Raw genomic sequence first — 56,441 nt, 5'->3', positions numbered from 1 at the left:
GATCAGAACAACAGAGTGCTCTTGCAGGTTGTGACCTTCACCGCCGATGTAGGAGGTGACTTCGAAGCCGTTGGTCAGACGTACACGGCATACTTTACGCAGTGCAGAGTTAGGCTTCTTCGGGGTGGTGGTGTATACACGGGTGCACACGCCACGCTTCTGAGGGCACGCTTCCAGCGCCGGCACGTTGCTTTTCACAACGAGCTTGATGCGTGGCTTGCGAACCAACTGGTTAATAGTTGCCATCAAAAGGCTCCTGATAATGACTTCATAAACATGTGAAAAATCCTCCCCGCAGATACGGGGACGCGAAATTTTATGCCCTGTTGTCAAGGGAGTCAAGATTTATACAATCCGAGCCAGGAAAGGCAGTGAAGAGACCTTGAAAAATATCGATAACCGGCTGAAATAATTATATAAAACCGGCGGTCAGCCAGCCCAGGTCTGCGGCGAGCCTTTTTCCGCGATCAGAGCCACCAAGCCGGCCATGTCCAGATCCAACCCGATCCGTTGTTGCAATCCCCTCGCCTGCAGGTCTTCCCGCATGACATAGAGCGGCACTCCGGCCAACCGAGCACACCACTGAGGGGCCGTGGCAGCGACGACGGCATCCTGCATCAGCACCAGCACATCCTCCGGCTGGCGATAGGTCAGCGCCTGTTCCAGGTCCTGGCTCTGGAAGGGAGAGGTCAATATCAGCTGTATCATGGTCACCTCAAAAGCAGATGTGGGTAGCACAGGCATTCCACTGGTGCCGGATGTCGGTGCGGGACAGGCCGGTCACGGGGATCAGCAGGTCAGCCACCGTCAGGCCACGCTCGGCCAGCGAGTCGGTGCACACATAGACCTCCTCGATGTCGTAGAGCTCGAGCAGCTTGAAGGTCGGCGCATAGTGACGCTGCAAGATGGCCTGCGGCTGCTGCTCTCTGAGCAGTTGCAGCACACCATCTCCGATGAGGAACAGGGCCAGCGACTCGGTCATGGCCGAAGTGGCCAGCAGGGCATCCAGACCTTCCCGCCCGGCGGCGGTACCGTGTGGCCCGCGCCGGCAAATAAACGCTATCTTGTGCATGGCTGCCTCTTAAAACTGGACGAATCGATCGGCGGTCAGGCTGGCCTCCGCCAGCTGACCCAGGCCGCTCAGGCAAAATGGCGGCTCCAGGTTGAAGTGTGCCCTGCCCAGCCCCTTGGCCTCCTGCTCATCCAGCACACCGCGCCGCATGGCGGCGGCGACGCACACATCGATACGGATCCCTTGCTGGTTGGCCAGTTCACGCCACAGGGCGACCAGGTTGCTCTCATCGGAGGCGGGAGCATGCAACCCGTTGCCGTTGCAGACCCCATCCTGGTAGAAGAACAGGTGAGACAAGCGATGGCCCTGCTCGATGAGGCTCAAGGCAAAGCGATAGGCGGTGCTGGCCGACTGGGTGCCATAGGCGGGTCCCGTTACCAGCAGGGCAAAATTCAGACTCATATCCGGACTCCTGCGCATGTGTTCGTCCATTCTACGCCAAACACAAAAAAGCCCCTCCTGGGAGGGGCTCTTCGTGCAGCCTTGGATCAGACGTAAGCGATGGCTTCGACTTCAACCAGCACATCCTTCGGCAGGCGCGCCACTTCCACGCAGGAGCGGGCAGGAGCGGCTTCACCGAAGTAACGGGCATAAACCTGGTTGAAGGCAACAAAGTTGTTCATGTCGCTGAGGAAGCAGGTGGTCTTCAATACCTTGCCGGTATCGGCTCCCGCTTCCTTCAATACTGCAACCAGGTTCTTCATCACTTGCTCGGCCTGCGCTTCGATACCGCCAGCCACTATCTCCATGGTGGCCGGATCGAGCGGGATCTGCCCGGAAGTGAAGACCAGCTCGCCCAGTTTGGTGGCCTGAACATACGGGCCAATTGCGGCAGGAGCCTTGTCGGTTGCAATAACTTCTTTAGCCATTCTTGTCTATCCCCTTCTATGGCGCTTACTCGTTTTCGTCTTCACCCTGCTTGCGCTGTCGGATGTACAGATAAACGGTATGTTTGGAAATGTTCAGCTTGTCGGCGACCAGGTTGATCGAGTCCTTGATATCAAATATGCCCTTCTCGAACAGCTGGGTCACGATAAACCTGTTTTTAGCATTGTTGGCAACGGTCGGATCGCGGTTGATCTCGTCGATGGTGTTGTCCACCGTCTGGGCAACCAGCTCTTCCACACTGTTGGCAAAGGTCTCCGGCGACTGACGCTCGACTTGTTGCGGCGTCGGGAAAAATTCGGCGACGAACTCGTGAAAAGGCGCGTTGATGTGCAGGTTGATACATATGAGGCCAATCACCTGCTTGTCGCTATTCCTGATGGCGATGGTACTCGACTTCATCAGGGCACCGGTACGGCTGCGAGCAAAATAGCTCTGGGTGTAATCCTGGCCGGTATTCTCGATGTCCTTGAGCATACGCAGCGCGAGATCGGTAATGGGGGCCCCCTCATTCCGTCCCGTATTGAACCCGTTGGCAATCTTGATCACGGACTCGTGCAGATTTTCCAGGGAGTGAAGCACCACTTCACAGTGCTTGCCGAACAACTCGGCCAAGCCATCGATCAGCCCATCGTATGAGCGCAACAATTCCCTGTCTTCGTCTGTAAAAGTGCGACCGATCAGTTGCTCTTCGGGAAGCATCACTTCCTCGATACCGACAGTCATGTTCTACCCCTGTAATACCCATTCAACTTTCCCGAGTTTTCAGTTGCGAGGGGGCAATGTCAACTTTTTTTGATTTTTTACTCTGCAACCTTGCTCTGGATCATCCGAATATCCGCGTGGCGTCTGGCTTTGACGAGAAAATCGACAATAAAAAAGGGCCCCATGAAGGGGCCCTTTTCATTCGCTACAGCGGAAGATTACTCTTCGTCAAAACTGCCGGCTGCGTTGAGCAGATCCGCCAGGTTTTGCTGAGCTTCATCGGCAGTCACCTGCGGCACACCAACAGCACGGGCTGCGGCGGCACGCTGGTTGATCCGGCCGTGGTGGTAGGCAAAGCCAGTACCAGCCGGGATCAGACGACCCACGATCACGTTCTCTTTCAGGCCACGCAGTTCGTCACGCTTGCCGCCAACGGCCGCTTCGGTCAGAACACGGGTGGTTTCCTGGAAGGAAGCCGCGGAGATGAAGGACTCGGTGCTCAGAGATGCCTTGGTAATACCCATCAGGATGTGACGGAAGGTGGCCGGGGTCTTGCCCTCAGCAACCAGCTTACGGTTGGCAATCTTCACGCGAGCCACTTCAACCTGTTCGCCTTCGATCAGGTCGGTGTCGCCGGCGCTCAGGATCTCGCACTTGCGCAGCATCTGACGCACGATGACTTCGATGTGCTTGTCGTTGATCTTAACGCCTTGCAGACGATAAACGTCCTGCACTTCGTTGGCGATGTAGTTGGCGACCGGGCTGATACCGCGCAGACGCAGAATGTCGTGAGCAGACTCAGGACCGTCCGCCAGCACTTCACCCTTCTCAACTTTTTCACCTTCGAACACGTTCAGGTTACGCCACTTCGGAATCATCTCCTCGTAGACATCGCCACCATCGGTCGGGGTGATGACCAGACGGCGTTTGCCCTTGGTCTCTTTCCCGAAGGAGATGGTACCGGAGATCTCGGCCAGAATTGCCGGTTCCTTCGGTTGACGTGCTTCGAACAGATCCGCAACGCGCGGCAGACCACCGGTGATGTCCTTGGTACCGCCGGACTCTTGCGGGATACGCGCTACCGCGTCACCCACGCCCACGTTGGCACCATCTTCCAGGTTCACGATTGCCTTGCCCGGCAGGAAATACTGGGCGGCGACATCGGTACCCGGGATCATCACGTCCTTGCCGTTCAGGTCGACCAGTTTCACGGTCGGACGCATCTCTTTACCGGCGCTCGGACGCTCGTTGACATCCAGCACGACGATGGAGGAGAGACCGGTCAGCTCGTCGGTCTGACGAGTGATGGTCACGCCATCGATCATGTGTTCGAAGTGCAGACGACCCGCTACTTCGGTGATGATCGGGTGAGTGTGCGGATCCCAGTTGGCGACGGTTTCACCGGCGTTCACGGCCTGGCCATCTTTCACTTCCAGCACGGAACCGTAAGGCAGCTTGTGGCTTTCCTTGGTACGGCCCATCTCGTCCATGATGGTCAGTTCGGTAGAACGGGAGGTGATAACCAGTTTGTCATCGCTGTTGTGAACGAACTTGGCGTTCTGCAGCTTGATGCTACCGGTGTTCTTGACCTGGATGCTGCTCTCGGCAGCGGCACGGGATGCGGCACCACCGATGTGGAAGGTACGCATCGTCAGCTGGGTACCCGGCTCACCGATGGACTGGGCGGCGATAACACCGACAGCCTCACCCTTGTTAACCAGGTGACCACGGGCCAGATCACGGCCGTAGCAGTGAGCACAGTTACCGAAGTCGGTCTCACAGGTGATGGCAGAACGTACCTTCACGCGGTCAACAGAGTTGCGCTCCAGCAGGTCACACAGCTGCTCGTCGAGCAGGGTGTTGCGTGCTACCAGCACTTCGTCTTCAGTACCCGGCTTGATCACGTCATCGGCAACCACACGGCCCAGCACGCGCTCACGCAGCGGTTCGACCACGTCGCCACCTTCGATCAGCGGAGTCATCCACAGACCTTCGGTAGTGCCGCAATCGTCCTCGGTGATCACCATGTCCTGTGCCACGTCAACCAGACGACGAGTCAGGTAACCGGAGTTCGCAGTCTTCAGTGCGGTATCCGCCAGACCCTTACGAGCACCGTGAGTGGAGATGAAGTACTGCAGTACGTTCAGACCTTCGCGGAAGTTCGCGACGATCGGGGTCTCGATGATGGAGCCATCCGGCTTGGCCATCAGGCCACGCATACCGGCCAGCTGACGGATCTGGGCTGCGGAACCCCGCGCACCAGAGTCGGCCATCATGAAGATGCTGTTGAACGAGGCTTGCTCTTCTTCTTCACCCAGCGAGTTGACGTTACGCTCTTTGGACAAGTTCTCCATCATGGCCTTGGAGACGCGCTCGTTGGCGCTGGCCCAGATATCGATAACCTTGTTGTAGCGTTCGCCCGCGGTCACCAGACCGGACAGGAACTGGTCCTGGATCTCGGCAACTTCGGCTTCGGCTGCGGCGATGATGTCTTTCTTGGCATCCGGGATGACCATGTCATCGATACCAACAGAAGCACCGGACAGGGCCGCATAGTGGAAACCGGTATACATCAGCTGGTCAGCGAAGATGACGGTGTCCTTCAGACCCTGCTTGCGATAGCAGGTGTTCAGCAGACGGGAGATGAGCTTTTTGCCCAGCGCCTTGTTGGATACGGATTTGATCCAGTTCTGCGGGTTGGCATCCAGGTCAGCCTGCTCTGCAGCAGTCAGCACCTTCGGCTCGTCGATCAGCGCGTATTCCATGCCTTTCGGCAGGATCAGGCTCAGGATCGCACGACCAACGGTGGTGTTCTTCATCTCGGTGTGAGCACGCAGCGAACCGTCTTCCTGACGCAGGTATTCGGTGATGCGAACTTTCACGCGAGCATGCAGATCGGCCAGACCGGCGCGGTATACCTTCTCGGCTTCTTTCGGGCCGGACAGCACCATACCTTCGCCCTTGGCGTTGATACGGGCGCGGGTCATGTAGTACAGACCCAAGACCACGTCCTGAGACGGAACGATGATCGGCTCACCGGAGGCAGGCGACAGGATGTTGTTGGTGGACATCATCAGCGCGCGCGCTTCCAGCTGGGCTTCCAGGGTCAGCGGTACGTGGACCGCCATCTGGTCACCATCGAAGTCCGCGTTATAGGCGGCACAGACGAGCGGGTGCAGCTGGATGGCCTTGCCTTCGATCAGGGTCGGTTCAAACGCCTGGATACCCAGACGGTGCAGGGTCGGTGCACGGTTCAGCAGCACCGGGTGTTCGCGGATCACTTCGTCCAGGATGTCCCAAACGACAGCTTCTTCGCGCTCCACCATCTTCTTGGCGGCCTTGATGGTGGTCGCCAGACCGCGGGATTCCAGCTTGCCATAGATGAACGGCTTGAACAGCTCCAGCGCCATCTTCTTCGGCAGACCGCACTGATGCAGACGCAGCGTCGGACCTACGGTGATAACGGAACGACCGGAGTAGTCGACACGCTTACCGAGCAGGTTCTGACGGAAACGACCTTGCTTACCCTTGATCATGTCGGCCAAGGATTTCAGCGGGCGCTTGTTGGAGCCGGTGATGGCACGGCCACGACGGCCGTTGTCCAGCAGGGCATCGACGGACTCTTGCAGCATGCGCTTTTCGTTGCGCACGATGATGTCCGGAGCAGCCAGGTCCAGCAGGCGCTTCAAGCGGTTGTTACGGTTGATCACGCGACGGTACAGATCGTTCAGATCGGAGGTCGCGAAACGGCCGCCGTCCAGCGGTACCAGCGGACGCAGGTCCGGCGGCAGCACGGGCAGCACTGTCATGATCATCCACTCCGGCTTGTTGCCGGACTGCAGGAAGGCTTCCATCAGCTTCAGGCGCTTGGTGGTCTTCTTGCGCTTGGTCTCGGAGTTGGTCTGATCCAGCTCTTCGCGCATGGTGCGCACTTCGCCTTCCAGATCGATGGCGCGCAGCAATGCCAGGATTGCTTCGGCACCCATCTTGGCGTCGAATTCGTCGCCCCACTCTTCCAGTGCGTCCAGGTACTGCTCTTCGGACAGCATTTGGCTGCGCTCGAGGTTGGTCATGCCGGGTTCGATCACTACATAGGATTCGAAATACAGCACGCGCTCGATGTCACGCAGGGTCATGTCCAGCAGCAGACCGATACGGGACGGCAGGGACTTCAGGAACCAGATGTGGGCAGTCGGGCTGGCCAGCTCGATGTGGCCCATACGCTCACGACGGACCTTGGTCTGGGTCACTTCTACGCCGCACTTCTCACAGATCACACCACGGTGTTTCAGGCGCTTGTACTTGCCGCACAGACACTCGTAGTCCTTCACCGGTCCGAAGATACGGGCGCAGAACAGACCATCACGTTCCGGCTTGAAAGTCCGGTAGTTGATGGTCTCAGGCTTTTTGACCTCACCGAATGACCAGGAGCGGATCATGTCAGGAGAGGCCAGACCGATCTTGATACTGTCAAACTCTTCGGTCTTGGTCTGAGCCTTCAAAAACTTGAGTAAGTCTTTCACGTGTTTCCCCTGTCAGGAGTCTAACCTCGGCGCCCCTACTGCCGAAACAGCGGGGCGCCCACGTCAATTCTCGAACAATAAGAGCGAGCTCTTACTCTTCGTCCAGCTCGATGTTGATACCCAGAGAGCGGATTTCCTTCAGCAATACGTTGAAGGATTCGGGCATGCCCGGCTCCATACGGTGGTCGCCATCCACGATGTTCTTGTACATCTTGGTACGGCCGTTCACATCGTCAGACTTGACGGTCAGCATCTCCTGCAGGGTATATGCCGCACCGTAAGCCTCCAGGGCCCACACTTCCATCTCACCGAAACGCTGACCACCGAACTGTGCCTTACCACCCAGCGGCTGCTGGGTAACCAGGCTGTAAGAACCGGTAGAACGCGCGTGCATCTTGTCGTCTACCAGGTGGTTCAGCTTCAGCATGTACATGTAACCCACGGTGACCTTACGCTCGAAGGCGTTACCGGTACGACCGTCGAACAGGGCGATCTGACCGGATTCCGGCAGGTCGGCCAGCTTCAGCAGGGCCTTGATTTCACGCTCTTTGGCGCCATCAAAGACCGGCGTAGCGACCGGCAGACCCTTGCGCAGGTTACCGACCAGGGTACGTACGTCGTCGTCGGACAGCTCGGCCACGTTCACTTGCTGGGTGTCTTTCTCGCCCAGGTCATAGACCTGTTGCAGGAAGTCACGCATCTCGTGCAGTTCGCGCTGTTCCTTGACCATGCGGTCGATCTTCTCGCCGATACCCTTGGCCGCGAGGCCCAAGTGCACTTCGAGGATCTGACCGATGTTCATACGGGACGGTACGCCCAACGGGTTCAGAACGATGTCGACCGGACGGCCGTACTCGTCATGGGGCATATCCTCGACCGGACAGATCTTGGAGATAACACCCTTGTTACCGTGACGACCCGCCATCTTGTCACCCGGCTGGATGCGACGCTTGACGGCCAGATAGACCTTGACGATCTTCAGTACGCCCGGCGCCAGGTCATCGCCCTGGATGATCTTGCGACGCTTGTTCTCGAATTTCTTGTCGAACTCAGCCTTCAGCTCAACGTGCTGTTCAGCGATCTGTTCCAGCTCGATTTGCTTGGCTTCATCTTCGATGGCCAGTTCAAACCACTTGGAGCGATCGAGCTTGTTCAGACGGTCTTCGCTGTAGCCGGCGGCCAGCAGCAGGTTGCGGGAGCGGCCGAAAATGCCGTCTTCCAGGATCTTGAACTCTTCGGTCAAGTCCTTCTTCGCTTCCTTCAGCTGCATCTCTTCGATTTCTTTGGCGCGCTTGTCTTTTTCCACGCCATCGCGGGTAAAGACCTGCACGTCAACCACGGTACCGTAAACACCGTTCGGCACACGCAGGGAAGAGTCCTTCACGTCGGACGCCTTCTCACCGAAGATGGCGCGCAGCAGCTTCTCTTCCGGCGTCAGCTGGGTTTCACCTTTCGGCGTTACCTTACCGACCAGAATGTCGCCGCCCTTCACTTCGGCACCCACGTAGACGATACCGGACTCGTCCAGCTTGGACAGAGCGGCTTCACCCACGTTCGGGATGTCAGCAGTGATCTCTTCCGGACCCAGCTTGGTGTCACGGGAGATACAGGCCAGTTCCTGGATGTGAATGGTGGTCAGGCGATCTTCCTGAACAACACGCTCGTTCACCAGGATCGAGTCTTCGAAGTTGTAACCGTTCCACGGCATGAACGCGACGCGCAGGTTCTGACCCAGCGCCAGTTCACCCAGGTCGGTGGACGGGCCGTCAGCCAGCACGTCGCCCGCCATCACCGGCTCGCCCAACATCACGCACGGACGCTGGTTGATACAGGTGTTCTGGTTGGAACGGGTGTATTTGGTCAGGCTGTAGATGTCGATGCCGGCTTCGCCAGGCAGCAGCTCATCTTCGTTGACCTTGATAACGATACGGGAGGCATCGACGTAGTCGATCATGCCGCCACGCTTGGCCACTACGGTAACACCGGAGTCAACGGCCACAGCGCGTTCCATACCGGTACCAACCAGCGGCTTGTCGGCGCGCAGAGTCGGTACAGCCTGACGTTGCATGTTTGAACCCATCAATGCGCGGTTCGCGTCATCGTGTTCCAGGAACGGGATCAGGGCCGCTGCCACAGATACGATCTGCTGCGGGCTCACGTCCATATACTGGATCTGGTCGGCGTTCATAAAGGTGGATTCACCTTTGTGACGGCACGGGATCAATTCATCTTTCAGACGGCCATCTTCGGTGGTCGCGGCGTTAGCCTGTGCGATCACGTACTTGCCTTCTTCAATAGCAGACAGATAGTCCACTTCGTCGGTGATCACACCGTCAATGACCTTGCGGTACGGGGTCTCAAGGAAACCGTACTCGTTGGTACGAGAGTACACGGACAGCGAGTTGATCAGACCGATGTTCGGACCTTCAGGCGTTTCGATGGGGCACAGACGACCGTAGTGGGTCGGGTGTACGTCTCGAACTTCAAAGCCGGCACGCTCACGAGTCAAACCGCCCGGGCCCAGCGCGGAAATACGACGCTTGTGGGTCACTTCGGACAGCGGGTTGTTCTGGTCCATGAACTGGGACAGTTGGCTGGAACCAAAGAACTCTTTGACTGCGGCGGAGATCGGCTTGGCGTTGATCAGATCCTGCGGCATCAGGGTGTCCAGGTCGCCCAGGGAGAGACGCTCCTTGACCGCACGCTCGACACGCACCAGACCGACGCGGAACTGGTTTTCAGCCATTTCACCGACAGAACGGATACGACGGTTACCCAGGTGGTCGATATCATCCACCTCGTCATTGCCGTTACGGATGTCGATCAGGCGCTTCATCACATCGACGATGTCGTCTTTGGTCAAAGTACCCACGCCGGTCTCGTCTTCACGGGCCAGACGGCGGTTGAACTTCATCCGACCTACGGTAGACAGGTCGTAACGCTCGGAAGAGAAGAACAGGTTCTCGAACAGCTGTTCTGCGGCTTCGCGAGTCGGCGGCTCACCCGGACGCATCATGCGATAGATTTCGACCAGTGCTTCCAGGCGGCTGGAGCTGGAGTCGATACGCAGGGTCTCGGACATGTAGGCACCGTGATCCAGTTCATTGGTGAACAGAACCTCGAAGTGCTTGAAGCCGGCTTGGGAGAGGTTGGCTACCGCTTCCAGGCTCAGCGCCTGGTTGGCAGTCACTACCATCTCGCCAGTTTGCGGATGTGCGTAGTCCTTGGCAGCAACCTTGCCAACAACATACTCAACCGGTACCTCAATCTGGGTAACGGAATCTTTTTCCAACTGACGGATGTGACGCGCAGTCACTCGACGACCGGTCTCAACCACCACGGCGCCATTGGCCACGATGTCAAAGGTCGCAGTTTCACCACGCAGGCGCTCCGGCACCAGATCCATCATCAACTTGCCATCTTTGACTTCGAAACCGATGGTTTCGAAGAAGGTGGCCAGAATCTGTTCGGAACTGAAATCCAGGGCACGCAGAATAATGGATGCCGGCAGTTTACGACGACGGTCGATACGGACAAACAGGTTGTCTTTCGCATCGAACTCGAAGTCCAGCCAGGAGCCACGGTAGGGAATAACGCGCGCGTTATACAGCACCTTACCGGATGAATGTGTTTTGCCTTTATCGTGGTCGAAGAAGACGCCCGGGCTACGATGCAGCTGGGAGACGATTACCCGCTCGGTACCGTTGATAACAAAGGTGCCGTTCTCGGTCATGAGCGGAATTTCGCCCATGTATACTTCTTGTTCCTTGATGTCTTTGACGGTGCCGGCAGCTGCTTCACGGTCGTACAGAACCATACGAAGCTTGACACGCAGCGGCGCGGAGTAGGTCACTCCACGGATCTGGCATTCTTTTACGTCAAATACCGGCTCACCCAGGCGATAGCTGACATACTGAAGCTCAGCACTACCGGAGTAACTGGTGATCGGGAAAACGCTACGGAAAGCGGCCTCTAGGCCATATTCACCTTCCGGGTCAGCCTCGATGAACTGCTTGAAGGAGTCCAGCTGAATGGACAACAGATAAGGCGTGTCCAGTACCTGGTCTCGCTTACCGAAGTCCTTACGAATGCGTTTTTTTTCGGTATAAGAGTAAACCATAGGGTTCCTCAGCTCGCTGATAAGTGACCCACTCTGTCCCACGGGACAGCTCTGTCTCAACACCGTTTTGTGTTGGCCCGGACGAATGAAAACAGTCCGGATTGCTGGTGCACCGAGAGTCGTAAACGGTGTGAAATGCTCTCAGTCTACAGCGCAAAAAGGCTGGTGAACAAAAATTCACCAGCCCTAGCCTGTTTTATCAGGCCAATCTACATAAATGCAGATTATTTGATCTCAACAGAAGCACCGGCAGCTTCCAGCTCTTTCTTCAGAGCTTCAGCTTCGTCTTTGGAGACGGCTTCTTTCAGGTTAGCCGGAGCAGCTTCTACCAGGTCTTTGGCTTCTTTCAGGCCCAGACCGGTGGCGCCACGAACGGCTTTGATGACAGCAACTTTGTTGGCACCGGCAGCAGTCAGAACTACGTCGAACTCGGTCTTCTCTTCTACTGCTTCAGCGGCCGGACCGGCAGCAACAGCAACAGCGGCAGAAACACCGAACTTCTCTTCCATAGCTTCGATCAGCTCAACAACTTCCATTACGGACATGGAAGCAACGGCTTCGATAATTTGGTCTTTAGTGATAGACATGACAAAAATTCCTGATGTTGAATAAACTCAAACAGCCTAAATAGGCGAGAATCAAGCAGCAGCTTGCTTCTGATCACGCACAGCAGCGATGGTACGAACCAGCTTGCCAGCAGAGGCTTCCTTCATGGTAGCCATCAACTTCGCAATTGCTTCGTCGTAGGTCGGCAGCGTGGCCAGACGATCAATTTGTGCTGCGGCGATAAACTCACCGTTAAAAGCGCCAGCCTTGATTTCGAACTTTTGGTTCGCTTTGGCAAACTCTTTGAACAGACGAGCGGCAGCGCCCGGGTGTTCGTTAGAGAAAGCAATCAAGGTAGGACCAGACAATACGTCGTTCAGGCAACCGAATTCGGTACCTTCAACTGCGCGACGCAGCAGGGTGTTACGCACAACGCGCATGTACACACCGGCTTCACGAGCAGATTTACGCAGGCTGGTCATCTTCTCTACAGTCACGCCGCGAGAATCGGCTACAACTGCAGAAAGAGCGCCTTTGGCAGCTTCGTTGACTTCAGCAACAATTGCCTTTTTGTCTTCGAGTCCCAATGCCATTGGCTTAACTCCTGGATTGAATCCGGGTCTAGTTTGACCCAGTACTGACACATCCCCCCTACCTTTACAACAGAGGGGAACGATGCGGTAGCAGGATTCCAGAAGAGAAAGAAATCTTTCTCGCTGGGTTTCCGGCACCGTCTACGCAGGAAGGATTAAGGCCTTGCAGCCACCTGCGGTCTTGGACGGAGGTCGAAACCCCCAACCAATCAAGGCGCAAAATTATAGATTAAATTTTGCGCCTTGTAAAATCCATCAATTAGGCCTGAGCTTCCAGAGAAGCTTGGTCTACGGCAACACCGGCACCCATGGTGGTGGAGATGCTGACTTTCTTGATGAATACACCCTTGGCGGAAGACGGCTTGGCCTTTTTCAGGGCAACCAGCAGAGCTTCCAAGTTTTCTTTCAGCTGAACTTCGTTGAAAGAAACCTTGCCCAGAGTGGTGTGAATGATACCGTTCTTGTCATTACGGTAACGAACCTGACCAGCCTTGGCGTTCTTGACGGCTTCGGCAACGTTAGGAGTTACAGTACCAACTTTCGGGTTCGGCATCAGACCGCGCGGACCCAGGATTTGACCCAGCTGACCAACAACGCGCATGGCATCCGGGGATGCGATAACTACGTCGAAGTTCATCTCGCCTTTCTTGACCAGATCGGCCAGCTCGTCCATACCAACCAGTTCAGCACCGGCAGCTTTGGCAGCTTCGGCGTTGGCACCTTGGGTGAATACGGCTACGCGTACTTCACGACCGGTACCGTGCGGCAGTACAGTTGCACCACGTACGTTTTGGTCGGATTTACGAGCATCGATACCCAGGTTAACGGCAACGTCAACGCTTTCAACGAACTTGGCAGTAGCCAGTTCTTTCAGCAGGGCAATGGCTTCGTTGATGGAGTACTCTTTGGTACCGTCAACTTTTTCGCGAATAACGCGCATACGCTTGGAAAGTTTTGCCATTGTCTTAATCCTCCACTACCAGGCCCATGGAACGAGCGGAGCCGGCGATGCAACGTACTTTTGCATCCAGATCGGCACCGGTCATATCCGGCTCTTTGGTCTTGGCGATTTCTTGCAGCTGAGCCACAGTCACCTTACCAACCTTGTCTTTGTTCGGCTTGGCAGAACCAGACTGGATACCAGCAGCTTTCTTCAGCAGGAAGGAAGCGGGCGGAGTCTTGGTTTCGAAGGTGAAGGAACGGTCACTGTAAACGGTGATCACGACCGGAGTCGGTGAGCCTTTTTCCAGCTTTTCTGTACGGGCGTTGAACGCCTTACAGAATTCCATGATGTTCACACCGTGCTGACCCAGAGCAGGACCAACGGGAGGGCTGGGGTTAGCACTGCCAGCCTTAACTTGCAGCTTGATATAAGCTGTGACTTTCTTAGCCATTACAAAAATACCTCAGAAATGGGTTCTAACGCCTCGGAGACATGCTCCTGCAAACGGCTCCCCAACTAATAAAGGGGCAGCGAATTATAATGACATTCGCAGCCCCTGACAACCGTTAACGAACAGAGTTTAATCAGCCCTTTTCGACCTGACCAAAATCCAGCTCTACCGGCGTAGAACGACCGAAGATCAAAACGGAGACCTTCACGCGGCTCTTTTCGTAGTCCACCTCTTCAACGGTACCGTTGAAGTCGGCGAACGGACCATCGGCAACCCGCACCATTTCACCCGGTTCAAACAGGGTTTTCGGACGCGGCTTGTCGTGGGCATCTTGCAGACGATTGAGGATGGCATCCGCTTCTTTATCAGAGATAGGAGCAGGACGATCAGAGGTGCCACCAATGAAGCCCATGACGCGCGGTACGTTGCGTACCAGGTGCCATGTGGTCTCATCCATGATCATCTGAACCAGGACGTAGCCCGGGAAAAACTTGCGCTCACTCTTGCGCTTCTGGCCAGCGCGCATCTCGACCACTTCTTCGGTCGGGACCAGCACTTCACCGAACATGTCTTCCATGCCATGCATCTTGATATGTTCACGCAGGGATTTGGCAACACGGCCTTCATAGCCGGAAAACGCCTGCACCACATACCATCTCATACGTTGTTCACGTTGTTCAGTCATGGCTTATCCTTACACACCGGTAATCAGGTTGACCAACCAGACCAAGGCACCGTCCAGAATGAACAGCAACAGCCCCATCACGGCAGTCACCGCCAGCACAATCAGGGTTGTCTGAATGGCTTCCTGGCGGGTCGGCCATACGACCTTGCGGACTTCCAGGCGAGACTCACGGGCAAATGCCAGTGTCGCCTTTCCCTTGGTGGTTTGCAGGGCTACTGCACCGGCAGCAGCAATGACAACGACCACACCCAGGGCGCGGACGGCAGCGACGACATCGTTGAGCAGGTAATTACCCACTACAGCGGCCGCCAGGATAATGAAAACCAGGCCCCAAAGCAGGGTATCCTTGCTTCCGCCCTGGCTCTCAGAACTAACACTCATACAACCCACCTGTATCTGACGTAACCAAAGACACAAAAGCCCCGTACGAGACGAGGTATATGGCAGGGGCGGCAGGACTCGAACCCGCAACCATCGGTTTTGGAGACCGCTGTTCTACCAATTCGAACTACGCCCCTGCATAAGAAAGCCCCTATTATAGGGGCTTTGCTTTATTTATGTAAGCCAAAGATTAAGCGATAACTTTAGCTACAACACCAGCACCTACGGTACGGCCACCTTCACGGATGGCGAAACGCAGGCCGTCGTCCATCGCGATCGGCGCAATCAGGGTAACAACCATCTTGATGTTGTCGCCCGGCATTACCATCTCTACGCCTTCCGGCAGTTCGATGGTACCGGTCACGTCGGTTGTACGGAAGTAGAACTGCGGACGGTAGCCTTTGAAGAACGGGGTATGACGACCACCTTCTTCTTTGGACAGTACGTACACTTCAGATTCAAACTTGGTGTGCGGCTTGATGGTGCCCGGCTTGGCCAGTACCTGACCACGCTCTACGTCTTCACGCTTCACGCCACGCAGCAGTGCACCGATGTTCTCGCCTGCACGACCTTCGTCCAGCAGTTTGCGGAACATTTCAACGCCGGTACAGGTGGTCTTGGTGGTATCTTTGATACCCACGATTTCCACTTCTTCACCAACTTTGACGATACCGCGCTCTACACGACCGGTTACTACGGTACCACGGCCAGCGATGGAGAATACGTCTTCGATAGGCATCAGGAACGGCAGGTCGATGGCACGCTCCGGCTCCGGAATGTAGGTGTCCAGGTGGCCAGCCAGTTCCAGGATCTTCTCTTCCCACTGAGCTTCGCCTTCCAGCGCTTTCAGTGCGGAACCACGGACTACCGGCAGGTCATCACCCGGGAAGTCGTACTCGGACAGCAGTTCGCGAACTTCCATCTCGACCAGTTCCAGCAGCTCTTCGTCATCTACCATGTCACACTTGTTCATGAACACGATGATGTACGGAACGCCTACCTGACGACCCAGCAGGATGTGCTCACGAGTCTGCGGCATCGGGCCGTCAGTCGCTGCTACTACCAGGATCGCGCCGTCCATCTGGGCAGCACCGGTGATCATGTTTTTAACGTAGTCGGCGTGACCCGGGCAGTCTACGTGTGCGTAGTGGCGGGTAGCGGTGTCGTATTCTACGTGGGAGGTGTTGATGGTGATACCACGCTCACGCTCTTCCGGTGCCTTGTCGATCTGGTCGAAGGCGAAAGCCTTACCACCGAAGTGCTTGGCCAGCACGTTGGTGATAGCGGCAGTCAGGGTGGTTTTACCGTGGTCAACGTGGCCGATGGTACCCACGTTAACGTGCGGTTTATTACGCTCAAATTTTTCTTTAGACATGATCGTCCCTCTAAACTAACGCTGAGTACGCGGTGGCAAGCTAACCACAGAACAGTTTATATGATGGATTTGAATCTGGTGGGGAAGAGAGGCTGGTGCTGACAGGCAGGTTCGATTGCCGAACTCACCCTAAGGTGTGGCTCTGCTATCGCCTGAGCCGTATCAGCATCTTGGAGCGGGCAGCGGGAATCGAACCCGCATCATCAGCTTGGAAGGCTGAGGTAATAGCCATTATACGATGCCCGCATTTCTCTAACCCAAAGAACTCAAACCGCAGAGAAATATGGTGGAGGGAGAAGGATTCGAACCTTCGAAGGCAGAGCCGTCAGATTTACAGTCTGATCCCTTTGGCCGCTCGGGAACCCCTCCAGTTGCATAAATGCCACAACGGTAATTCTGCTTGCACCCGTTGTTTTATCGCTTTTGCCGAGCAAATAGACGACAGACATCTAAGCGTCGCGCATTTTATGGTAAGCATTTTGGGGATGCAACCATTGCGCCTTGCAAAATGTGCATTATTGCCGGGAACCAGGCAAAAAAGGACTCACTCTCCGCTCGAAACCGTCGCTTCTCTTGTCGCTCCCCACCCCTTGGTGTATGGTCGCCCTGCCCAAGAAACAGTGATGACACCATGACGACAGAGCATAACCCCTATCTGCAATTCACCCGCGAACAATGGGCGTTATTGCGCGACTCGGTCCCTTTGACCCTGACCGAGCACGATCTGCAGACCCTGCGCGGGATCAATGAAAAGGTGTCATTGCAGGAGGTGGAAGAGATCTACCTGCCCCTCTCCCGCCTGCTCAACCTCTACGTCAAGGCCAAGCAGCGCCGCAGCCGGGTACTGGAACAGTTTCTCGGTCAGTCCCGCGGCAAGGGTACCTACATCATCAGCATCGCCGGCAGCGTGGCGGGGGGCAAGAGCACCACGGCGCGCATCATGCAGGCATTGCTGGAGCGCTGGCCGGAACACCCGCGGGTGGAGCTGGTCACCACCGACGGCTTTCTCTATCCCAACAAGGTGCTGGAAGAGCGCGGCTTGATGCGCCGCAAGGGCTTCCCGGAATCCTACGACATCCGTCATCTGGTGGAATTTGTCGCCAACATCCGCGCCGGCCACGAAAAGGTCGAAGCGCCTGTCTACTCCCACCTTATCTACGACATCATCCCTGACGAGAAGAAGGTGGTGGAGCAGCCGGACATCCTGATCCTCGAAGGGCTCAATGTACTGCAGAGCGGCATGGATTACCCGCAGGAGCCTCACCGGGTCTTCGTCTCCGATTTCGTCGACTTCTCCATCTATGTGGATGCCGAGGCCGAACTGCTACGCACCTGGTATATCGAGCGCTTCCTCAAGTTTCGCAGCGGTGCCTTCTCGGATCCGGACTCCTATTTCCACCACTACGCCAAACTGGCGGAGAGCGAAGCGACCAAGATCGCCAACAACATCTGGCAAGATATCAACTATCTGAATTTGAAAGAGAACATACTGCCGACCCGGGAACGGGCCAACCTGATCCTGACCAAGGGCAACGAGCACGCCATCGAGCAGATCAAACTGCGCAAGTAGCGGCTACCAACACGAATCACAATGAAGAGGGGGCCCGCAGGCCCCCTCTTCTATTCATGACGATCGCCACTGCCTTCAGTCGCCCCGGCGCAGGGAGATCTCGCCGCCCAGGTAGAACTTGATCCCCTCTGCGGTCTCCAGCCGCAGGGCGCCGCGATCATCGATGCCGCGCGCCACGCCGCGGATCTCCTGCTCGCCCATCAGCAGCCGCACCGGCCGGCCGGCGAAGTGATCGAGCCGGTTCCAGTCCGCCACGAAACTGGCGAGACCACTCTGTTCGAAGGTGAGCATGGCCTGCTGCAGGTGATCGAGCACCCGGCCGGCCAGCAGATTGCGGTCTACCAGTTCCGGCTGGATGTGGCGCAGTTCGGACCAGGCCTGATCGATCCGCTCTCCCTCCCGGCTCGGCATCGCCAGATTGAGGCCGACCCCGATCACCAGATGGCAGCTGGCTCCGGCACTGCCGCTCATCTCCACCAGAATGCCCGCCAGTTTGCGGCCCTGATAGTAGAGGTCATTCGGCCATTTCAGCTCCACCCCCGGATAACCGAGGGATTCCAGCGCCTGCACCACGGCCACGCCGACCGCCAGACTCAGTCCCATGGCAGCGGCCATACCCTGCTCGAGCCGCCAGTACATGCTGAGGATCAGCTGGCACCCGAAGGGGGAGACCCAGGGCTTGCCGCGCCGGCCACGACCGGCGGTCTGGCACTCGGCCAGACAGCTCTCGCCGGAGCTCAGCTGGTTGACCCGCTCCAGCAGGTACTGGTTGGTGGAGTCGATGACCGGAAAGCAGTGTACCGGCGCCATGGGTGCCAACGCCTGCAACTGCGCCTCGTCATAGAGCGCCATCGGCACCGCCAGCCGATAACCCTTGCCGGTCAGGCTGAACAAGTCCAGCCCCAGCTCCTTGAGCGCGGCCATGTGCTTGCTGACCGCCGCCCGGCTGATGCCGAGCTGCTCACCCAGCTGTTCACCGGAGTGAAACTGGCCGTCGCTGAGCAGGGTGATCAGGGTCTGTCTGATGGGGGTCAGGGTCATGAGAGCACCTCGTCGAGCCAAGTTTCACCGCTGCGCCCCATGAAACGCACCTCGTGTTCCAGCAGCACGCCGAACTTCTGCTCCACGCTGTCGCGTACGTGAGCCGCCAGGGCGATCAGCTCCATGGCGCTGGCACCGCCCAGGTTGACCAGCACCAGGGCCTGCTCCTGATGCACGGCAGCGCGGCCGATGGCAAACCCCTTGAGGCCGCACTGATCGATGAGCCAGCCCGCGGCCAGCTTGGCCTGCCCGTCAGCGGTCGGGTAACAGGGCATGTGAGGATATTGCTGCTTGAGCCGGTCGGCCTGCGCCGCCGTCACCACGGGGTTCTTGAAGAAGCTGCCGGCATTGCCGAGCACGGCCGGATCCGGCAGCTTGGCCATGCGGGTGGCGCAGACGGTATCGAAGATGGCCTGCGCCGTGGGCTGCTCACCGAGCGCGGCCAGTGGGCCATAACCCGCCACCGGCTGCCAGGCCTTGGCGAGGCGCAGCCCGACGGCGGTGATGAAGTGGCTGTCCTGACAGGCGTGCTTGAAGATGCTGTCGCGATAGCCAAATCCGCAGGCGGCCGCCTCGATGCGCTCCAGCTGGCCGCTCTGCCAGTTGAACGCCTCCACATAGGCGCAGACGCTGGCCAGCTCGACCCCGTAGGCGCCGATATTCTGCACCGGGGCGGCCCCGACCGTGCCCGGGATCAGCGCCAGGTTCTCGAGCCCGAACCAGCCCTGCTGCAGGCTATGGCACACCAGCTCATGCCAGTTCTCGCCGGCCGCCACGTGCAGCAACCAGTGATCCCCCTCGTCGTGCAGCGTTATCCCCTTGAGCCGGTTGAGCACTACGACACCGGCGAAGTCATCGCAAAACAGCACGTTGCTGCCACCGCCCAGCACCAGCCGCGGCTGGCCGGCCAGCTCGGGGTTGGCTACCAGTTGCAGCAGATCGTCGATCCGTTCCACTTCGGCCAGCCAGCGGCAGCGGGCATCGAGGGCGAGGGTGTTGAGCGTCAACAAGGAGGCGTAAGGGGTGAGTTTCATCTGCGTGTCCCGACAATGGCAAGCGGGCAGTCTACCTTATATTGCCGCCGGACGAAAAATCCGCCCCCCTTTTCGGACTCATGCCGCAGGAGTAGAGTATCCGGCTCCGACGCTTGAGGAAGTACTCATGAACAACCAATTTGCCGTGATCGGCCTGGGACTGTTTGGCAGCGCCCTGTGTGAAGAGCTGCAACGGCAGGATGCCGAGGTGCTGGCGATAGACATCGACGAGAGCAAGACCCGTCAGATAGCCACCCTCTGCAACCACGTGATCGTCGCCGATGCCACCGACGAGGCCACGGTGGCCGAGCTGGGGCTGGCCGACTTCGACATCGTCTTCGTTGCCATCGGTGACAACCTCGAGACCAGCATCCTCACCACCCTCGTCCTCAAGGAAGCCGGCGTGAAGAAGGTGTGGGTCAAGGCGCGCGACAAGTTCCACGCCAAGATCCTGCAGAAGGTGGGGGCCGACAAGGTGATCAACCCGGAGTGGGACATGGGCCGCCGGGTCGCCCAGAGCATGCTGGACAACCGGCTGTTCGACTATCTGGAGCTGGGCCACGACATGGTGCTGACCGAGTTCGTCATCGGTTTGCCGCAAAATGGCCGCACCCTCGCCGATCTGCATCTGCTGCAACAGACCGAACTGCAACTGCTGGCCATCAAGCGCGGCCAGGTGCTGCACAACGTGCTGACCGGCAAGATGGAGCTGCAACTGGGTGACATCCTGATCCTGGCGGGCAACAAGCACGCCATCGACCACTGGCTGGAAACCCTATGACCCGCTGGCGTAGCAACTACGCCTTCGCCCTGCACCGGGACGACGAGTCGCGCTGGAGCGAAGCCAAGCTGATCCTCGGCAGCTTCCTGATCATCCTGCTGGTCGGCACCCTGTTTCTGGTGCAGCCCTCCAGCCACAACGGCGAAGTGAGCTTCATCAACGCCCTGTTCACCGCAACCTCGGCCATCAGCGTGACCGGGCTCGGAGTGGTGGATACCGGCACCGCCTTCACCCTGCAGGGGCAGATCTTTCTGTTGATGCTGATGGAGATTGGCGGCCTCGGCCAGATGACCATGACCCTGCTGCTGATCGCCATGTTCAGCAAGCGGGTCGGTCTGCGCCAGCAGGTGCTGGCCAAGGAGGCACTGGGTCAGGAGGGGTCGGTCAACATCATCCAGCTGGTGAAGCGGATCGTGCTGTTCGCCTTCATCGCCCAGCTCATCGGCACCGGCCTGATGGCCATCCGCTGGGTACCCGAGCTCGGCTGGGAGCGCGGCCTCTACGTCAGCTTCTTCCACGCGGTCTCGGCCTTCAACAACGCCGGCTTCTCGCTGTTCGCCAACAATCTCATCGACTATAGAGACGACCCCATCATCAGCCTGACCATAGCCGCGCTGATCATTCTGGGGGGGATCGGCTTCACCGTCATCGTCGACCTGGTACGCAACCGCCGCTGGCGCAAGCTCAAGCTGCACAGCAAGCTGATGCTGATCATGACACCGGCCCTGCTGCTGCTGGGTACCCTGATGTTCTGGCTGCTGGAGCACAACAACCCGGGCACCCTCGGCAAGGCCTCCTTCGGCGGTCAGTGGCTGGCGGCCTTTTTCCAGTCCACCAGCGCCCGTACCGCCGGCTTCAACTCCATCGACATCGGCCAGATGGTGCCCGCCTCCCTGCTGTTCATGATGATGCTGATGTTTGTCGGGGCCGGCGCCACCTCCACCGGTGGTGGTATCAAGGTGACCACCTTCGCGGTAGTGCTGCTGGCGACCAAGGCGTTTCTGACCAAGCGCCCCCATGTCACCGCCTTCGGCCGCACCCTGTCACCCCAGATAGTGACCCGATCGCTGGCCATCATCATCGTCAGCACCATGGTGCTGATGCTGGCCATGTTCCTGCTGATGCTCACCGAGCAGCAATCCTTCGACAAGATCATGTTCGAGACCATTTCGGCGTTTGCCACCGTGGGGCTCTCCACCGGCATCACCGCCGGTCTGAGTGAACCGGGCAAGCTGATCCTGGTGCTGGTGATGATCTGCGGCCGTCTCGGTCCTCTGACCCTGGCCTTCATGCTGGCCCGCCCGAGCGAGACCCGCATCAAGTATCCGGAAGAAGCCGTCTACACCGGCTGATGACCGTTGGTCGTTACGCCGACAAGCCGACAAAAAGAGAGGGGCCATCATGCCCCTCTCTTTTTTTCTTGCCGACACCCAATGGTCAGGCCGCCTGGCCTTTGGTCGTTCGCTTGCCCGTGCTCCTGCCTGCACTTCTGCCTGAACTCTTGCGAGGCGCAGCGCCACCAGCAGCCGGACTCTTGCGCTTGGTGAAGCGGCGCTTGTCGGCTCCGGGCGCCGCCTTGGGCAGGGCGCTGAAGCCGGCCCCCGAATCCTGTCTGGCGCCGTCGATCAGGCCGTTCAACTGCTCGGTCAGCGGCCCCATGAATTGCTGATAGCTCGTCTGCCGCTCGGCAATCCGGCCGAGATGCTGCTCCCACAGCGCCGTCATGTCAGGGGTGGTCGCCGTGGCAGGCAGCGCCTGAATGAGAGCCCGCCCGGTCGGAGTCGCCTTGATGCTCTTGCCCTGGCGCACCAGAAAGCGGCGCTTGAACAGCAGATCGATGATGCCCGCCCGGGTCGCCTCGGTGCCGAGGCCGTCAGTCTCGCGCAGGGTCTTGCGGATCTCGGGATCCTGCACGTAGCGGGCGATGCCGGTCATGGCCGCCAGCAGGGTGGCATCGGTGAATGACTTGGGCGGCTGGGTCATCTTCTCCTGCAGCTCCCCCCGCTCGCACAGCAGTTGCTCGCCCTTGCGCAGGGCCGGCAGGGTCCCCGCCTCCTCTTCATCATCTTCCTCCACCCCGAGCAGCGCCTTCCAGCCCGCCTTGAGGATCCGCCGCGCCTTGGCCTGGAACAGGCCGCCGGCGATGCGCAGCAGCACCTTGCTGTCGTTGTACTCGAACGGCGGGTAGAACTGCAGCAGGTACTGACGGGCAATCAGGCCGTAAAGCCTCGCCTCGTCAGCCCCCAGCGTGGCCGGGTTGCCCTGCTTCTCGGTGGGGATGATGGCGTGGTGGGCATCCACCTTGCTGTCGTTCCACGCCTTGCTGCGGATCTTGCCGTCCGCCTCGCTCACCGCCTTGGCCAGCGCCGGCGCCGTGCTGGCGATGGCCTCCCGCACCTGGCCGGCCCGGTTGAAGTGATCGCTCGGCAGATGACGGCTGTCGGATCGCGGGTAGGTAATCAGCTTGTGGCGCTCGTAGAGCCCCTGGCAGATGTCCAGCACCCGCTTGGCGTCCATGCCGAACCGCTTGGCGGCATCGATCTGCAGACTGGAGAGGTTGTAGGGCAGCGGCGCCGCCTGCTTGCGGGCCTGCTCCTCCACCTCTTCCACCAGTGCGGGCTGGCCCTGGATCCGCTCCACCACCTTGGCGGCCAGCGCCCGGTTGAGCACTCGCCCCTCCTCGTCCTGCCAGGGCAGACAGGCCTCGGAGGGCAACCACTTGGCGCTGAAACGCTCGTTACCTTCGGTCTGTAGATGGGCCAGCACCTCAAAGAAGGGCTTGGGCACGAAGGCTTCTATCTCGAGATCCCGCCGTACCACCAGCCCCAGCAGCGGCGTCTGCACCCGGCCGACCGACAGCAGCTCGCTGCAACCCCCCTTGCGGCCAAGCAGGGTATAGGCCCGGGTCATGTTGATGCCGTAGAGCCAGTCGGCCCGGCTGCGGGCCAGCGCCGACACCGCCAGCGGCACGAACTCCTTGTTGTCTCTGAGCTTGTCGAGGGCACGGCGCACCGCCGGCGGGTTGAGATCGCTGATGAGACAACGCAGCACCGGCCTGGTTTTGCCGTAGCCGAGGAAATCGATCACCTCGTCCACCAGCAGCTGCCCCTCCCGGTCCGGGTCACCGGCGTTGACCACGCAGTCGGCCTGTTTGATCAGCCGCTTGATGACGGTGAGCTGGGTCTTGGTCTTCGGCTTGGCCACCAGCTGCCACTGGGCCGGGACGATGGGCAGCGACTCCATGCGCCACTGCTTGTAGGCGGCGTCATAGGCATCGGGCTCGGCCTGCTCCAGCAGATGGCCGATGCACCAGGTCACCACATCCCCCTGTGCGGTTTCGATAAAACCGTCCCCCTTCTTGTGGGGCTTGGGCAGCACGTCGGCAATGGCACGTCCCAAACTGGGCTTCTCGGCGATGAAGAGTCGCATGGCAAACACCTGAATACTGTATATGTGAACAGTATATAACGGGCCCCGGGCAAAGCCCAAGCCCTCCGCAGGCGCGAGGCGACAGGCCCTTGCCGAGGCAGGAGCGATGAGAGGGAGTGGCGGGCGGGTGCACAGCACCGCCGGGTGGTGGATGGCAGGCCCAAGCTGACCATGATTCAAACGAGGACAAAAAAGACGGTAAAATCGCAGGAAGTTAAATTAAATTCAATTAAATGATAAATTACAAAATAATAAATGCATTTAAAATAACAATACAAAATATAAATCATGATAGAGGTCAATCAACTACCTCTCCGTGGATACTACTATATTGGTAATATTTGATCGTAGGAAAACGCCGTCATGCTTGGAAAATTGTTGAGAAAAACCTGGTTCTGGCTACTGCTGCTCGGAGCCCTCCTAGGCGTTGCAGCGCTGGGGGTCACGGTGACCGTCATGCACAAGACCAGCTCCACCGAGTTCTGCGTCTCCTGTCACTCCATGCAGACCCCGCTGGCCGAGTATCAGGGCAGCGTCCACTTCCAGAACGTGAAGGGCATCCGTGCCGAGTGCGCCGACTGCCACATTCCGGGTGATCCCACCTCCTATCTGTGGACCAAGATCCGCGCCGTGAAAGATATCTATCACGAGGCGATCGGCACCCTCGACACGCCTGAGAAATACGAGGCTCACAAGCTGCGCATGGCACAGTCGGTGTGGGACGAGCTGAAGGCCAACGACTCCGCCACCTGCCGCAGCTGCCACAGCTACGCAGCCATGGACATCCTGGCCCAGCGCCCCAACGCCCGTGCCGAGCACCCGGTCGCCATCAAGGAGGGCCAGACCTGCATCGACTGCCACCGCGGCGTCGCCCACATCATGCCCGACATGAGCGGCCTGGCCGCCGCCGGTGCCAGCGAGCTGGCGCAAGCCGCCGCCCAGACCCCGGCCAGCGTCACCACCCGTTACGCCATCGCCACCACCCCGCTCTATCTGGATGCCGGCGCCAAGACCGACGAAGGCACCCTGATGCCCTCCACCCAGGTGGAAGTGCTGGCCAACGACAACGGCCGCGCCCAGGTGCGCATCGACGGCTGGCAGCAGGACGGGGTGAGCGAGGTGTTCTACGCCGCCCCCGGCAAGCGCATCCTGAGCACCCTGCTCGGCGACAAGGCCAAGGCGCAGCTCACCACCGGCAAGAGCGAAACCGACAGCGCCACCAACCTCACCTGGCATCAGGTCAGCCTGACCGCCTGGGTGGATCAGAGCCAGCTCATCGGCGATCAGGGCAAGCTGTGGCAGTACGCCTCCACCCTGATGTCCAACAACTGTACCGGCTGCCACGGCCTCACCGCACTGGATCACTTCAACGCCAACCAGTGGATCGGCGTCATCAAGGGGATGGAATCACGCACCTCCCTGACCCCGGAACAGGCACGCATGTTGACCCAATACGTCCAGAAACATGCCAGTGACATGAACGCGGCGCACTAAGGCTGGCACAGAGGAAATCGTCATGACTTTTTTTACCGATAAGCAAACCAATCTCTCCCGCCGCAGCCTGCTCAAGGGGCTGGGCGCCTGCGCCGCCCTGCCGCTGCTGGCCGGCGTCTTCCCGAAAAGCGCGCTGGCCCAGGCCATCAGCACGGCGCTTGAACAGTTCCCGACCCTGGTGCCCGCCCAGAAAGGCATCCTGACCGGCGCCCACTGGGGGGCTTTCGAGGCCATCGTCGAAGAGGGCCGCATGGTACGGGTCCAGCCGGTGGCCGATGATCCGGCCCCCAACGATCTCATCGACATGGCGCCGTTCCAGGTCCACGCCAAGAACCGCATCAAGTACCCCATGGTGCGCAAGAGCTGGCTGGAACAGGGCCCGGGGGCCAAGCCCGAACTGCGCGGTGCCGACGAGTGGGTGCGAGTGAGCTGGGAGAAGGCCATCGCCCTGGTGGCTGGCGAGATAGGCCGGGTACAGAGCGACTTCGGCCCGCAGGCGATCCACGCCGGTTCCTACGGCTGGAAGAGCGTCGGCATGTTCCACAACAGCCGCACCCTGCTGCACCGCCTGATGAACCTGGCGGGCGGCTTCACCGGTTATGCCGGCGACTACTCCGCCGGTGCCGCCCAGGTGATCATGTCCCACGTGATGGGCTCCATCGAGGTGTATGAGCAGCAGACTGCCTGGCCCAACGTCATCGAGCACGCCGAACTGGTGGTGCTGTGGGGGGTCAACGCCCAGGTCACCCTGAAGAACAGCTGGAACATGCCGGATCACGAGGGTCAGGCCGGTTTCAAGGCGCTCAAGGAGAAGGGCACCCGCATCATCAGCATCGACCCGGTCTACAACGAAACCGCCAAGCTAGCGGGGGCCGAGTGGATTGCGCCGAACGCCTACACCGACGTGGCCATGATGCTGGGGGTAGCCCACACCCTCTACAGCGAGCAGAAGCACGATCAGGCCTTCCTCGACCGCTACACCACCGGCTTCGACAAGTTCCTCGCTTATCTGCTCGGCCAGGAAGACGGCCAGCCGAAGAGCGCCGAGTGGGCGAGCACCATCTGCGGCGTCGATGCCAAGGTGATCCGCCAGCTGGCCCTCGACATGGCGTCCAAGCGCACCATGATCATGGCGGGCTGGGGCATGCAGCGGCAGCAACACGGCGAACAGCCCAACTGGATGCTGGTCACCCTGGCCGCCATGCTGGGCCAGATCGGCCTGCCGGGCGGCGGTTACGGCTTCAGCTACCACTACTCTTCCGGTGGCAGCCCCACCGCCAAGGGCGGCATCCTGGCGGGCATCTCCGCCGGCAATGCGCCAAAGAACGGGCCGGCGCCGATCCCGGTGGCCCGCATCGCAGACTGTCTGGCCAACCCCGGCAAGACCATCGACTTCAACGGCCGCAAGGTGACCTACCCGGACATCAAGCTGGTCTACGTGGCGGGCGGCAACCCCTTCCACCACCACCAGGACACCAACAACCTGGTCAAGGCCTGGCGCAAGCCGCAGACCGTGATCGTGCACGAGCCCTACTGGACCGCCACCGCCAAGCACGCCGACATCGTGCTGCCGGCCACCACCAGCTACGAGCGCAACGATCTGGAGATGGGCGGCGACTACTCCCAGCGCTACGTGTTCCCGATGCACCAGTGCGTGCCGCCCCAGTTCGAGGCGCGCAACGACTTCGACATCTTCCGCGACGTGGCCGCCAAGCTGGGCCTGCAGGAGCAGTACACCGAAGGCAAGGACGAGATGCTGTGGCTCAAGCAGATGTACGACGGCATGGCCGCCCAGGCCCGCGGCGCCCGGGTGGCGCTGCCGCCGTTCAACATGTTCTGGGAGTCCAACAACTACATCCGCTTCCCGGTGCCCGAGGCGAACCGCCAGTGGATCCGTCACGCCGATTTTCGCGAGAACCCGCTGCTCAACCCGCTCGGGACCCCGTCCGGCAAGATCGAGATCTTCTCCAGCACGGTGGCCGGCATGGGTTATGCCGACTGCGCCGGCCATCCCAAGTGGTATGAGCCCAAGGAGTGGATCAAGAGCAAGGAGGCGACCCGCTATCCGCTGTCGCTCAACACCTCCCACCCGACCCAGCGGCTGCACTCCCAGCTCGACAACACCCCGCTGCGGGACAAGTTCGCCGTCGCCGATCGCGAGGCGATCCTGATCCACCCGGACGACGCCAAGGTACGCGGCATCCAGGATGGCGATCTGGTGCGGGCCTTCAACGACCGCGGCCAGATCCTGGTGGGAGCCCTGCTCTCGACCGACATCCGCCCCGGGGTGGTGCGGGTGTGCGAAGGGGCCTGGTTCGATCCGGCCAAACCGGGCGAGGCGGGGAGCCTGTGCAAGAACGGCAACGTCAACTGCCTCACCTTCGACGAGGGCACCTCCAGCCTGGCGCAGGGCAACTGCGGCCACATGGCCCAGCTGCAGATCGAGAAGTACCAGGGCCCGGCCCCGGTCAACACCGCCCACGCGGTGCCGGCCAACGCCTGAGCAGAGGACTGAGCAACAAAAACGGCGCCATCAAGGCGCCGTTTTCTTATCTCGGTTTGTGGTGTGACTCAGAAGTCACCCTCAACCATCTACTCTTCCGGATACTCCACCCGCTTTGCAGCCAGAGCGCGGACAAGGACTCTGAATCAGAAGTCACCTTCCACCATGTACTCTTCCGCACACTCCACCAGCTGAGGCCAGAGTTCTTCCGGCACCCAGGCATCCGGGTCATCTTCATCCCCGTCGTACTGGCTCCAGAAGTAGCGGCGCAGGCCGGAGGCGAAGTCATCGCTCAGCTCGGCCAGCTCGGAGAGCGGCCCCAGCCAGGCGATGCGGCGCAGGCCGGAGGCGAGATCGTTGATGGCGTCCATCAGGCCGCGATCGTCGAAGCTCTGCTCCACCAGCAGGGTGAAGCGCTCACGCGCCCGCTCGGTCTGATCCTCATCCAGCTCGCCCACGTCGGCCAGCAGGTCGACGAAATCTTCCAGCAGGAAGGCAATCAGGCTGTCGCGATCCTCAAACCACTGGATCTGGGCCCCCTTGGTGCCCAGCACGGAGGCATCGAACGAATCGTCGAGGTGACACAGTGCCCATGGATCATCGGTCATGGTTCTCTTCCTCAGGCTAAAACAGGTGCCATATCTTATGCCTAGCTCTCCACTCTTGCCACCTTGGGCAGCGAGAGAGAAGCTGCCAGCCCGCCGAGCTCGGCGCGCCCCATGATGAGGCTGCCGCGGTAGGCTTCCGCCAGATCGGAGACGATGTTGAGACCCAGCCCAGAACCCGGCACCTTCTCGTCGAGGCGCACCCCGCGCAGCACCGCCTTGGCGATCTGATCCTCGCTCATGCCGGGGCCGTCATCCTCGATGCGCAGGGTGATCCAGCCCCCCAGCTCGGCGCTGGAGATGCGCAGCCGGCCGGCCGACCACTTGAAGGCATTTTCCAGCAGGTTGCCCACCATCTCGTCGAAGTCCTGCTCCTCCACCCCGACCGCCAGGGTGGCCGGCACCTGCAGGTCCACTTCCCGGCCCGGATAGAGGCGGGAGAAGGCGCGGCAGATGTACTCCACCCGCGCCCGCACCGGGGTCGACACCCCAAGGATCTTGGCGGCACCGGTCACTCGCGCCTTGCCGAGGTGGTAGTCGATGTGGCGCTGGATCTGATCGAGCTGCTCGCCGAGGGCGGCCTGATCCTCCGGCGGCAGCTGGGCCACCTGGTTGCGCATGATGCTGAGCGGCGTCTTGAGGGCGTGGGCCAGGTTGCCGGTGTGGGAGCGGGCCCGCTGCAGCAGCTCGCCATAGTGGTGCAGCAGCTGGTTGATGTCCTCCACCAGCGGCTGGATCTCCAGCGGATAGCGCAGCCTGAACCCCTCCTGATGTCCCTGATGGACCCGGCTCAATTCGCGGCGCAACAGGTGCAGCGGCCGCAGGCCGTAGACGATCTGGAACATGAAGCCGAGCACCAGCCCGGTCGCGGCAAAGCCGAGGCCGAGGAACAGGCTGATGCGGGTCTTCTTCAGGGTCTGAGTCAGGGCGCTGCTGTCCTTGGCCATCACCAGGGTGAACACCCGATCCGAACCGGGCAGCAGCACGGTGCGGGTCATGATCAACAGCGGCTCCTTGTTGGGCCCCTTGCCGACGAAGAGATCCGGATCGCCGAAGGCCGACTTCAGGCCGTGCACGTCGAGGTGCACATCCCACAGGGAGCGGGAGCGGCTGACCACGCTCTCCCCCAACTCCAGCTGCCAGTAGTAACCGGAGTAGGGCTGGCGAAAGCGGGGGTCGGCCATGGGTTCGGTGACCACCGGCAGACCATCCGGCTGGATCTCGAGGCGGGAGAGCAGATCGTAGAGCTGCAGGCGCAAGCCGTCGGCCTCAGCCTCCTGCCAGTAGTTGCGCATCATGGTCTGCAGGCTGAAGCCGGTGGCGAACAGGAACAGGCCGCACCAGACCATGGCGATGACCACCAACCGCCCCCGCAGGGTACGCACCAGCCTCATTCAGCCGCTCCGGTACAAGAGGGCATCAAGAGCCGGCTCATTCGTTGATCCGGTAGCCGAGACCGCGCACCGTCTCGATGAGATCGGAGTGGGTCTTCTTGCGGATCCGGCCGATGAACACTTCCACCGTGTTGGAGTCGCGGTCGAAATCCTGGGCGTAGATGTGGTCGATCAGCTCGCTGCGCGACACCACCTTGCCCCTGTGCTGCATCAGATAACCGAGCACCCGGAACTCGTGGGCGGTCAGCTTGATGGGGGTGCCTTCGTACCACACCTGGGACGCCGCCATGTCGAGCCGCACCCCGCCGATCTCCAGGATCGAGCTGGCGTTGCCCGCCGCCCGCCGCACCAGGGCATGGACCCGGGCCACCAGCTCGGCCACCTGGAACGGCTTGGTGAGGTAGTCGTCGGCCCCGGCGTTGAGCCCCTCGATCTTCTCGTGCAGCTGGCCACGGGCGGTCAGCACCAGTACCGGGGTGTCGATCCCCTTGCTGCGCCACTCCTTCAGCACGCTCAGGCCGTCGCGGCCCGGCAGACCGAGATCCAGAATGATGGCATCGTAGGGCTCGGTCTCGCCGAGAAAACCGGCCTCGTTGCCGTCGTGGCAGAGGTCGGTCACGAAACCGGACAGGCGCAGCTGCTCCGCCAGCTGGCCCGCCAGGGTCTTCTCATCTTCAACTATCAGAATTCGCATAAATGGGTATCCAAAGCAGGGTTGTGCCGGTACCGGCGGCGGTTGGGGAACGAACCGGATGGCGGTGCGTTCGCGGACTCACTCCATCACTCCTCTTCCGGGGGCGGACGCGGTTCGAACAGCCGCTCCAGATGATGACCCTTGAGCCACACCATCTCCAGGTTGTCGGCCCGATAGCCCACCTTGATGACGCTGTTCTCGCTGTCGATCAGCTTGAGTTCGTACAGCCAGATGCCGTCCTCCTCCCCCAGATCGACCCGCAGCACCCGTACCGGCAGGCGGGAAGCCACCTCCATCACCTCATGAAAGGGGCGCACCCGTCCCTCGCTGACCGCCTGCTGCAGCAAGGCCTCGTTCGGCGTGGCCGCCTGTGCCAGTGCCGGCAGCAGCAACCCAAGCAGAGACAGGGCTCTATTCATGGATGATTCATCTCCCAAAACCTAACATAATGCCGTTTATAGTCTGCCAGCCATGAATCCGGAATGAATATGATCCGACGCAGTTTCCTGCTGATCCTTTGCCTCTTCTCCACCCTCGGCTGGGCGGCCGAGAGCCGTCTCGACATGGCCGGGCTGGTCAAACTGCTGGTGGCCCAAGGGTATCACGACATTCGGGAAGTGGAGCTGGAAGGGGACAAATTCGAGGTGGAAACCCTGGATGCCCAGGGACAACGGGTACGACTCCAGGTGGACGCCCATACGGGTGACATCAAAAAAGAGGCCGACTAGGCCTCTTTTTTATTGCGGGTTGTCGGGACGGCGCACAGCCGGCCTCATGCCTCCCTCAGTTTCTGCGGCCGAAGCCGGCGCCAGGGACGCAGCAGCTTGTCGCGGCGCGGCACCAGCAGGGCGCAGGCCAGCAGCAGATAGATTAGCGGCTCCTGCCAGCCGCTCTTGAGCGACCACCAGTAGTGCACCGGCACCAGCAGGGCCACCGCGTAGATCCAGTTGTGCAGCTTCTGCCAGGCCGGCCCCATGCGCCGCAGCAGGGCCGGGATCGAGGTGAGGCTGAGCGCCAGCAGCAACAGCAGCGCCACCATCCCCACCACTATATAGCTGCGTTTGACCAGCTCGCCGCCAATCAGCCCCCAGTCGAACTGCAGATCCAGCCCCAGCCAGACCATGAAATGCAGACCGGCCCACGCGGCGCACCAGAGCCCGAGCGGGCGGCGCAGCTTGATGAGCTGCCCCTGCCGCCAGCGTTTGGCCAGCGGCGACACCAGCAGGGTGAGCAGCAGCAGGTTGAGCGCCCCCTTGCCCAGATAGTGGGTCAGCCCCTGCACCGGATCCCCTCCCAGCAGGCCGCCGGGCACGGCCACCAGCAGCCAGAGCAGAAACCCCAGCGAGGCGAGGTGTACCAGCGCCCGCAGCAGGGTGATGTGACGCGCCGTCAGTCGCAGAGTCATGGTGTCAGCTCCTCTCGTCTCAATACCACTTGCGCAGATCCATGCCCTGATAGAGGGACGCCACCTCATCGGCATAGCCATTGAATGGCAGGGTCGGCTGACGCTTGGCCCCGAAGATGCCCCCCTCACCGATGAAGCGCTCGCTGGCCTGACTCCAGCGCGGGTGATCCACCGCCGGATTGACGTTGGCGTAGAAGCCGTATTCGTTGGGGGCCAGCAGGTTCCAGGTGGTGGGCGGCATCTCCTCCACCAGCCGGATGGCGACGATGCTCTTGATGCTCTTGAAGCCGTACTTCCAAGGCACCACCAGCCGGATCGGCGCACCGTTCTGGGCCGGCAGCGCCTTGCCGTAGAGCCCCATCGCCAGGAAGGAGAGCGGGTGCATCGCCTCGTCGATGCGCAGCCCCTCGACATAGGGGTAGTCGATGCCGCCACCGAGGGAGCGCGACGCCTGTCCCGGCAGTTGCTCCGGATCATAGAGAGTCTCGAACGCCACGAACTTGGCGCGGCTGGTAGGCTCGGCCCGGTGGATCAGATCCGCCAGCGCGATGCCGCTCCAGGGCAGCACCATGGACCAGGCCTCCACGCAGCGCAGCCGGTAGATGCGCTCCTCCAGCGTGCTCTTGTTGATGAGATCCCACACGTCCAGGGTAAACGGCTTGGCCACCTCCCCTTCCACCTTCAGGGTCCAGGGCTCGGGCTTGAGGTAGTGGCCGTTGCGGGCCGGATCCCCCTTGTCGGTGCCGAGCTCGTAGAAGTTGTTGTGGGTGGTGGCCTTCTCCTCCGGCGTGAGGATCACCCCCTCCGGCCGGGTAGCGGCGTGGATGTTGAGCGCCCGGGTAGCGACCGGCGCCGGCTTGTCGCCAGAGAAGAGATCGAGCACTCCGGCCTGGGTCGGAAACGCCAGGGTGGCGGCGCCGAGCCCCAGCCCTTTCAGGATCAGACGGCGATCCTGATAGACGGCTTCCGGCGTGACATCCTGTTCGGTGAGGTGGTGGGCAGAGCGGCGCTTGAGCAACATGGAAAAACTCCCGGGGCGATGAGGGTAACAATCATAAGACCCGCCCCGGCCGAGTTTTATTTCACGGAAAATTACATGAATTGATAGAGGGGCAGTGCCTTGGCCATGGTTCCGACCAGAAACAGCACTACGAACACCAGCAGGGGAACGATCACATTTGGCACCATCAGACTCACTCCATGAGCAGGACAGGGCCTCTAACTATGGAGCAGGGGCCAGCGCCTCACCATGAAATATTTTCGCGAGCGCAAGCGTATTCCTGAGTTGAAATGAGTGATGGAGATCACACACAATCCCGCCCCTGCTTGCCGCCCCTCTTGTGCGGGGTAGGCTCCCTTTTTTCCGAATTTCACTACTGAAGAGTCACGCCATGAGCCCATTGATCGCCATCGCCATCACGACCGGGATCCTCTCCGCCGTCTGGGGCTGGGTCGCCGTTACCCTCGGCCTCATCTCCTGGGTCGGCTTCCTCGGCTGCACCAGCTATTTTGCCTCCAGCGGCGGCTACAAGGCGCTGCTGCAGACCCTGCTGTGCAATGCCAGCGGCATGCTGTGGGCCCTGCTGCTGATCCATGGCGACGCCTGGTGGGGCGCCGGCGTGGCGGGCTACCTGATGACCGGGGTGGTGGCCACCCTGATGTGCGTGCAGGCCAAGCAGCAGTGGCTCGGCTACATTCCCGGCACCTTCGCCGGTTGCTGCGCCACCTTCGGTGCGGCGGGGGAGTGGCGGCTGATCCTGCCGTCGCTGGTAATTGGTGCGCTGTTTGGCTACCTGATGAAGGCGAGCGGCCTCTGGCTCTCCCATAAAACCCAGAAAACCCAGGCCACCGCGGGCGTCACCGACCCGGCCTGATCCTGGCGATGTGACCGATCCGGTCTGAAACCAGAGGGGCGGTCCGTCATCGACGGGCCGCCCCTCTGTCATTTATCCCTTCGACTTGAAGTTCGCGGCTTCGATGCCGTGCCGATTCAACAGCTTGTAGAAATCGGTGCGGTTTCTGCCCGCCATGTTGGCCGCCAGGGTCACATTGCCCTCGGTGGTGCGCAGCAGCCGGATCAGATACTCCTTTTCGAACTCGGCCCGCGCCTCGTTGAAGGAGGGGATGCCACCACTGCCGCCACTCAGGGCAGACTCCACCATGGCGGCACCGATCACCGGACTGCAGCAGAGGCTGGCCAGCTGCTCCACCACGCTGCAGAGCTGGCGCACGTTGCCGGGCCAACCCGCCGCCGCCAGCAGGGCCAGCGCCTCCGGCGAGAAGCCGAGGGCAGCGCAGTCGCCGTGGCGGCTGCGATAATCATCCAGCGCCTGCCTGGCCAGCAGCGGAATGTCTTCACTGCGGGCGCTCAAGGGGGGCAAGGTGATGTTGGCCACGTTGAGCCGATAGAAGAGATCTTCCCGAAAGCGCCCCTCCTCCATCGCCGCCACCAGGTCCTGATGGCTGGAGCTGATGACCCGCACCTCGGGCGTGCCCTGGCCGTACTCCTGCAACACCTGCAGCAGCTTGGCCTGCAGCGATTCCGACAGGTCCCCTATCTCGTCGAGAAACAGGGTCGCTCCCTTGGCCTGTTCAAACAGGCCGGACTGGCCATCCTCACCGAACAGCTGCAGATCCAGCGCCGCCCACGGCAGGGCGGCACAGTTGATGACATGCAGCGGCTTGTCACGCCGGCTGCTGGCCTGGTGCAGCGCCTGGGTCATGACGCCCTTGCCGGAACCGGAAGGGCCCATGATCAGCACGGGCACTTCCATGGCGGCGATGCTGCCAGCCTGGATCAGCAACTGCTCCATCTGCGGGTTGCGGGTCAGGATCAGCGACTGCCAATCCTGTCGCTGCTTTGGGCGCGTCAGGCTCAACGCGTGTTCTATGGTGGCGAACAGCTCATCCTTGTCGATGGGCTTGGTGAGAAAACTGAACACCCCGGAGCGGGTGGCCTGAATGGCATCGGGAATGGTGCCATGGGCGGTCATGATGATGACCGGCAGCCCCAGCCACTGGGACTGGATCCGCTCGAACAGCGCCAGCCCGTCCATGCCGGCCATGCGCAGATCGCTCAGCACCAGATCGGCCCGTTGCTGGCGCAGCCGGTCCAGCGCCCCTTCGGCGCTGTCGGCGGTATCCACCTCATAGCCCTGGCTGCGCAGGCGCATGCTCATCAGCTTGAGCAGGCTGGCATCGTCATCGACCAGCAGGATGCGACTCATTTCAGCGCCTCGCCATTGCCGTTCAGCTTGCGCTGATTGAGTTGATCATCGATGGCGGAGAGTTGCTCGATCTGGCGGCGCAGACGCTGCACCTCCTGACTCTGATCGTCGCGCCGGCTGTCGCGGGCCAGCAGCTCCTCGCCGAGGGCGATCCAGCTGCGCAAGAAGGCCTGGGCATCCAGCCCGAGCTCCGGCAGCAGGCTCTTGAGCTTGTCCAGACCGGCCCGCCGGCTGGCCACCGACTCGGAGGGGTGGGTGTTGACCATGGCCAGACTGACCCGGCTCTCGATATCGGTCGCCCCCTTGAGACGCTGGCGCTCCTGGGCCCGCTGCTGGGCATGGCTGGCCAGCAGCCAGTCCGAGTATTGCAGGCGCACCTGCATCTCCTTGTTGGCAAACTCCATCCGTTTGGCGAGGGCGAGATCCGGCGACGCCGCCGGGTCACGCGCTGGCAGCAGGGAACAGCCTGTGAGCAGGCTCATCATCAATACCGGAACAACACATTGTTTCATCTTGGGCTTCACTTCAACGTCAACCGGAAACAGACATCCGCCTGTTCATCTTCAACCAATACCAACTCGCCGCCAAGGCTCATCGCCGATTCCCGGGCGATGGAGAGCCCCATGCCTGAGCCTTTCAGCAGCCCCTGGCGCACAATACTGCCCTGCTCGAAGGGCTCGAAGATCCGCTCCCGCTCAGCCAGCGGAATCGCGGGCCCTTCGTTGGCCACCTCCAGCCAGCTGCCGTTGCCATCCTGCCCAGCGCGGATCCAGATCTGCCCGCCGCTGGCGCCGTAGCTGACCGCATTGGAGAACAGATTATCGAGGATCAGCCGCAAGCGATATGGCTCGGCCTGCAGGGTGATCGGATCGGTCGGCAAGTGTACACTGATTTGTTTGGATTCCAGCGCCAGCCGGTACTCTGCAGACAATTCTGACAGCAGGGGCGCCAGCGCCACCGGGGTCAGGGTGAACACCTCCTGCTGGCTGAGCCGGTTGAAGTCGAGCAGCCGTTCGATCAGGGTCTGCAGCCGGCGGCTGTTCTCCTCCAGCATCTGGCAAATCTCCTGCTGATCCGGGGTGAGCGGCCCTACAAGCTGCTCGGAGAGCAGATCCGCCCCTTCCCGCAGCACCGCCAGCGGGGTCTTCAGCTCGTGGGAAACGTGGCGCAGGAACTGGTATTTCTGCTGCTCCAGCTCCTTCAATTTATCGTGCAACCAGACGATCCGCTCCCCCAGCAATACCAGTTCGGCCGGCCCGTCCACCGGGCGTTTGTCCGGTTCCACGCCGGCCCCCAGACTCAAGATCCGCGACTCAATCTGACGCACCGGGTGGATGATCAGATAGGTAAACAGCAGCACCAGCAGCAGGCTGAGCACCGCCACGAAACCGCTGACCCACCAGATCTCCGTCATCAGGGCGGCGATGGTCGCCCGCACCCGGCTGACATGCTCGTCTACCTGGCTGCGGGTGATAATCTCAAGCTGCTGATTAACCTGATTAAATTCATCAAATTTGGGGCTGTTTGACTCGGCCTTGGCGCGGGCGAGATCCTGCAGGCTGTCGAGCCAGGCGAGCGCCTGCTCGAGACCCGTGTAAGCCTCGGCATCCGGGATGGAACTCTGGTGAGCGGCCAGCAGGCTGCGATAACTCGCCAGCTGCTGCTGATAACTGGCCAGGATGCGCTCATCTCCCAGCACCGCATAGCGACGAAGAGTACGTTCAAGATCAATGGCTTGGGTGGTCAGCAGCGTCGCTCGACGGGTGTCGCGCACTGCCCGTTCCAGCTCGTCGCTGGTCAACTGGCTGAGGTGTTCGAGGGACTGGCTGTCGTGCCAGATCATGCCGCCCAAAGGCATCAACACCAGAACAAACCCCATCAATACCACTTGCAGCAGGGAGCGTGGGCGTACCTTGGTCATCTTGGACTATCTCAATTCAGCAGGGGTGGGTCAGCATATCTGCACTCCCCCAAAAAGCAAAACCGGCCAGAGGGCCGGTTCATGCTGCAGCTTGGGCATTACGCCAGACCGACGGATGCCACACAGATAGTCAGGATCATGGCCAATGCGCCAGATGCGGTCAGCAGTGCCCATTTCAGTTCCACGCTCATGCAAACCTCCTTTCTTGCCAAGATGATAGAGCCTGATCACAACAGACAAACCGATGTTAATGCATAGTTAACCCGATAACCGTGAGCTGTGTATGAATTTCAGATGAGCCCCATCCAAGGACCGGTGACATGTTCTATCTGTGTAGCATTGGATCGAATCTTGACCCCCATCAGCACGTCAGTCAGGCGGTCGGCGAGCTGCTCGTGCACTTTGGCCGCCTGCAGCTGAGCTCGGTGATCCAGACCAAGCCGGTCGGGATGCACTCCAGCCATGATTTCCTCAACTGCCTGTTCGTCGCCGAGAGCGAGCTGGCTCCGCACCAGCTCAAGGCACACTTCGTCGCCATGGAGCTGGCCCACGGCCGGGATCGCAGCGATCCGCGCTGCAAGGTGCTGGACCGGCCGCTGGACATCGACATCCTGGCCAGCAGCCAGAGCGATGACTTCTCCACCGCCCGGGTCGATGCCTATCTCGACGAGCTGCTGGCGGAGCTCTATGGCCGTGGCCAGGTGCATGATCGCAAGGTGACCCTGCCGCTGCATACCCGCTTGATGGCAGGCAAGGTGATCGAGGAGCGCCAGGTCGGTCTCGCCCCCATCGCCCTGCAACAGGAGATGGCGACCCCCGCCGCACTCCTGCGCTGACCCTAGATGACGGCCAGACCGCGGCCGCCATCCACCCGGATGCTGGCCCCGGTCATGTAGTCGTTCTGCATCAACAGCTGAACCGCCTGCCAGATGGGCGCCAGCCCCCCTTCCCGCGCCAGCGGCGTCTTCGCCAGCACCTGCTGGCGCCACGCATCGCCATGCTCGTCGAGAAACAGAATGGGGCCCGGCTCTATGGTATTGACCCGGACGGCGGGTGCCAGCTCGCGGGCAAAGCTCATGGCCAGCGAGTGGGCCCCCGCCTTGGTGGCCACATAGCTGGCGAACTGGGGTGCCGGCGCGTGGATGTAGATGTCGGTGATGTGAATGATGCCGGCATTGGCGTTGCGCGCCAGCTGGGGCGCCAGCGCCCGGTTCAGCTGGAAGGGGGCCGCCATGTGCACCCGGTAGAACTGATCAAACTGGGCCAGCTGCGCCGCCGGATCCGCCGCCTGCGGCTCAAACGCCGAGGCGTTGTGGATCACCAGCGCCAGATCCTGATGGACCGCCAGCGCCTCGATCAGCTTGCCGACCTCCTCCTCGCGCGCGAAATCCGCCTGCACCAGCTCGACCCCCAGCGCCCGCAGCCGCGCCAGCTCGGGTCGTTCGCTGCGATAGCTGCCCGTCACCTGCCAACCCGCCGCCACCAGCTGTTCGCACAGATAGAAACCAAGCCGGCGGCCACACCCCGTCACCAATGCACGCATACCCTCTCCTTGATTGTCCGGCCGGGGGATACCTATCGATCCCCACGGCACAAGCCATTGGCCGTGGCCGCCACCCGGCGGGCATAGTGGCGCCATTACCACCTTAACGGAGCCACTTCCATGTTACAGATCCGCGATCACATGAGCCGTTCGACCCACTCCCTCACCCCGCAGCTCGGCCTGGCCGAGGCGCTGGATCGGCTGCATGACTCAGGCCTCAGCGGCCTGCCGGTGCTGGACCCGCAGCAGCGGTTGATCGGTTTTCTCTCCGAGCAGGATTGCATCCCGAGCCTGCTCACCGGCAGCTATCACTGCGATACCCGCACCCGGGTCGAGGATCTGATGAGCCGGACACCGCTCTCGGTCAGCCCGGATGACAGCATACTGGATCTGGCCCGCCAGATGACCGAGGCCAGACCCAAGGTCTATCCGGTGCTGGAGGGGAACCGGGTCGTCGGCATCATCAGCCGCCGGCAGGTCATGCAGGCCCTCAACACCCAGATGAAGGGCTGCCTGCCCACCTAGATCTGGTAGCGCCCCTTGTCGCCGATATCGAAGTGCAGCGGCATGCGCCACTTGGCCAAGGAGAGCAGGCAGAGCAGCAACCCGCACACCAGCGCCACCAGGGCGGCGGCCCAGCCGATGCCGGCCAGCTCCAGCAGCCACAACAGGGGCAGCAACAGAGGGACCGCCCTGATCCCCGGAATGGCGAAGCAGAACTGCTCCTTGAAGGCCAGCCCCGCCAAGGTGGCCAACGCCGCCCCCAGCACCAGCACATCCGGCGCCCCGCTCGCACTGAGCAGCAGGGCGCCCCAGCCCAGCCCCTGCAGCACAAAGCGAATGCGCTTGTCATAGACATGCAGGCATAACCCGCATACCCCGCTGGCCACGGCCAGCGCCACCAGCCAGCTCGCCGGCGCCAAAAAATCCTGCCCGAGCAGCAGGCTTGCCCCTCGACACAGCAGCAGCAAGGCTGCCAGACTCAAGCCAAGGCGATAGAGGCAGACCGACACTCTGTCGATGCCGTCCAGCTCGCTTTCTATTTCAGGGTTTGCCATCGGCGGTCGCCTCTGTTGCAGGTAGGGGCCAATATACTTGAATTATGCCCGCGAGCGATTCCCTATTCCGTGCAGGAGATGTGGTTTGCGAAGATTCATTCTGCTCTGCCTGTTGTTCCCCCTCTGGCTGCAGGCCAAAGAGTTGATCATCGGTGGCACCCTGGAGCCGCCGCTGAAGTATCTGGATGCACAGGGCGTTCCCCATGGTCTGGACGTGGACGTGGTCAGCACCATCTTCGGCAAGCTGCGCATTCCCATCCGCATCGAGCTGACCGACTCCGGCGCCCGGCTGACCCGCAACGCCGAAACCGGGGTGTACGACCTGGTGATGACCCACTCCTACAAGCCGGAGCGGGAGCGCTATCTGCTCTACCCACAGCAGGCCCACCTGCGCCACAGCTGGCACTTCTTCGTGCGCAAGGCCGACCTGCTGAAGATCCGCTACGACACGCTGAGCGATCTGAAACCCTGGCGCATCGGCATCACCAAGGATTTCTCCTATACCCCGGAGCTGACCGCCGCCCTCGCCGACCCGGCCTATCACTTCCAGGAGATCCCCATCAACCAGCTGCAACTGCGCAAGCTGATCGCCGGGCGCATCGACGTGGTGCCCATGCCGCTGGTCACCGCCTTCGCCCAGATCAAGGAGGAGGGGCTGGAGGGCAAGCTCGATTACCTGCCCAAGCCGCTCAAGGCCAGCCCTTACTACACCGTCTGGACCAAGGCCAGGGCCGATGCCACCACCCCGGCCCTGATGGCGGCCTACGACGCCGAGCTACTGCGCATGAAGCGCGACGGCCGGCTCAAGGCCATCTACGACCACTACGGCATCCCCTATATCGAGCCCTGATCCCGACCGTCAGGGCTGCACACCTCGCAATATCGGGCTCTGCAGTGAAATCCGGGTTTCGCATGTGAAATGGAGCTCCCGCGTCCCTCAGTCCTTAAGGCTTCACATCCCGCAAGATCGGGTTTTGCAGCGAGATTAACGTCTCGGTGGACTGGATCTCGTCGATGGTCTGGATCTTGTGGATCAGCACCGTCTGCAGCTCGTCGATGGAGCGGGTCATCACCTTCATGAAGATGCTGTAGTGGCCGGTGGTGTAGTAGGCCTCCACCACTTCGTCCAGCGCCTGCAGCTTGGCCAGCGCCGAGGGGTAATCCTTGGCGCTCTTCAGATTGATGCCGATGAAGCAGCAGACGTCGTAGCCCAGCTTCTTGGGGTTCACCTGCACCCGCGTTCCCTCGATGATGCCCGCCTGCTTCATCTTCTCCACCCGCACATGGATGGTGCCCGGGCTGACCAGCAGTTGTTTGGCAAGCTCGGCATAGGGAATGCGCGCATTCTCCATCAGGGCGGTGAGGATGGCCTGATCGAGATTATCGATCCGATAATTTTCCGGCACTTTTTTGCACTCCCGTTGATGATTCATCATTAATTACCGGTGTATTTTGAAGAAAAAAATACACAAAGCCTATTTCTATTATCGAATATTGAATTTAGTTGGCAATCTGTTGAAGAATCCTCACATCCAACGGGTTCAAGACAGGTATTCAGCATGAAACAGCACTACATTCGCAGCCAGCAACAGATCAGCTTCGTCAAAGAGATGTTCTCCCGCCAACTCGCCCAGCAGCTGGGTCTGATGGAGGTGCAAGCCCCCATTCTGAGCCGGGTCGGTGATGGCACTCAAGACAACCTCTCTGGCCACGAGAATGCGGTGCAGGTCAAGGTGAAGACCCTGCCTGAGCACAGCTATGAAGTGGTGCATTCACTGGCCAAATGGAAGCGCCAGACCCTGGGTCGCTTCGGTTTCGGCCCGGGCGAAGGCATCTACACCCACATGAAGGCGCTGCGTCCGGACGAGGATCGCCTCACCCCCATCCACTCCGTCTACGTGGATCAGTGGGACTGGGAGAAGGTGATGCCGAGCGAGCGCCGCGATCTGGCCTACCTGCAGGAAACCGTGCGCGGCATCTGGGCCGCCATCAAGGCCACCGAGCGCGCGGTCTGCGCCGAGCACGAGCTGACCCCCTTCCTGCCGGCCGAGATCCAGTTTCTGCACAGCGAAGAGCTGCTGACCCGCTACCCGGATCTCGATGCCAAGGGGCGCGAGCGTGCCATCGCCAAGGAGCTGGGGGCCGTGTTCCTGATCGGTATCGGCGGTGCCCTCTCCCACGGCGAGCGCCACGACGTGCGTGCCCCGGACTACGACGACTGGAGCAGCCACAGCGAGCTGGGTCTGGCCGGTCTGAACGGTGACATCCTGGTGTGGAACCCGGTACTGCAGGACAGTTTCGAGATCTCCTCCATGGGGATCCGGGTCGACGCCGAGGCGCTGCGCCGTCAGCTGGCTATCACAGGCGACGAGGATCGCCTGCAGTACGACTGGCACCAGGATCTGCTGGCCGCACGGATGCCGCAAACCATCGGCGGCGGCATCGGCCAATCCCGTCTGGCCATGCTGCTGCTGCAAAAAGAGCATATCGGCCAGGTCCAGGTCGGCGTCTGGCCGGCCGAGATGAAAGCCGCCGTGCAAGGCATGCTGTAACGAATGAAGGCCATGCCGGCGTCATCGCCGCCGGCATGGCAACAGGCAGGTGGCCGTCGGGGTTGAGCGAGCGCATCCCCGGCAGGCTGTAAGAAGCGAGGCCAGCAGTGGCCGCGCTTCGCAATCGGGGGCTTGCCCCTGCGACCCGCTCAACCCACGTCAGGTCGCTTCACTACATTCCTCCCGGCAATCTTCGGATTGCCGTTTTTTTTACGCCGAAAAACTGTGTTCGAACCCGGCCCCGATCTGGCGCTGACGCGGCAACCCCGCCTTTCTGCTGCCGGTGCAGTGGCAGGCAAACAACTGATCCACCGCCTCTTCCTGCAGATAGGCACCGAGCGCCACCGCCCGCTCTGGGCCGGAAAACTTCAGGTGCAGGCCGCCGATGACGGCGTGGATCCGCTCGTCACCACACACCTCCTTGGCCCACTCGACGATGTTCTCGACCCCGGCGTGGCCACAACCGATAAAGACGATGAGCCCCTGCTCGCTCTTGTAGGCCAGCGCCGAATCGTCGCTGATAAGGTCTTTCTCCACCCGCCCACCCCGCACTATGTAGCCGAGCAGCGAAGGCGCAGCCCGGTCGCGCCGCACAATGCTGCCGAGGAACACCAGACGATCCGAGAGCCACACCGGCTCGGCCGAGCAGTGGGGGAGCAATCCCTTGGCCGGCAGCGACTCCCGAGCCAGCGACCCCGACAGGCGATAGAGGTTGCGCCGCCAGAAGGGGAGCGACAGGAAGTAGCCCCGCTCGCAGAACACGTCCGGACAGGCGATGAGCGGGATGGGTCTTGGGTAGACGGGCAGCGAGCCGACCCCGCCCACATGGTCGTAATGACCGTGGGAGAGCACCACATGGGTGAGCGAGGCGAGATCGATCCCCATCACGGCGGCGTTGTGGCGCAGCGCCCGGCCACGGCCGCTGTCGAACAGCACCCTGAGGCCGTCACACTCCAGCAGCAGCGCCAACCCTCGCTCGGGCAGACAGCCAGGCAGATGAACGTCGTCATCCACCAGCACGGAAAATTTCAGCATCTCGCTTCCCCTGAAAACAAAACGCAGGCACGAGGCCTGCGTTTTTCATCGACAATCCCATTACTGGGTCATGGTGAGGCCATTGCTGTCGGCCCCCAGCACCAGCTTTTTGCCCGGCACGATACGGCCGGAGAGCAGCGCCTGCGCCAGCGGGTTCTCCACCTTGTGCTGGATCGCCCGCTTGAGGGGACGCGCCCCGTAGACGGGATCGAACCCGGCGTGCACCAGCTTCTCGAGCAGCGCCTCGCTCACCTCCACCTCGTAACCCTGGGCCTCGAGACGACCCATCAGACTCTTGAGCTGGATGCGGGCGATGGACTTGATGTGCTCCTCACCGAGCGGGTGGAACACCACCGTCTCGTCGATCCGGTTGATGAACTCCGGCCGGAAGCTGCGAGTCAGCACCTCCATCAGCATGCCTTTCATCTCGTCGTAATCCTTCTCGGAGTGGTGCTCCTGGATGAGATCCGACCCTAGGTTGGAGGTCATGATCACCACCGAGTTGCGAAAATCGACGGTACGACCCTGACCATCGGTCAGGCGGCCATCGTCCAGCACCTGCAGCAGGATGTTGAACACGTCCGGGTGTGCCTTCTCCACTTCATCCAGCAGGATCACCGAGTAGGGGCGACGGCGTACCGCCTCGGTCAGATAACCGCCCTCCTCGTAACCCACGTATCCCGGAGGCGCCCCCACCAGACGGGCCACGCTGTGTTTCTCCATGAACTCCGACATATCGATCCGCACCATGGCGTCCTGGGTATCGAACAGGAACTCGGCCAGCGCCTTGCACAGCTCGGTCTTGCCCACCCCGGTGGGCCCCAGGAACAGGAAGGAGCCGATGGGGCGGTTCGGATCGGACAGCCCGGCACGGGAGCGGCGAATGGCGTTGGAAACCGCCTCGACCGCCTCTTCCTGGCCGATCACCCGGCTGTGCAGCTGATCTTCCATCCGCAGCAGCTTGTCGCGCTCCCCTTCCAGCATGCGGGCCACCGGAATGCCGGTCCAGCGGGCCAAGACGTCGGCAATCTCCACATCGGTGACCCGGTTGCGCAGCAGGCTGGTCTCCTGCATCTCGGCCTGGGTGGCGAGATCCAGCTGTTTCTCCAGCTCCGGAATGCGGCCGTACTGCAGCTCGGACATGCGACCCAGGTCGCCTGCGCGGCGCGCCACGTCGAGATCCTGGCGGGCCTGCTCGAGGGCCGTCTTGATGTGCTGGGTGCCGGCGAGGGCGGCCTTCTCGGCCTTCCATACCTCATCCAGCTCGTTGTATTCGCGATCTTTTTCGCTGATTTCCTGATTGATCAGCTCGAGCCGCTTGCGGCTGGCGTCATCGTCCTCCTTCATCAGCGCCTGCTGCTCCAGCTTGAGCTGGATGATGCGCCGCTCGAGCCGGTCGAGGGACTCGGGCTTGGAGTCGATCTGCAGCCGGATGCTGGCCGCCGCCTCGTCGATGAGGTCGATAGCCTTGTCCGGCAGCTGGCGATCCGCGATGTAACGGTGCGACAGCTGGGCCGCCGCCACGATGGCGGGGTCGGTGATCTGCACATGGTGGTGCAGTTCATAACGCTCCTTCAGGCCGCGCAGGATGGCGATGGTGTCCTCCACGCTCGGCTCCTCCACCAGCACCTTCTGGAAGCGGCGCTCAAGGGCGGCATCTTTTTCGATGTACTGGCGGTACTCGTCCAGGGTGGTGGCGCCGACACAGTGCAGGTCGCCACGGGCCAGCGCCGGTTTGAGCATGTTGCCCGCGTCCATGGCCCCCTCACCCTTGCCGGCGCCGACCATGGTGTGCAGCTCGTCGATGAAGAGGATGACGTTGCCCTCCTCCTTGGCGAGATCGGTCAGCACGGCCTTGAGCCGCTCTTCAAACTCGCCGCGATACTTGGCACCGGCCACCAGCGCCCCCATGTCCAGCGACAGCACCCGCTTGTTCTTGAGCCCCTCCGGCACTTCGCCGTTGATGATGCGCTGAGCCAGCCCCTCGACGATGGCGGTCTTGCCGACACCAGGAGCACCGATCAGCACAGGGTTGTTCTTGGTACGGCGTTGCAGCACCTGAATGGTACGGCGGATCTCGTCATCACGGCCGATCACCGGGTCGAGCTTGCCGATTTCGGCCCGCTCGGTCAGATCGATGGTGTACTTCTCCAGCGCCTGACGGTTCTCCTCGGCGTTGGCATCCTCCACCTTCTTGCCGCCACGCACCTTGTCGATGGCCGCTTCCAGTTTCTCTTTGGTCAGCCCCTGGGCGCGCAGCAGCTCACCCAGCGTCCCCTTCTCGTCGAGGGCAGCCAGCACGAACAGCTCGGAGGAGATGAACTGATCCTTGCGCTGCTGGGCCAGTTTGTCGCAGACGTTGAGCAGGCGGCCGAGGCCGTTGGAGAGCTGCACGTCCCCTTCCACGCCGCTGACGCGCGGCAGGCGATCCAGCTCCTCACCGAGACGGGAGCGCAGGGCGTTGATATCCATCCCGGTCAGGGTGAGCAACGGACGGATGGAGCCGCCATCCTGATTGACCAGTGCGGTCATCAGGTGAACGGGTTCGATGAATTGGTGGTCACGACCCAGCGCAAGAGACTGGGCATCGGAAATAGCAATCTGGAATTTGCTGGTCAGGCGATCGAGGCGCATTGCACTCCCCCTTTCAAGACAGACGCCGCTTGCGCGGCAAACAACATAACTTTCTGAGATGAAAGATGAGGCCCGTACGGACTATTTCAAGGGGCGAGGCTGGTTATTTTTTCTGCAAAGCGGGGAGAGGGCAGGATCCCCGCCTCTCTCATACGGATCTGTTCTTGAGAGAGGCGGGCTATTACTTGGCGGGTGATTGCTTAGCGGACCAACCAGATGAGGGAGGCCATGCGACCGGTCTGGCCGTCGCGACGATAAGAGTAGAACTGCTCGCTATCGCTGAAGGTGCAATGTTCGCCGCCATAGACGGCGGTGACACCGGCGCGGGTAAGGCGCAACCGCGCCAGCTGGTAGATATCCGCCAGCCATTTCCCTTCGTTGGGCGAAGGGACGAACGCAGCCGCCGCCTCGGCCTGCTCGGCCATAAAGGCCTCGCGCACCTCGCCACCCACTTCAAATGCAGTGGGGCCGATGGCCGGACCCAGCCAGGCCAGGATCTCGCCCGGCTCGCAGCCCATGGCGGCGATGCTCGCCTCCAGTACGCCCCCCTGCAGCCCGCGCCAGCCGGCGTGGGCGGCGGCCACCACGGTGCCGGCCCGATCGCAGAACAGCACCGGCAGGCAGTCGGCGGTCATCACGATGCAGGCCTGACCCGCCTCACGGGCACAGGCGGCATCCGCATCCGGCGCACAGCCATAGTCGCGGCTGACGGGATGCACCGCGGTGCCGTGCACCTGATTGAGCCAGTTGAGAGTGCCGGGGATCCCCGCCGCCTGCTGCAGCCGGGTCCGGTTGGCCTCGACCCGTGCCGGCTCGTCCCCCACGTGGGCCCCCAGGTTGAGGCCGGCAAAGACCCCCTCGCTGATCCCGCCGTCACGGGTGGTCGACAGGGCGCGGACCTTGGCCGGTGCCGGCCAGTCGGGTTCGATCCATTTCATCTGTGGCTCCTCTCCTTCATATAAAACGGGGCCCCTTGGCTGCAACCAGTCAAGGGGCCCCATATCAGGTCATGCAGGGCGGGTTACGGCAGGAATCGTCGCAGAGCCGCCCTCTTCATCAGTTCCAGACCAGATCGTCTGGATTGGCCAGGGCGATCTTGGTGTGCAGCACTTCCATCAGCGCATCAAGTCCAGACTAAATCGTCCGGATTGGCCAGGGTGATCTTGGTGCGCAGCACTTCCATCAGCGCATCAATTCCAGACTAAATCGTCCGGATTGGCCAGGGTATCAGCCCGCAGCACTTCCATCAGGTCCAGCATGTCTTGCGGTGTGGGGGAGTGCCATTCCATCACTTCACCCGTGATGGGGTGCGCCAGCTTCAGCATGGTGGCATGCAGTGCCTGACGATGGAAGCCACGCAGGGCCTCGGTCAGCTCGGGGGTGGCGTTGCGCAGCAGACGCAGACGGCCACCGTAAGCAGGATCCCCCACCAGCGGGTGCTTGATGTGGGCCATGTGGACACGGATCTGGTGAGTACGACCGGTTTCCAGTCGCAGCCGCAGACGGGTGTGGCCACGGAACTTCTCGTGCACCCGGTAATGGGTGACGGACTCGCGCCCATTGGGCACCACGGCCATGTGGGTACGCTGGGTCGGGTGACGGCCGATGGGGGCATCGACGGTACCGCCTGCGGTCATGTGACCGATGGCAATGGCTTCGTACTCACGGGTGATCTGGCGCGCCTGCAGCGCTTCCACCAGGTGGGTCTGGGCCGGAATGGTCTTGGCGACCACCATCAGACCCGTGGTGTCTTTATCCAGACGGTGCACGATACCGGCGCGGGGCACCTCGGCGATGGCGGGGTAGCGGTGCAGCAGGGCGTTGAGAATGGTGCCATCCGGCGTGCCGGCACCCGGGTGAACCACCAGACCGGCTGGCTTGTCGATCACCAGAATGTGTTCATCTTCATAGACGATGTTGAGCTCGATGTTCTGGGCATCCCAACGGGTATCATCCGCCAGCTCGACATCCACATGTACCTTCTGCCCGGCCAGCACTTTCTCGCGCGGGGTATTGGCAACCTGACCATCCAGGGTCACTCTGTCCTGTAAAATCCACTCCTTGATGCGGGTGCGGGAGTAGTCTGGAAACAATTCGGCCAGGGCCTGGTCGAGTCGCTGCCCGAATTGGTGATCCTGGAATTCGCCTGTCAGTTCAATATGCTGGCTCATGTATGGTCTCTTGAGCGGGGGGTATCAATTCGAAATAATCCGGGTATTCTAGCTTTTCTTTTAGCCAAGCATAACGGATACTTTGCCAATTTCGTGGAAATGGACCGGATGTTGTTGATGGGAAAGAAGTCTCACCTGCTGATGTCGCTCGCCTTGGTCGCTACCTTGATCACAGGCTGTTCCAGCACCAAACCCAAGGTACCGGACGAACCGCCGGAGACCCTGTACCAGAAAGCACGCCTCAAGCTGGATGCCGGTAACTACCTGAATGCTATCGAGTTACTGGAAGCTTTGGACTCGCGCTATCCTTTCGGCGCCTACTCCAACCAGGTTCAGCTCGACCTCATTTACGCCTACTACAAGCAGGATGATACTGCCCAGGCGATCGCCAATATCGACCGTTTTATCCGCCTCAATCCGGCGCATAAAAATATCGACTACGTATTCTACATGCGCGGTCTGACCAACATGGCCGGCGATTACAACTTCTTCCAGGACTTCCTGGGCATCAATCGGGACGACAAAGACCCCTCCTATGCCCGTCAGGCCTTCCAGGACTTCAAGACCCTGTTGCAGAACTACCCCAACAGCGTCTATGCCGCCGATGCCCGTGCCCGCATGATCGGTCTGAAGAACCGGCTTGCCCGTTACGACCTGAGCGTGGCCGAGTACTACGTGAAGCGCGATGCGCTGATCGCCGCCGCCAACCGCGCCAAACTGATCGTCGAGACCTATCCCGACACGGCCGAAACCGAGAAGGCGCTGGAGATCATGGTTGAATCCTACGACAGCCTGAAGATGCCGACCCTGGCCCAGCATGCCCGCGAAGTGCTGGCCAAGAACTACCCGGACAATCGTCTCGGCCGCGGCTGACGCGCAGCAACGCAATGAAAAACCGGAGCCACTCGCTCCGGTTTTTTTATGGGCGCTGTTCATGAACGACATGCCCCTTCCCCCCGTGCCGGCGGCATGGGGAGAGACGGCGCACATCAGTCACGCCTTCATGCCGTGCGTTACTTGGCGACGTTGCCCGCCACGTTGAGCACATCCCAGGTGCGGGAGAAGGGCGGCGCATAGGCAAAGTCCAGCATGCCGAGCTGCTCGGTGGTCACCCCCATGGTGATGGCAACCGCCAGCGCATCGATGCGGTGGACCGCCCCCTTGCGACCGAGGATCTGGCCGCCCAGCAGCCGCTTGCTGCCCGCCTCGTATACCAGCTTGACGTGAATGTCGGACTGACCTGGGCAGTAGTTGGTGTGGCACTTGTCCTTGATCACCACGGTGCGATAGTCGATGCCCATCGCCTTGGCTTCCTGCTCGGAAAGACCGGTACGGCCCGCCTCCAGCCCCAGCACCTTGAGTGCGGCAGAACCCAGAGTACCCGGGAATTCCTGCTCGGCACCGGCCAGGTTCTCTCCCACCATTCGGCCCAGCTTGTTGGCGATGGTGGCGAGCGGCACATAGACCTGCTGCTGCTTCACGGCGTGCCAGACGCTGGCACAGTCACCGGCCGACCAGACATTGGCCAGCGAGCTGCGCCCCTGCCGGTCCACTTTGATGGCGCCGTTGCCGAGCCGCTCGATACCGGTATCGGCCAGAAACTCGGTGTTGGGCTTGACCCCGGTGCAGACCACCACGATGTCGGCCTCGTACTCGCCCTGGCTGGTTCGCACGCCGGTCACCCGGCCCTCCCCCAGTAGCGCTTCAACTCGCTCGCCAAGATGGAGAGAGACCCCCTGCTCGCGCAGTTCGGTCTCGATATGCTGGGTGATCTCGCCATCAAACGCGTCAGGGATGACCCGCTCTGCCAGCTCGATCAGACGCACCTCTTTGCCCTGATGCACCAGTGCCTCCACCACCTCCAGCCCGATAAAGCCGGAGCCGATCACCAGGGCACGGCTGTTGGCCTTGTCCTGCACGGCGGCCTTGAGGGCCAACCCGTCGGCCATCCGGCGCAGGCCGAATACCCCCTCCTGCTGAAGGCCGGGGATGGGGGGCATCACTTCGCGGGCGCCGGTGGCGATCATCAGCCGATCGTAGCGATCGGTGAAGGTGTCGCCGTTATGTTCGACCTTCAGCGTCTGCGCGGCAGCATCCAGGCCCAGCACCCGATGGCCGGTCTTGACCTCGATCCCCTTGGCGGCGAACTGCTCCGGGGTGAACTCGGCCATGTAGCCGGGCTCCTGAAACTCGTCGCCAACGAAGTAGGGCAGACCACAGGCGCCGAAGGAGATCACCTCGGATGCCTCATACACCACTATCTCGGCCTCTTTGGCCAGCCGGCGCGCCTTGGCCGCCGCACTCATGCCGGCGGCTTCGCCACCGATGATCACGATTCTCATACTCGCTCCTTTCCATGCAACGGGGAGGGCATGCCCTCCCCGCTCTCTTCATTGGTTGCTCGCCGGGGCAAGAGTCGACTCCCCCCGGATTAGCGGATCAGATGGTGGACTCTTCGCCGTCCAGACACACCTCATGCTCGCTGTTGAACACCGCCATGTCGGTCTCCCCCAGCAAACGGCTGGTGACGGTACCGGCGGTGATGGAGCCGGAGACGTTCAGGGCGGTACGGCCCATGTCGATCAGCGGCTCGATGGAGATGAGCAGACCGGCCAGCGCCACCGGGAAGTCCAGCGCGGAGAGCACGATCAAGGCGGCGAAGGTGGCGCCGCCGCCAATGCCGGCCACCCCGAACGAGCTGACGGTGATGATGGCGATCAGGGTCATGATGAAGCCCGGATCCATGGGGTTGACCCCCACGGTCGGCGCAATCATCACCGCCAACATGGCCGGATAGATGCCGGCGCAGCCGTTCTGGCCGATGGTCGAACCGAACGAGGCGGCGAAGTTGGCGATCCCTTCAGGAATACCGAGCGCCTTGGTCTGGGTCTGCACGTTCATCGGGATGGAGCCCGCACTGGTGCGGGAGGTGAAGGCAAAGGCCAGCACCGGCATGATCTTCTTCAGATAGCGGGCCGGGTTGATACCCACCAAGCTCACCAGCAGCAGGTGCACGGCGAACATGATGACGATGGCGCCGTAGGAAGCCATGACGAAGCTGAGCAGATTGAGGATGTCAGCATAGTTGGAGCCGGACACCACCTTGGTCATCAACGCCAGCACGCCGTAGGGGGTGAGGCGCAGCACCAGGGTCACCATCCGCATCACGATGACGTGGGCGACCTGCATGAAGTGACCAAAGCTCGCGAAGATCTCCGGCTTCTTGCGGGCGATGCCGGTGGCTGACAGACCGATGAAGATGGAGAAGATCACCACGGCGATGGTGGAGGTCTTGCGCGCGCCCGTCATGTCGAGGAAGGGGTTGGCCGGGATGAACTCCAGCACCATCTTGGCAAAGGACATGCTCTCGACGCTGCCGAGGGTGGTCTGCAGGACAGCACCACGAGCGGTCTCGGCGGCGCCAGCGGTGAGCCCCTCGGCGGTCAGACCGAACAGGTTGGACATCAGGATGCCCGCCCCGGCGGCAATCATGGTGGTGAAGATCAGCACGCCTATGGTCATGGCGCTGATCTTGCCGAGCGCGGTACCGCCGTTGAGCTTCAGGATGGCCCCGATGATGGAGACCATGATGAGCGGCGTGATGATCATCTGCAGCAGCTTCACGTAGCCGCTGCCGACGATGTCCAGGTAGTCGCCGGTCTGTACCAGCACGTCGGAACCGGCGCCATAGAGCAGCTGCAGGGCGGCACCGAACAGGATGCCCAGCCCCAGCCCCGAGAAAACCCGGCGGGTGAAGCTGACGTGGGTTTGCTGCAACCGATAGAGAAACAGCAGCAACATGACCAGGATGGCCAGATTACCTATAACGCTAAGAGTCATGACGATATTCCCCAAATGATCGGGCCGGGCCCGAGGTGTACGGGCGAGTGCCCAGTGCGCACTCTCCCCTGAAACGTGCCGCATCGTGGCGGCCCGCCCCCCGGTGTGGCCGGGGTGGCGTCAACAGGCAGAAAAACGGAGGGTGGCCTGCGCCACCCTCTTGCATCACTCGGCCTTGCCTTGTTGCTTGGCCCGCATGATGTTGATGATCTCGATATCGGTATCCAGCATCCCCTGTTTGGAGAGGCGACCCAGGTTGGCGATGGTCTGATCCACATCGTCGGAGACGATGCCTTCGCTCTGGGGCACGTGCAGGTTGTTGATGGCCATCAGCGACGATTTGACCGCCGCCGAGGTGGAGGTAGAGACCTTCATGGAACAGGCGCTGCCCGCGCCGTCGCAGATGATACCGGAAACGTCGCCGATCATGTTGTTGATACAGTGACTAATTTGCTCGAACTGGCCGCCCAGCAGCCAGGTGATGGCAGCCCCCGCCCCCATGGCGGCGGTGCTGGCGGCACAGAGGGCCGACAGCTTGTTCTGGTAAGTCTTGATGTAGATGGCCACCAGGTGGCTCATCACCAGCGCCCGGGTCAGCTGCTCGTCGCTCGCCTGAAGGAAACGGGCGGCCGCCACCACCGGCATGGTGGCGGCAATGCCCTGGTTGCCGGAGCCCGAGTTGGACATGGCGGGCAGCATGGCGCCGTCCATCCGCGCATCGGAGGCGGCGGACGACAAACGCATGGCCAGGGTCATCAGATCATCGGAGAGCAGCTTGCGCTCCACCTGCTCGGTGAGGATCTTGCCGATACGCAGGCCATACCCCTGCAGCCCTTCATCTGCCAGCGCCTGGTTCATGGTGGCCGCCTCGCGGATGAAGTCGATCTCGGCCAGCGGCACCTGCAGGGCGAACTCGACAATCTCGCGCAGGGTCATGGCTGGTTTGCTGGAAGGGGCGGCCTGGATCTGCACGCCGGGGGCGCTGTCCTGCGCCATCAGCACCTCGCCGTCGCGCTCCATCAGGATGATGCGGGTATGATCGGTGCAGATCACCACCCGGGCACTGTGCCCCTCCACCTGTGCCAGCACCTCGGCGTAGAGCACGTCCGGCACGTCCTTCACATCCACCTTGATGGCGGGCAGTAGCGCCTTGGCGGCGTCGACCTGATCTGGCGTGAGAGTCTTGAGCACCTCCAGCCCGGCATCCGGGTTGCCGCCGGTGATGCCGACGGCAGCCGCCACCGGCAGCCCTATCATGCCGGTCCCCGGCACGCCGACCCCCATGCCGTTCTTGAACAGATTGCCGCTGACCCAGACGCTGACACGGGTCGGCACCTGCCCCAGCAGCTTGCGGCAGTTGGCCGCCGCCAGCGCCACCGACATGGGTTCGGTGCAGCCAAGGGCCGGCACCACTTCACGCTTGAGCAGGGTAATAAAGTCGGTCCATTGTGCTTTCATTGCGATGTGTCTCATGTTCACGGTGCCCGATGCGGGCTTGTCATTGTGCTGTCCGCTCCACAATGGCGGAGCGACATATAACCAGTATGGCGGGAGATGCCGGGTCGGCTGCAGCCGGTCGAGGGCCGAGCCGATGATCGGGGCCGCCTGAGTCGTTTGGCAATCCGATCAACTTTTGGTAACTCTAAAGCAATAGGACTCAAATAAATTTGAGCTGATTCGCTTTTTGCGCAGGCATTATGCCCAACTGGCGGTGAAGTGCCACAAAATGTGAACAAGCGCACGGCAGGTCGCTGCCGACCTGGTTCAGCCGGCAGCGGAAGGAGTCAGAGCCCGTAACGGGTCAACAGGGATTGATATTCGGGGGTCTGCTTGAAGGCCTTGAGGGCGAGGGAGAACTGATAGGCCAGCCGTTCGTTGCCAGGCCTGTGGGTAAAGGCGAGAAAATTACGGTTGCTCTCGCTCACCCGTTTTTCGCTGTGACCGACCTGATCCTGCAGCCCCTGCCCCTTGAGCAGGTAACGGCCCACCATCTGGTTCATCACGACCCCATCGAGCCGCCCCGCCATCATCAGGTGCAACTGCTTGATCATGTTGCTCTCCCCGGTCATGGCCACCCGGGTAAACAGGGGCGAGGTGAGGAACTCCTCGCCGTAGGCGTAATCGGCCTGAGTACCGATACGCAGCCCCTTGAGGCTGGCCAGCCCCTGGAAGTCGACGGGCCGGGCGAACGGGAAGAAGAGCACCTCCCCACTCTGGGAGAGAGGTTCATCCGGATAGTGCAACCACTCCAGCCGGCGCTCTTCGAAGAAGGCATCGACGATGGCGTCGCCACGCTGAAACCTGGCCTCCTGCAGCACCCGCTTCCAGGGCAGTACCTTGACCGTGGTCCGGTAACCCATTCGCTTGAGCACTGTGCGGGCCAGCTCCAGATCGGCACCGCCCAGGCTGCCATCATCGAGCCGCATCACATAGGGCGGCCACAGCTCGGTCAGCAGGGTCAGGGTCGGTGGCTCGCTCGCCTGTACCGCCCACCCCCACCAGAGGCAAAGCAGGATCCATCCTTTACGCCACACCATGCAGTGATCTCCTCTGTGTATTGGCTGAGGATATACCAAAAAGTGAGTAATAAAAAAGGAGGCCGAAGCCTCCTTTTTTGCTTTCCTCTCCGGCGCTTACAGCGCTTTCAGGATAGCCTCGACGCTGGCCTTAGCATCGCCAAACAGCATCTGGGTGTTCTCCTTGAAGAACAGCGGGTTCTGCACACCGGCATAGCCAGTGTTCATGGAGCGCTTGAAGCCGATGACGTTCTGCGCCTTCCACACTTCCAGCACCGGCATGCCGGCGATGGGGCTGCCCGGATCTTCCATGGCGGCAGGGTTGACGGTGTCGTTGGCACCGATCACCAGCACGGTGTCGGTATCGCTGAAGTCTTCGTTGATCTCGTCCATTTCCAGCACGATGTCATACGGGACTTTCGCTTCCGCCAGCAGCACGTTCATGTGGCCTGGCAGACGACCGGCAACCGGGTGGATACCGAAGCGCACCTTGACACCGCGATCACGCAGCTTCTGGGTGATTTCAGCCACCGGATACTGGGCCTGTGCCACCGCCATGCCGTAGCCCGGGGTGATGATGACGGAGCTGGAGTTCTTCAGCAGGTCAGCCACGTCTTCAGCGCTGGTTTCGCGGTATTCGCCCATCTCCTGGTCGGCCGTGGAGGCCACGCCGTCGGAGCCGAAGCCACCGGCGATCACGGAGATGAAGGAGCGGTTCATCGCCTTGCACATGATGTAAGAGAGGATCGCACCGGAGGAACCCACCAGCGCACCCACCACGATCAGCAGGTCATTGGAGAGCATGAAGCCCGCCGCCGCTGCCGCCCAACCGGAGTAGGAGTTCAGCATGGAGACCACCACCGGCATGTCGGCGCCACCGATGGAGGCCACCAGGTGCCAGCCGAAGGCGAAGGCGATCAGGGTCATCACCAGCAGGGCGAAGGTAGAACCGCCCGCGTTGACGAAGTAGACCATCAGCGCCAGCGAGGCGACCACGGCCAGCAGGTTCAGCTTGTGGCGGTGCGGCAGCATCAGCGGCTTGGAGGAGATGAGGCCACGCAGCTTGCCAAACGCCACCACGGAACCGGTGAAGGTCACCGCACCGATGAAGACGCCGAGGAAGATCTCGACCAGGTGGATGTTCAGCATGGCGCCGGAGAGGTGCTCGACCTGGGCGACGCTGGCCGCCTGCTCGAACGCCGCGCGGGCGGCTGCCAGGGTGGCATCCAGGTTGGAACCGACGGAGACCACCACTTCAGCGGGTGCGGAGGGGTGCAGATCGATGAAGCTGTTGAAGCCCACCAGCACGGCCGCCATACCCACAAAGCTGTGCAGCACGGCCACCAGCTCGGGCATCTCGGTCATCTCGACCTTCAGCGCCAGACGCACGCCGATGGCACCGCCGATCACCATGGCCAGAATGATCCAGTGCACGCCACTGGTTTCCGGGTTGAACACGGTCGCGAGCAGGGCGATGGCCATCCCCGCGATACCGAACAGGTTGCCATGCTTGGCCGTCTCTTGCTTCGACAGTCCCGCGAGACTGAGGATGAAGAGCACGGCGGCAACGATATAGGATGCTGTTACCAGTCCTTGAGACACGTTAAACCCCCTTAATCCTTACGGAACATCTTCAGCATGCGCTGAGTGACGGTGAAGCCACCGAAGATGTTGATACTGGCAATCAGCACGGCGACGAAGGCCAATGCGGTGAC

53 protein-coding genes and 3 tRNA genes (2 of these 56 cut by a window edge) are annotated in these 56,441 nt (G+C 61.2%); 12 read left to right on the top strand and 44 right to left on the bottom strand.

Annotation, left to right across the window (positions count from 1 at the left end; translation table 11 throughout):
* From rpsL to ACPW75_RS22530, 18 genes are all read right to left on the bottom strand, one after another.
* Window positions 1–246, bottom strand: the 5' portion of a protein-coding gene (rpsL, locus tag ACPW75_RS22615) for a 30S ribosomal protein S12 (protein WP_005306278.1). It extends 129 nt beyond the left edge of the window; 246 of the gene's 375 nt are visible here — the first part of the coding sequence; the start codon lies at window positions 244–246; its stop codon lies beyond the left edge, outside the window.
* 183 nt (window positions 247–429) lie between these two features.
* Window positions 430–708, bottom strand: a complete 279-nt coding sequence (gene tusB, locus ACPW75_RS22610) for a sulfurtransferase complex subunit TusB (RefSeq protein WP_024945207.1) — start codon at window positions 706–708, stop codon at window positions 430–432.
* 7 nt (window positions 709–715) lie between these two features.
* Window positions 716–1,072, bottom strand: coding sequence for a sulfurtransferase complex subunit TusC (gene tusC / locus ACPW75_RS22605; protein WP_077097789.1), 357 nt, complete (start codon window positions 1,070–1,072; stop codon window positions 716–718).
* 9 nt (window positions 1,073–1,081) lie between these two features.
* The gene (tusD, locus tag ACPW75_RS22600) at window positions 1,082–1,474 is read right to left on the bottom strand and encodes a sulfurtransferase complex subunit TusD (protein ID WP_016352263.1); all 393 of its coding nucleotides are present in this window, start codon (window positions 1,472–1,474) and stop codon (window positions 1,082–1,084) included.
* 86 nt (window positions 1,475–1,560) lie between these two features.
* A complete protein-coding gene (locus ACPW75_RS22595) occupies window positions 1,561–1,941 on the bottom strand; it encodes a RidA family protein (RefSeq protein WP_016352264.1) in 381 nt (126 codons plus the stop codon).
* A 25-nt stretch (window positions 1,942–1,966) separates the two neighbouring features.
* Window positions 1,967–2,683, bottom strand: a complete 717-nt coding sequence (locus tag ACPW75_RS22590; RefSeq protein WP_005306294.1) for a helix-turn-helix transcriptional regulator — start codon at window positions 2,681–2,683, stop codon at window positions 1,967–1,969.
* A gap of 197 nt (window positions 2,684–2,880) precedes the next feature.
* Window positions 2,881–7,185 (bottom strand): DNA-directed RNA polymerase subunit beta', encoded by a 4,305-nt coding sequence (gene rpoC, locus ACPW75_RS22585; protein WP_011707700.1) that lies wholly within the window; start codon window positions 7,183–7,185, stop codon window positions 2,881–2,883.
* A gap of 91 nt (window positions 7,186–7,276) precedes the next feature.
* Window positions 7,277–11,305: a DNA-directed RNA polymerase subunit beta gene (gene rpoB / locus ACPW75_RS22580; protein ID WP_010635847.1), complete on the bottom strand. Its 4,029-nt coding sequence runs from the start codon at window positions 11,303–11,305 to the stop codon at window positions 7,277–7,279.
* 224 nt (window positions 11,306–11,529) lie between these two features.
* On the bottom strand, window positions 11,530–11,892 hold the full coding sequence (gene rplL, locus ACPW75_RS22575) for a 50S ribosomal protein L7/L12 (protein ID WP_005341840.1): 363 nt from the start codon (window positions 11,890–11,892) through the stop codon (window positions 11,530–11,532).
* A gap of 51 nt (window positions 11,893–11,943) precedes the next feature.
* Window positions 11,944–12,444 (bottom strand): 50S ribosomal protein L10, encoded by a 501-nt coding sequence (rplJ, locus tag ACPW75_RS22570; protein ID WP_016352265.1) that lies wholly within the window; start codon window positions 12,442–12,444, stop codon window positions 11,944–11,946.
* A gap of 259 nt (window positions 12,445–12,703) precedes the next feature.
* Window positions 12,704–13,405, bottom strand: coding sequence for a 50S ribosomal protein L1 (rplA, locus tag ACPW75_RS22565; protein ID WP_016352266.1), 702 nt, complete (start codon window positions 13,403–13,405; stop codon window positions 12,704–12,706).
* Between the two features lie 4 nt (window positions 13,406–13,409).
* Window positions 13,410–13,838: a 50S ribosomal protein L11 gene (gene rplK, locus ACPW75_RS22560; protein WP_016352267.1), complete on the bottom strand. Its 429-nt coding sequence runs from the start codon at window positions 13,836–13,838 to the stop codon at window positions 13,410–13,412.
* Window positions 13,839–13,971: 133 nt separating this feature from the next.
* Window positions 13,972–14,523: a transcription termination/antitermination protein NusG gene (nusG, locus tag ACPW75_RS22555; protein WP_005306318.1), complete on the bottom strand. Its 552-nt coding sequence runs from the start codon at window positions 14,521–14,523 to the stop codon at window positions 13,972–13,974.
* Window positions 14,524–14,532: 9 nt separating this feature from the next.
* Entirely contained in the window at window positions 14,533–14,904 is a 372-nt protein-coding gene (gene secE, locus ACPW75_RS22550) for a preprotein translocase subunit SecE (protein ID WP_011707705.1), read from the bottom strand.
* Window positions 14,905–14,964: 60 nt separating this feature from the next.
* Window positions 14,965–15,041 (bottom strand) — tRNA-Trp (locus ACPW75_RS22545).
* Window positions 15,042–15,094: 53 nt separating this feature from the next.
* Entirely contained in the window at window positions 15,095–16,279 is a 1,185-nt protein-coding gene (tuf, locus tag ACPW75_RS22540) for an elongation factor Tu (RefSeq protein WP_011707694.1), read from the bottom strand.
* 171 nt (window positions 16,280–16,450) lie between these two features.
* Window positions 16,451–16,525: transfer RNA gene (locus ACPW75_RS22535), tRNA-Gly, on the bottom strand.
* A 38-nt stretch (window positions 16,526–16,563) separates the two neighbouring features.
* A tRNA-Tyr gene (locus ACPW75_RS22530) sits at window positions 16,564–16,648 on the bottom strand.
* A gap of 262 nt (window positions 16,649–16,910) precedes the next feature.
* On the opposite strand from ACPW75_RS22530, the gene coaA reads away from it, so the two are divergent.
* Window positions 16,911–17,849 carry a type I pantothenate kinase gene (gene coaA, locus ACPW75_RS22525; protein ID WP_011707706.1) on the top strand — a complete coding sequence of 313 codons (939 nt, stop codon included), beginning with the start codon at window positions 16,911–16,913 and terminating at the stop codon, window positions 17,847–17,849.
* 75 nt (window positions 17,850–17,924) lie between these two features.
* Here the strand turns inward: coaA and birA are convergent, their stop codons facing one another.
* Window positions 17,925–18,890: a bifunctional biotin--[acetyl-CoA-carboxylase] ligase/biotin operon repressor BirA gene (gene birA / locus ACPW75_RS22520; protein WP_024945204.1), complete on the bottom strand. Its 966-nt coding sequence runs from the start codon at window positions 18,888–18,890 to the stop codon at window positions 17,925–17,927.
* Window positions 18,887–19,924, bottom strand: a complete 1,038-nt coding sequence (gene murB, locus ACPW75_RS22515; RefSeq protein WP_190283834.1) for a UDP-N-acetylmuramate dehydrogenase — start codon at window positions 19,922–19,924, stop codon at window positions 18,887–18,889. Before murB ends, birA begins: the two co-directional genes overlap by 4 nt.
* Before the next feature lie 127 nt (window positions 19,925–20,051).
* On the opposite strand from murB, the gene ACPW75_RS22510 reads away from it, so the two are divergent.
* Together ACPW75_RS22510 and ACPW75_RS22505 are read left to right on the top strand one after the other, a co-directional pair.
* A complete protein-coding gene (locus ACPW75_RS22510; protein ID WP_011707709.1) occupies window positions 20,052–20,705 on the top strand; it encodes a potassium channel family protein in 654 nt (217 codons plus the stop codon).
* Window positions 20,702–22,057 (top strand): TrkH family potassium uptake protein, encoded by a 1,356-nt coding sequence (locus tag ACPW75_RS22505; protein WP_077095685.1) that lies wholly within the window; start codon window positions 20,702–20,704, stop codon window positions 22,055–22,057. Before ACPW75_RS22510 ends, ACPW75_RS22505 begins: the two co-directional genes overlap by 4 nt.
* A gap of 85 nt (window positions 22,058–22,142) precedes the next feature.
* Here the strand turns inward: ACPW75_RS22505 and ACPW75_RS22500 are convergent, their stop codons facing one another.
* Entirely contained in the window at window positions 22,143–24,134 is a 1,992-nt protein-coding gene (locus ACPW75_RS22500) for a DNA topoisomerase III (RefSeq protein ID WP_077095686.1), read from the bottom strand.
* Window positions 24,135–24,497: 363 nt separating this feature from the next.
* Here ACPW75_RS22500 and ACPW75_RS22495 point away from each other — a divergent pair, with 363 nt between their 5' ends.
* Both ACPW75_RS22495 and torA read left to right on the top strand, forming a co-directional pair.
* Complete coding sequence (locus ACPW75_RS22495; protein ID WP_039212972.1) at window positions 24,498–25,628, top strand: NapC/NirT family cytochrome c; 1,131 nt, start codon at window positions 24,498–24,500, stop codon at window positions 25,626–25,628.
* Window positions 25,629–25,650: 22 nt separating this feature from the next.
* Complete coding sequence (gene torA, locus ACPW75_RS22490) at window positions 25,651–28,131, top strand: trimethylamine-N-oxide reductase TorA (RefSeq protein WP_077095687.1); 2,481 nt, start codon at window positions 25,651–25,653, stop codon at window positions 28,129–28,131.
* A 146-nt stretch (window positions 28,132–28,277) separates the two neighbouring features.
* On the opposite strand, the gene ACPW75_RS22485 is transcribed toward torA, so the two are convergent.
* From ACPW75_RS22485 to ACPW75_RS22470, 4 genes are all read right to left on the bottom strand, one after another.
* Window positions 28,278–28,739, bottom strand: a complete 462-nt coding sequence (locus ACPW75_RS22485; RefSeq protein WP_010635837.1) for a hypothetical protein — start codon at window positions 28,737–28,739, stop codon at window positions 28,278–28,280.
* 41 nt (window positions 28,740–28,780) lie between these two features.
* Complete coding sequence (locus ACPW75_RS22480) at window positions 28,781–30,130, bottom strand: sensor histidine kinase (RefSeq protein ID WP_425904370.1); 1,350 nt, start codon at window positions 30,128–30,130, stop codon at window positions 28,781–28,783.
* Between the two features lie 37 nt (window positions 30,131–30,167).
* A complete protein-coding gene (locus ACPW75_RS22475; RefSeq protein WP_011707717.1) occupies window positions 30,168–30,824 on the bottom strand; it encodes a response regulator transcription factor in 657 nt (218 codons plus the stop codon).
* Between the two features lie 86 nt (window positions 30,825–30,910).
* Entirely contained in the window at window positions 30,911–31,243 is a 333-nt protein-coding gene (locus ACPW75_RS22470; RefSeq protein WP_011707718.1) for a PepSY domain-containing protein, read from the bottom strand.
* 63 nt (window positions 31,244–31,306) lie between these two features.
* Here ACPW75_RS22470 and ACPW75_RS22465 point away from each other — a divergent pair, with 63 nt between their 5' ends.
* Window positions 31,307–31,552, top strand: coding sequence for a PepSY domain-containing protein (locus ACPW75_RS22465; protein ID WP_077095688.1), 246 nt, complete (start codon window positions 31,307–31,309; stop codon window positions 31,550–31,552).
* A gap of 44 nt (window positions 31,553–31,596) precedes the next feature.
* Here ACPW75_RS22465 and msrQ read toward each other — a convergent pair whose 3' ends face one another.
* Both msrQ and msrP read right to left on the bottom strand, forming a co-directional pair.
* Entirely contained in the window at window positions 31,597–32,229 is a 633-nt protein-coding gene (gene msrQ / locus ACPW75_RS22460) for a protein-methionine-sulfoxide reductase heme-binding subunit MsrQ (protein ID WP_041216789.1), read from the bottom strand.
* 19 nt (window positions 32,230–32,248) lie between these two features.
* Window positions 32,249–33,250 carry a protein-methionine-sulfoxide reductase catalytic subunit MsrP gene (gene msrP / locus ACPW75_RS22455; RefSeq protein ID WP_077095689.1) on the bottom strand — a complete coding sequence of 334 codons (1,002 nt, stop codon included), beginning with the start codon at window positions 33,248–33,250 and terminating at the stop codon, window positions 32,249–32,251.
* A 370-nt stretch (window positions 33,251–33,620) separates the two neighbouring features.
* On the opposite strand from msrP, the gene ACPW75_RS22450 reads away from it, so the two are divergent.
* On the top strand, window positions 33,621–34,103 hold the full coding sequence (locus tag ACPW75_RS22450) for a DUF1097 domain-containing protein (protein WP_011707721.1): 483 nt from the start codon (window positions 33,621–33,623) through the stop codon (window positions 34,101–34,103).
* 72 nt (window positions 34,104–34,175) lie between these two features.
* Here the strand turns inward: ACPW75_RS22450 and ACPW75_RS22445 are convergent, their stop codons facing one another.
* The 4 genes from ACPW75_RS22445 to ACPW75_RS22430 form a co-directional block, all read right to left on the bottom strand.
* Window positions 34,176–35,456, bottom strand: a complete 1,281-nt coding sequence (locus ACPW75_RS22445) for a sigma 54-interacting transcriptional regulator (RefSeq protein ID WP_011707722.1) — start codon at window positions 35,454–35,456, stop codon at window positions 34,176–34,178.
* On the bottom strand, window positions 35,453–35,968 hold the full coding sequence (locus ACPW75_RS22440; protein ID WP_011707723.1) for a hypothetical protein: 516 nt from the start codon (window positions 35,966–35,968) through the stop codon (window positions 35,453–35,455). The genes ACPW75_RS22445 and ACPW75_RS22440 overlap by 4 nt, the downstream gene beginning before the upstream one ends.
* Window positions 35,969–35,976: 8 nt before the next feature.
* Window positions 35,977–37,377: a sensor histidine kinase gene (locus ACPW75_RS22435; protein ID WP_011707724.1), complete on the bottom strand. Its 1,401-nt coding sequence runs from the start codon at window positions 37,375–37,377 to the stop codon at window positions 35,977–35,979.
* A gap of 98 nt (window positions 37,378–37,475) precedes the next feature.
* Window positions 37,476–37,568, bottom strand: a complete 93-nt coding sequence (locus ACPW75_RS22430; RefSeq protein WP_143238958.1) for a YnhF family membrane protein — start codon at window positions 37,566–37,568, stop codon at window positions 37,476–37,478.
* A gap of 129 nt (window positions 37,569–37,697) precedes the next feature.
* Here ACPW75_RS22430 and ACPW75_RS22425 point away from each other — a divergent pair, with 129 nt between their 5' ends.
* Window positions 37,698–38,213, top strand: a complete 516-nt coding sequence (locus ACPW75_RS22425) for a 2-amino-4-hydroxy-6-hydroxymethyldihydropteridine diphosphokinase (protein ID WP_011707725.1) — start codon at window positions 37,698–37,700, stop codon at window positions 38,211–38,213.
* 2 nt (window positions 38,214–38,215) lie between these two features.
* Here ACPW75_RS22425 and ACPW75_RS22420 read toward each other — a convergent pair whose 3' ends face one another.
* On the bottom strand, window positions 38,216–38,920 hold the full coding sequence (locus tag ACPW75_RS22420; RefSeq protein WP_043164177.1) for an SDR family oxidoreductase: 705 nt from the start codon (window positions 38,918–38,920) through the stop codon (window positions 38,216–38,218).
* A gap of 120 nt (window positions 38,921–39,040) precedes the next feature.
* On the opposite strand from ACPW75_RS22420, the gene ACPW75_RS22415 reads away from it, so the two are divergent.
* A complete protein-coding gene (locus ACPW75_RS22415; protein ID WP_029304913.1) occupies window positions 39,041–39,445 on the top strand; it encodes a CBS domain-containing protein in 405 nt (134 codons plus the stop codon).
* Here ACPW75_RS22415 and ACPW75_RS22410 read toward each other — a convergent pair.
* Window positions 39,442–39,978, bottom strand: a complete 537-nt coding sequence (locus tag ACPW75_RS22410) for a DUF2301 domain-containing membrane protein (RefSeq protein WP_041216795.1) — start codon at window positions 39,976–39,978, stop codon at window positions 39,442–39,444. The genes ACPW75_RS22415 and ACPW75_RS22410 overlap by 4 nt on opposite strands.
* Before the next feature lie 85 nt (window positions 39,979–40,063).
* Here ACPW75_RS22410 and ACPW75_RS22405 point away from each other — a divergent pair, with 85 nt between their 5' ends.
* A complete protein-coding gene (locus ACPW75_RS22405) occupies window positions 40,064–40,828 on the top strand; it encodes a substrate-binding periplasmic protein (RefSeq protein ID WP_077095690.1) in 765 nt (254 codons plus the stop codon).
* A 94-nt stretch (window positions 40,829–40,922) separates the two neighbouring features.
* Here the strand turns inward: ACPW75_RS22405 and asnC are convergent, their stop codons facing one another.
* On the bottom strand, window positions 40,923–41,384 hold the full coding sequence (gene asnC / locus ACPW75_RS22400) for a transcriptional regulator AsnC (RefSeq protein ID WP_011707730.1): 462 nt from the start codon (window positions 41,382–41,384) through the stop codon (window positions 40,923–40,925).
* A gap of 153 nt (window positions 41,385–41,537) precedes the next feature.
* On the opposite strand from asnC, the gene asnA reads away from it, so the two are divergent.
* A complete protein-coding gene (gene asnA / locus ACPW75_RS22395) occupies window positions 41,538–42,530 on the top strand; it encodes an aspartate--ammonia ligase (protein ID WP_016352287.1) in 993 nt (330 codons plus the stop codon).
* Window positions 42,531–42,740: 210 nt separating this feature from the next.
* On the opposite strand, the gene ACPW75_RS22390 is transcribed toward asnA, so the two are convergent.
* The 4 genes from ACPW75_RS22390 to rluD form a co-directional block, all read right to left on the bottom strand.
* The gene (locus ACPW75_RS22390; protein ID WP_077095691.1) at window positions 42,741–43,565 is read right to left on the bottom strand and encodes an MBL fold metallo-hydrolase; all 825 of its coding nucleotides are present in this window, start codon (window positions 43,563–43,565) and stop codon (window positions 42,741–42,743) included.
* A gap of 60 nt (window positions 43,566–43,625) precedes the next feature.
* Window positions 43,626–46,199 (bottom strand): ATP-dependent chaperone ClpB, encoded by a 2,574-nt coding sequence (clpB, locus tag ACPW75_RS22385; RefSeq protein WP_077095692.1) that lies wholly within the window; start codon window positions 46,197–46,199, stop codon window positions 43,626–43,628.
* A 200-nt stretch (window positions 46,200–46,399) separates the two neighbouring features.
* The gene (gene pgeF, locus ACPW75_RS22380; RefSeq protein WP_077095693.1) at window positions 46,400–47,137 is read right to left on the bottom strand and encodes a peptidoglycan editing factor PgeF; all 738 of its coding nucleotides are present in this window, start codon (window positions 47,135–47,137) and stop codon (window positions 46,400–46,402) included.
* 252 nt (window positions 47,138–47,389) lie between these two features.
* Window positions 47,390–48,370: a 23S rRNA pseudouridine(1911/1915/1917) synthase RluD gene (gene rluD / locus ACPW75_RS22375; protein ID WP_011707736.1), complete on the bottom strand. Its 981-nt coding sequence runs from the start codon at window positions 48,368–48,370 to the stop codon at window positions 47,390–47,392.
* A 117-nt stretch (window positions 48,371–48,487) separates the two neighbouring features.
* On the opposite strand from rluD, the gene ACPW75_RS22370 reads away from it, so the two are divergent.
* Window positions 48,488–49,243, top strand: coding sequence for an outer membrane protein assembly factor BamD (locus tag ACPW75_RS22370; RefSeq protein WP_029302292.1), 756 nt, complete (start codon window positions 48,488–48,490; stop codon window positions 49,241–49,243).
* A 140-nt stretch (window positions 49,244–49,383) separates the two neighbouring features.
* Here the strand turns inward: ACPW75_RS22370 and ACPW75_RS22365 are convergent, their stop codons facing one another.
* The 6 genes from ACPW75_RS22365 to pntA all read right to left on the bottom strand — a co-directional run.
* Window positions 49,384–50,712 carry a CoA-disulfide reductase gene (locus ACPW75_RS22365; protein WP_077095694.1) on the bottom strand — a complete coding sequence of 443 codons (1,329 nt, stop codon included), beginning with the start codon at window positions 50,710–50,712 and terminating at the stop codon, window positions 49,384–49,386.
* 97 nt (window positions 50,713–50,809) lie between these two features.
* Window positions 50,810–52,210 carry an L-cystine transporter gene (locus tag ACPW75_RS22360; protein ID WP_077095695.1) on the bottom strand — a complete coding sequence of 467 codons (1,401 nt, stop codon included), beginning with the start codon at window positions 52,208–52,210 and terminating at the stop codon, window positions 50,810–50,812.
* 165 nt (window positions 52,211–52,375) lie between these two features.
* Window positions 52,376–53,683 (bottom strand): serine dehydratase subunit alpha family protein, encoded by a 1,308-nt coding sequence (locus tag ACPW75_RS22355; RefSeq protein WP_162517019.1) that lies wholly within the window; start codon window positions 53,681–53,683, stop codon window positions 52,376–52,378.
* A gap of 311 nt (window positions 53,684–53,994) precedes the next feature.
* Window positions 53,995–54,747, bottom strand: a complete 753-nt coding sequence (locus ACPW75_RS22350) for a substrate-binding periplasmic protein (RefSeq protein ID WP_077095697.1) — start codon at window positions 54,745–54,747, stop codon at window positions 53,995–53,997.
* 96 nt (window positions 54,748–54,843) lie between these two features.
* Window positions 54,844–56,328, bottom strand: coding sequence for a Re/Si-specific NAD(P)(+) transhydrogenase subunit beta (gene pntB, locus ACPW75_RS22345; RefSeq protein WP_011707742.1), 1,485 nt, complete (start codon window positions 56,326–56,328; stop codon window positions 54,844–54,846).
* An 11-nt stretch (window positions 56,329–56,339) separates the two neighbouring features.
* Window positions 56,340–56,441, bottom strand: the 3' portion of a protein-coding gene (gene pntA / locus ACPW75_RS22340; protein ID WP_011707743.1) for a Re/Si-specific NAD(P)(+) transhydrogenase subunit alpha. The gene runs 1,425 nt beyond the window's last position; 102 of the gene's 1,527 nt are visible here — the last part of the coding sequence; its start codon lies beyond the right edge, outside the window; the stop codon is at window positions 56,340–56,342.

The sequence above is a fragment of the Aeromonas sp. FL131 genome, from assembly GCF_049860615.1.
Classification (GTDB): domain Bacteria; phylum Pseudomonadota; class Gammaproteobacteria; order Enterobacterales; family Aeromonadaceae; genus Aeromonas; species Aeromonas hydrophila.
This window is presented reverse-complemented; position numbering and strand designations above follow the sequence as displayed.

What these genes read in the sequence shown, in the direction of transcription:
- ACPW75_RS22430 (WP_143238958.1), bottom strand. Translation starts at nt 37,568, where the DNA reads ATGAGCGTGGAACTGAAATGGGCACTGCTGACCGCATCTGGCGCATTG.
- ACPW75_RS22425 (WP_011707725.1), top strand. Translation starts at nt 37,698, where the DNA reads ATGTTCTATCTGTGTAGCATTGGATCGAATCTTGACCCCCATCAGCAC.
- torA (WP_077095687.1), top strand. Translation starts at nt 25,651, where the DNA reads ATGACTTTTTTTACCGATAAGCAAACCAATCTCTCCCGCCGCAGCCTG.
- ACPW75_RS22445 (WP_011707722.1), bottom strand. Translation starts at nt 35,456, where the DNA reads ATGAGTCGCATCCTGCTGGTCGATGACGATGCCAGCCTGCTCAAGCTG.
- rpoB (WP_010635847.1), bottom strand. Translation starts at nt 11,305, where the DNA reads ATGGTTTACTCTTATACCGAAAAAAAACGCATTCGTAAGGACTTCGGT.
- asnA (WP_016352287.1), top strand. Translation starts at nt 41,538, where the DNA reads ATGAAACAGCACTACATTCGCAGCCAGCAACAGATCAGCTTCGTCAAA.
- secE (WP_011707705.1), bottom strand. Translation starts at nt 14,904, where the DNA reads ATGAGTGTTAGTTCTGAGAGCCAGGGCGGAAGCAAGGATACCCTGCTT.
- birA (WP_024945204.1), bottom strand. Translation starts at nt 18,890, where the DNA reads ATGACCCTGACCCCCATCAGACAGACCCTGATCACCCTGCTCAGCGAC.
- ACPW75_RS22465 (WP_077095688.1), top strand. Translation starts at nt 31,307, where the DNA reads ATGAATATGATCCGACGCAGTTTCCTGCTGATCCTTTGCCTCTTCTCC.
- pgeF (WP_077095693.1), bottom strand. Translation starts at nt 47,137, where the DNA reads ATGAAATGGATCGAACCCGACTGGCCGGCACCGGCCAAGGTCCGCGCC.
- ACPW75_RS22410 (WP_041216795.1), bottom strand. Translation starts at nt 39,978, where the DNA reads ATGGCAAACCCTGAAATAGAAAGCGAGCTGGACGGCATCGACAGAGTG.
- ACPW75_RS22415 (WP_029304913.1), top strand. Translation starts at nt 39,041, where the DNA reads ATGTTACAGATCCGCGATCACATGAGCCGTTCGACCCACTCCCTCACC.
- ACPW75_RS22495 (WP_039212972.1), top strand. Translation starts at nt 24,498, where the DNA reads ATGCTTGGAAAATTGTTGAGAAAAACCTGGTTCTGGCTACTGCTGCTC.
- rplK (WP_016352267.1), bottom strand. Translation starts at nt 13,838, where the DNA reads ATGGCTAAGAAAGTCACAGCTTATATCAAGCTGCAAGTTAAGGCTGGC.
- ACPW75_RS22350 (WP_077095697.1), bottom strand. Translation starts at nt 54,747, where the DNA reads ATGGTGTGGCGTAAAGGATGGATCCTGCTTTGCCTCTGGTGGGGGTGG.
- ACPW75_RS22420 (WP_043164177.1), bottom strand. Translation starts at nt 38,920, where the DNA reads ATGCGTGCATTGGTGACGGGGTGTGGCCGCCGGCTTGGTTTCTATCTG.
- rluD (WP_011707736.1), bottom strand. Translation starts at nt 48,370, where the DNA reads ATGAGCCAGCATATTGAACTGACAGGCGAATTCCAGGATCACCAATTC.
- rplL (WP_005341840.1), bottom strand. Translation starts at nt 11,892, where the DNA reads ATGTCTATCACTAAAGACCAAATTATCGAAGCCGTTGCTTCCATGTCC.
- ACPW75_RS22450 (WP_011707721.1), top strand. Translation starts at nt 33,621, where the DNA reads ATGAGCCCATTGATCGCCATCGCCATCACGACCGGGATCCTCTCCGCC.
- ACPW75_RS22505 (WP_077095685.1), top strand. Translation starts at nt 20,702, where the DNA reads ATGACCCGCTGGCGTAGCAACTACGCCTTCGCCCTGCACCGGGACGAC.
- ACPW75_RS22510 (WP_011707709.1), top strand. Translation starts at nt 20,052, where the DNA reads ATGAACAACCAATTTGCCGTGATCGGCCTGGGACTGTTTGGCAGCGCC.
- ACPW75_RS22485 (WP_010635837.1), bottom strand. Translation starts at nt 28,739, where the DNA reads ATGACCGATGATCCATGGGCACTGTGTCACCTCGACGATTCGTTCGAT.
- tusB (WP_024945207.1), bottom strand. Translation starts at nt 708, where the DNA reads ATGATACAGCTGATATTGACCTCTCCCTTCCAGAGCCAGGACCTGGAA.
- tusD (WP_016352263.1), bottom strand. Translation starts at nt 1,474, where the DNA reads ATGAGTCTGAATTTTGCCCTGCTGGTAACGGGACCCGCCTATGGCACC.
- ACPW75_RS22370 (WP_029302292.1), top strand. Translation starts at nt 48,488, where the DNA reads ATGGGAAAGAAGTCTCACCTGCTGATGTCGCTCGCCTTGGTCGCTACC.
- clpB (WP_077095692.1), bottom strand. Translation starts at nt 46,199, where the DNA reads ATGCGCCTCGATCGCCTGACCAGCAAATTCCAGATTGCTATTTCCGAT.
- ACPW75_RS22360 (WP_077095695.1), bottom strand. Translation starts at nt 52,210, where the DNA reads ATGACTCTTAGCGTTATAGGTAATCTGGCCATCCTGGTCATGTTGCTG.
- coaA (WP_011707706.1), top strand. Translation starts at nt 16,911, where the DNA reads ATGACGACAGAGCATAACCCCTATCTGCAATTCACCCGCGAACAATGG.
- ACPW75_RS22470 (WP_011707718.1), bottom strand. Translation starts at nt 31,243, where the DNA reads ATGAATAGAGCCCTGTCTCTGCTTGGGTTGCTGCTGCCGGCACTGGCA.
- ACPW75_RS22590 (WP_005306294.1), bottom strand. Translation starts at nt 2,683, where the DNA reads ATGACTGTCGGTATCGAGGAAGTGATGCTTCCCGAAGAGCAACTGATC.
- ACPW75_RS22440 (WP_011707723.1), bottom strand. Translation starts at nt 35,968, where the DNA reads ATGAAACAATGTGTTGTTCCGGTATTGATGATGAGCCTGCTCACAGGC.
- ACPW75_RS22435 (WP_011707724.1), bottom strand. Translation starts at nt 37,377, where the DNA reads ATGACCAAGGTACGCCCACGCTCCCTGCTGCAAGTGGTATTGATGGGG.
- msrQ (WP_041216789.1), bottom strand. Translation starts at nt 32,229, where the DNA reads ATGACTCTGCGACTGACGGCGCGTCACATCACCCTGCTGCGGGCGCTG.
- msrP (WP_077095689.1), bottom strand. Translation starts at nt 33,250, where the DNA reads ATGTTGCTCAAGCGCCGCTCTGCCCACCACCTCACCGAACAGGATGTC.
- rplJ (WP_016352265.1), bottom strand. Translation starts at nt 12,444, where the DNA reads ATGGCATTGGGACTCGAAGACAAAAAGGCAATTGTTGCTGAAGTCAAC.
- tuf (WP_011707694.1), bottom strand. Translation starts at nt 16,279, where the DNA reads ATGTCTAAAGAAAAATTTGAGCGTAATAAACCGCACGTTAACGTGGGT.
- ACPW75_RS22500 (WP_077095686.1), bottom strand. Translation starts at nt 24,134, where the DNA reads ATGCGACTCTTCATCGCCGAGAAGCCCAGTTTGGGACGTGCCATTGCC.
- ACPW75_RS22365 (WP_077095694.1), bottom strand. Translation starts at nt 50,712, where the DNA reads ATGAGAATCGTGATCATCGGTGGCGAAGCCGCCGGCATGAGTGCGGCG.
- murB (WP_190283834.1), bottom strand. Translation starts at nt 19,924, where the DNA reads ATGAAACTCACCCCTTACGCCTCCTTGTTGACGCTCAACACCCTCGCC.
- tusC (WP_077097789.1), bottom strand. Translation starts at nt 1,072, where the DNA reads ATGCACAAGATAGCGTTTATTTGCCGGCGCGGGCCACACGGTACCGCC.
- ACPW75_RS22390 (WP_077095691.1), bottom strand. Translation starts at nt 43,565, where the DNA reads ATGCTGAAATTTTCCGTGCTGGTGGATGACGACGTTCATCTGCCTGGC.
- nusG (WP_005306318.1), bottom strand. Translation starts at nt 14,523, where the DNA reads ATGACTGAACAACGTGAACAACGTATGAGATGGTATGTGGTGCAGGCG.
- ACPW75_RS22355 (WP_162517019.1), bottom strand. Translation starts at nt 53,683, where the DNA reads ATGAGACACATCGCAATGAAAGCACAATGGACCGACTTTATTACCCTG.
- ACPW75_RS22480 (WP_425904370.1), bottom strand. Translation starts at nt 30,130, where the DNA reads ATGAGGCTGGTGCGTACCCTGCGGGGGCGGTTGGTGGTCATCGCCATG.
- rplA (WP_016352266.1), bottom strand. Translation starts at nt 13,405, where the DNA reads ATGGCAAAACTTTCCAAGCGTATGCGCGTTATTCGCGAAAAAGTTGAC.
- ACPW75_RS22475 (WP_011707717.1), bottom strand. Translation starts at nt 30,824, where the DNA reads ATGCGAATTCTGATAGTTGAAGATGAGAAGACCCTGGCGGGCCAGCTG.
- ACPW75_RS22595 (WP_016352264.1), bottom strand. Translation starts at nt 1,941, where the DNA reads ATGGCTAAAGAAGTTATTGCAACCGACAAGGCTCCTGCCGCAATTGGC.